The sequence below is a fragment of the Plectonema cf. radiosum LEGE 06105 genome, from assembly GCF_015207665.1.
Lineage (GTDB): Bacteria > Cyanobacteriota > Cyanobacteriia > Cyanobacteriales > Nostocaceae > Rivularia > Rivularia radiosa_A.
In genome coordinates, this window is record NZ_JADEWL010000042.1 from 1 (window position 1) to 49257 (window position 49257).

Annotated in this window: 39 protein-coding genes, 1 tRNA gene, 1 pseudogene and 1 other annotated feature; of the genes and pseudogenes, 24 read left to right on the forward strand and 17 right to left on the reverse strand. The window is 39.1% G+C overall.

Features of this window, described 5'->3' with window-relative positions; all coding sequences use genetic code 11:
* Window positions 1–15 precede the first annotated feature (15 nt).
* From egtB to nagA, 7 genes are all read right to left on the reverse strand, one after another.
* Window positions 16–1236, reverse strand: a complete 1221-nt coding sequence (egtB, locus tag IQ247_RS14200) for an ergothioneine biosynthesis protein EgtB (protein ID WP_322745504.1) — start codon at window positions 1234–1236, stop codon at window positions 16–18.
* 67 nt (window positions 1237–1303) lie between these two features.
* The gene (egtC, locus tag IQ247_RS14205) at window positions 1304–2092 is read right to left on the reverse strand and encodes an ergothioneine biosynthesis protein EgtC (RefSeq protein ID WP_193920984.1); all 789 of its coding nucleotides are present in this window, start codon (window positions 2090–2092) and stop codon (window positions 1304–1306) included.
* A 124-nt stretch (window positions 2093–2216) separates the two neighbouring features.
* On the reverse strand, window positions 2217–2579 hold the full coding sequence (locus IQ247_RS14210; RefSeq protein WP_322745503.1) for a DUF423 domain-containing protein: 363 nt from the start codon (window positions 2577–2579) through the stop codon (window positions 2217–2219).
* A 128-nt stretch (window positions 2580–2707) separates the two neighbouring features.
* Window positions 2708–3190 (reverse strand): hypothetical protein, encoded by a 483-nt coding sequence (locus IQ247_RS14215; RefSeq protein ID WP_193920988.1) that lies wholly within the window; start codon window positions 3188–3190, stop codon window positions 2708–2710.
* A 265-nt stretch (window positions 3191–3455) separates the two neighbouring features.
* Window positions 3456–3875, reverse strand: a complete 420-nt coding sequence (locus IQ247_RS14220) for a hypothetical protein (RefSeq protein WP_193920990.1) — start codon at window positions 3873–3875, stop codon at window positions 3456–3458.
* Between the two features lie 41 nt (window positions 3876–3916).
* On the reverse strand, window positions 3917–4603 hold the full coding sequence (gene bchM / locus IQ247_RS14225; RefSeq protein WP_193920992.1) for a magnesium protoporphyrin IX methyltransferase: 687 nt from the start codon (window positions 4601–4603) through the stop codon (window positions 3917–3919).
* 169 nt (window positions 4604–4772) lie between these two features.
* Window positions 4773–5957, reverse strand: coding sequence for an N-acetylglucosamine-6-phosphate deacetylase (gene nagA / locus IQ247_RS14230; RefSeq protein WP_193920994.1), 1185 nt, complete (start codon window positions 5955–5957; stop codon window positions 4773–4775).
* Window positions 5958–6131: 174 nt separating this feature from the next.
* Here nagA and purE point away from each other — a divergent pair, with 174 nt between their 5' ends.
* Both purE and IQ247_RS14240 read left to right on the forward strand, forming a co-directional pair.
* Window positions 6132–6647, forward strand: coding sequence for a 5-(carboxyamino)imidazole ribonucleotide mutase (gene purE, locus IQ247_RS14235; protein ID WP_193920996.1), 516 nt, complete (start codon window positions 6132–6134; stop codon window positions 6645–6647).
* 836 nt (window positions 6648–7483) lie between these two features.
* Window positions 7484–9076 (forward strand): ammonium transporter, encoded by a 1593-nt coding sequence (locus tag IQ247_RS14240; protein ID WP_193920998.1) that lies wholly within the window; start codon window positions 7484–7486, stop codon window positions 9074–9076.
* 259 nt (window positions 9077–9335) lie between these two features.
* Here IQ247_RS14240 and IQ247_RS14245 read toward each other — a convergent pair whose 3' ends face one another.
* The gene (locus IQ247_RS14245; protein ID WP_193921000.1) at window positions 9336–10967 is read right to left on the reverse strand and encodes a cation:proton antiporter; all 1632 of its coding nucleotides are present in this window, start codon (window positions 10965–10967) and stop codon (window positions 9336–9338) included.
* 748 nt (window positions 10968–11715) lie between these two features.
* Between IQ247_RS14245 and IQ247_RS14250 the strand changes: the two genes are divergently transcribed.
* The 4 genes from IQ247_RS14250 (at window position 11716) to IQ247_RS14265 (ending at window position 16214) form a co-directional block, all read left to right on the forward strand.
* The gene (locus IQ247_RS14250) at window positions 11716–12987 is read left to right on the forward strand and encodes an ammonium transporter (protein ID WP_193921002.1); all 1272 of its coding nucleotides are present in this window, start codon (window positions 11716–11718) and stop codon (window positions 12985–12987) included.
* Between the two features lie 142 nt (window positions 12988–13129).
* Window positions 13130–13942, forward strand: a complete 813-nt coding sequence (locus IQ247_RS14255) for a GDSL-type esterase/lipase family protein (RefSeq protein ID WP_193921004.1) — start codon at window positions 13130–13132, stop codon at window positions 13940–13942.
* Between the two features lie 130 nt (window positions 13943–14072).
* A complete protein-coding gene (locus IQ247_RS14260) occupies window positions 14073–15281 on the forward strand; it encodes a 4-hydroxy-3-methylbut-2-enyl diphosphate reductase (RefSeq protein ID WP_193921006.1) in 1209 nt (402 codons plus the stop codon).
* A 588-nt stretch (window positions 15282–15869) separates the two neighbouring features.
* Window positions 15870–16214 carry a hypothetical protein gene (locus IQ247_RS14265; protein WP_193921008.1) on the forward strand — a complete coding sequence of 115 codons (345 nt, stop codon included), beginning with the start codon at window positions 15870–15872 and terminating at the stop codon, window positions 16212–16214.
* A gap of 232 nt (window positions 16215–16446) precedes the next feature.
* Here IQ247_RS14265 and IQ247_RS14270 read toward each other — a convergent pair whose 3' ends face one another.
* Window positions 16447–17793, reverse strand: coding sequence for an alkaline phosphatase (locus IQ247_RS14270; protein ID WP_193921010.1), 1347 nt, complete (start codon window positions 17791–17793; stop codon window positions 16447–16449).
* Window positions 17794–18473: 680 nt separating this feature from the next.
* Between IQ247_RS14270 and IQ247_RS14275 the strand changes: the two genes are divergently transcribed.
* Both IQ247_RS14275 and IQ247_RS14280 read left to right on the forward strand, forming a co-directional pair.
* A complete protein-coding gene (locus IQ247_RS14275; protein WP_193921012.1) occupies window positions 18474–20267 on the forward strand; it encodes a S8 family peptidase in 1794 nt (597 codons plus the stop codon).
* Between the two features lie 79 nt (window positions 20268–20346).
* Window positions 20347–20658: a hypothetical protein gene (locus IQ247_RS14280; protein WP_193921013.1), complete on the forward strand. Its 312-nt coding sequence runs from the start codon at window positions 20347–20349 to the stop codon at window positions 20656–20658.
* Window positions 20659–20861: 203 nt separating this feature from the next.
* On the opposite strand, the gene IQ247_RS14285 is transcribed toward IQ247_RS14280, so the two are convergent.
* Together IQ247_RS14285 and IQ247_RS14290 are read right to left on the reverse strand one after the other, a co-directional pair.
* Window positions 20862–22769: a right-handed parallel beta-helix repeat-containing protein gene (locus tag IQ247_RS14285; RefSeq protein WP_193921015.1), complete on the reverse strand. Its 1908-nt coding sequence runs from the start codon at window positions 22767–22769 to the stop codon at window positions 20862–20864.
* 771 nt (window positions 22770–23540) lie between these two features.
* Entirely contained in the window at window positions 23541–24083 is a 543-nt protein-coding gene (locus IQ247_RS14290; protein ID WP_193921017.1) for a phycobiliprotein lyase, read from the reverse strand.
* A gap of 647 nt (window positions 24084–24730) precedes the next feature.
* On the opposite strand from IQ247_RS14290, the gene IQ247_RS14295 reads away from it, so the two are divergent.
* The 4 genes from IQ247_RS14295 to IQ247_RS14310 all read left to right on the forward strand — a co-directional run bounded on the left by IQ247_RS14295 (window position 24731) and on the right by IQ247_RS14310 (window position 30529).
* Window positions 24731–26089 carry an efflux RND transporter periplasmic adaptor subunit gene (locus IQ247_RS14295; RefSeq protein WP_193921019.1) on the forward strand — a complete coding sequence of 453 codons (1359 nt, stop codon included), beginning with the start codon at window positions 24731–24733 and terminating at the stop codon, window positions 26087–26089.
* A gap of 215 nt (window positions 26090–26304) precedes the next feature.
* Window positions 26305–29505: an efflux RND transporter permease subunit gene (locus IQ247_RS14300; RefSeq protein ID WP_193921021.1), complete on the forward strand. Its 3201-nt coding sequence runs from the start codon at window positions 26305–26307 to the stop codon at window positions 29503–29505.
* A gap of 205 nt (window positions 29506–29710) precedes the next feature.
* Window positions 29711–29932, forward strand: a complete 222-nt coding sequence (locus IQ247_RS14305) for a cytochrome P450 (RefSeq protein WP_322745505.1) — start codon at window positions 29711–29713, stop codon at window positions 29930–29932.
* Window positions 29933–29944: 12 nt separating this feature from the next.
* Window positions 29945–30529: a TetR/AcrR family transcriptional regulator gene (locus IQ247_RS14310; protein WP_193921023.1), complete on the forward strand. Its 585-nt coding sequence runs from the start codon at window positions 29945–29947 to the stop codon at window positions 30527–30529.
* Between the two features lie 10 nt (window positions 30530–30539).
* Here the strand turns inward: IQ247_RS14310 and IQ247_RS14315 are convergent, their stop codons facing one another.
* Window positions 30540–31631 carry a glycosyltransferase family 4 protein gene (locus tag IQ247_RS14315; RefSeq protein WP_193921025.1) on the reverse strand — a complete coding sequence of 364 codons (1092 nt, stop codon included), beginning with the start codon at window positions 31629–31631 and terminating at the stop codon, window positions 30540–30542.
* A gap of 648 nt (window positions 31632–32279) precedes the next feature.
* Entirely contained in the window at window positions 32280–33245 is a 966-nt protein-coding gene (locus IQ247_RS14320) for a glycosyltransferase family 2 protein (RefSeq protein ID WP_193921027.1), read from the reverse strand.
* Window positions 33246–33417: 172 nt separating this feature from the next.
* Between IQ247_RS14320 and rplS the strand changes: the two genes are divergently transcribed.
* From rplS to rplL, 8 genes are all read left to right on the forward strand, one after another.
* Complete coding sequence (gene rplS, locus IQ247_RS14325; RefSeq protein WP_193921029.1) at window positions 33418–33780, forward strand: 50S ribosomal protein L19; 363 nt, start codon at window positions 33418–33420, stop codon at window positions 33778–33780.
* 280 nt (window positions 33781–34060) lie between these two features.
* A tRNA-Trp gene (locus IQ247_RS14330) sits at window positions 34061–34133 on the forward strand.
* A 196-nt stretch (window positions 34134–34329) separates the two neighbouring features.
* Window positions 34330–34554, forward strand: a complete 225-nt coding sequence (gene secE, locus IQ247_RS14335) for a preprotein translocase subunit SecE (protein ID WP_193921031.1) — start codon at window positions 34330–34332, stop codon at window positions 34552–34554.
* The gene (gene nusG / locus IQ247_RS14340) at window positions 34551–35192 is read left to right on the forward strand and encodes a transcription termination/antitermination protein NusG (protein WP_193921033.1); all 642 of its coding nucleotides are present in this window, start codon (window positions 34551–34553) and stop codon (window positions 35190–35192) included. Before secE ends, nusG begins: the two co-directional genes overlap by 4 nt.
* Window positions 35193–35198: 6 nt before the next feature.
* Complete coding sequence (rplK, locus tag IQ247_RS14345; protein ID WP_193921035.1) at window positions 35199–35624, forward strand: 50S ribosomal protein L11; 426 nt, start codon at window positions 35199–35201, stop codon at window positions 35622–35624.
* A gap of 145 nt (window positions 35625–35769) precedes the next feature.
* Window positions 35770–36489, forward strand: a complete 720-nt coding sequence (gene rplA / locus IQ247_RS14350; protein WP_193921036.1) for a 50S ribosomal protein L1 — start codon at window positions 35770–35772, stop codon at window positions 36487–36489.
* A gap of 125 nt (window positions 36490–36614) precedes the next feature.
* Window positions 36615–36814: a sequence feature (ribosomal protein L10 leader region), on the forward strand.
* 33 nt (window positions 36815–36847) lie between these two features.
* Complete coding sequence (gene rplJ / locus IQ247_RS14355; RefSeq protein ID WP_193921037.1) at window positions 36848–37408, forward strand: 50S ribosomal protein L10; 561 nt, start codon at window positions 36848–36850, stop codon at window positions 37406–37408.
* Between the two features lie 151 nt (window positions 37409–37559).
* Window positions 37560–37970 (forward strand): 50S ribosomal protein L7/L12, encoded by a 411-nt coding sequence (rplL, locus tag IQ247_RS14360; RefSeq protein ID WP_193921038.1) that lies wholly within the window; start codon window positions 37560–37562, stop codon window positions 37968–37970.
* A gap of 192 nt (window positions 37971–38162) precedes the next feature.
* Here the strand turns inward: rplL and IQ247_RS14365 are convergent, their stop codons facing one another.
* On the reverse strand, window positions 38163–39971 hold the full coding sequence (locus tag IQ247_RS14365) for a serine/threonine-protein kinase (RefSeq protein WP_193921039.1): 1809 nt from the start codon (window positions 39969–39971) through the stop codon (window positions 38163–38165).
* Window positions 39972–40160: 189 nt separating this feature from the next.
* On the opposite strand from IQ247_RS14365, the gene IQ247_RS14370 reads away from it, so the two are divergent.
* Window positions 40161–40601, forward strand: coding sequence for a helix-turn-helix domain-containing protein (locus IQ247_RS14370; RefSeq protein WP_193921040.1), 441 nt, complete (start codon window positions 40161–40163; stop codon window positions 40599–40601).
* An 85-nt stretch (window positions 40602–40686) separates the two neighbouring features.
* On the opposite strand, the gene IQ247_RS14375 is transcribed toward IQ247_RS14370, so the two are convergent.
* The 3 genes and pseudogenes from IQ247_RS14375 to iscB form a co-directional block, all read right to left on the reverse strand.
* Entirely contained in the window at window positions 40687–43179 is a 2493-nt protein-coding gene (locus tag IQ247_RS14375; RefSeq protein WP_193921041.1) for an ATP-dependent Clp protease ATP-binding subunit, read from the reverse strand.
* A gap of 415 nt (window positions 43180–43594) precedes the next feature.
* Window positions 43595–44146 carry a ribosomal protein S18-alanine N-acetyltransferase gene (rimI, locus tag IQ247_RS14380; RefSeq protein WP_193921042.1) on the reverse strand — a complete coding sequence of 184 codons (552 nt, stop codon included), beginning with the start codon at window positions 44144–44146 and terminating at the stop codon, window positions 43595–43597.
* 81 nt (window positions 44147–44227) lie between these two features.
* Window positions 44228–45503: pseudogene (gene iscB / locus IQ247_RS14385) on the reverse strand (RNA-guided endonuclease IscB).
* A 426-nt stretch (window positions 45504–45929) separates the two neighbouring features.
* On the opposite strand from iscB, the gene lysA reads away from it, so the two are divergent.
* The 3 genes from lysA (at window position 45930) to uppS (ending at window position 49191) form a co-directional block, all read left to right on the forward strand.
* The gene (lysA, locus tag IQ247_RS14390; RefSeq protein ID WP_193921048.1) at window positions 45930–47354 is read left to right on the forward strand and encodes a diaminopimelate decarboxylase; all 1425 of its coding nucleotides are present in this window, start codon (window positions 45930–45932) and stop codon (window positions 47352–47354) included.
* Window positions 47355–47521: 167 nt separating this feature from the next.
* Window positions 47522–48442 carry a diadenylate cyclase CdaA gene (gene cdaA, locus IQ247_RS14395; RefSeq protein ID WP_193921043.1) on the forward strand — a complete coding sequence of 307 codons (921 nt, stop codon included), beginning with the start codon at window positions 47522–47524 and terminating at the stop codon, window positions 48440–48442.
* A complete protein-coding gene (gene uppS, locus IQ247_RS14400) occupies window positions 48439–49191 on the forward strand; it encodes an undecaprenyl pyrophosphate synthase (RefSeq protein WP_193921044.1) in 753 nt (250 codons plus the stop codon). The genes cdaA and uppS overlap by 4 nt, the downstream gene beginning before the upstream one ends.
* Window positions 49192–49257: the final 66 nt, after the last annotated feature.

Below are 49257 nucleotides of genomic sequence, written 5' to 3' on the forward strand. Positions count from 1 at the left end.
CTCCCCATCCCCCCTTCAAGCCGCACAGCGAAATCCAGCGAACATCTGACGCATATGAGGATGATACCAGTTACGAAAACTACACCGTAATGCCCAGGGACGAGTTGCCCAGCTTCCACCTTTAAGAACTTTATGCTCGTTGTCGAAGTAAGTTTGGGAGTAGCCTTTGTATGGATAATGCTGAAAATCTGGATAGCGATCGAACCAGCTATCAGTCCATTCCCAAACGTTTCCTAGAGTATCGTATAAACCGTAGGCACTTTGTCCGGATGAGTAAGCGTTTACTGGTGTTGTCTGATTATGAATATTATTGTGGTTGCAGTGTTCGGCTGTAGGTGGTTCATCTCCCCAAGGATAAATACGACGGCATTTTACTTTTTCATCCCAACTCGCGGCTTTCTCCCATTCTGCTTCTGTAGGTAATCTTTTACCGACAAATTTTGCGTAAGCTTCTGCTTCGTAATAACTTACACCCCAAACTGGGTGATTGTACCAATCTGGATTATCTTCCCAATAAAGTGGTTGTGTCGCTTGTTCTGTTTGCAACCATTCCCAACCTGCTTCCGACCACCACTGTTTGTTTTTATAACCCCCAGATTCCGTAAATATTCGATATTGCTTGCAGGTTACGGGATAGCGATCGATTGAGTATGTATCTAAATAAACTTTATGGGCAGAGCGTTCGTTATCGAGAGCATCCAAAGAATTATTACCCATTTCAAATTCACCTGCCCGAATTTGAATCATCTCATTGAGAGGGTTGGAGAATAAAGGAGAAGAATAAGCAAAATGCCAAGAATTTTCTTTTTCTTGATTTGACTGCTGATTTCTTATCAGTTCCAAGACAAAGCTAATGGTTTCGCTATGCTGACTTTCATGTTGTAGTAAAAACCGCCATAAACGTTCTTGCTGTTTTAAATCAGTTCTTTCCATACAATAAAGAACTTTCTCTCGGATTGTATCAAGGTAATCGCGAGTTTCTGCGAGCGTAGGTAATTTAACCCGCTGATTTTTGGGTAAACCGTCTGCTGCATAAAGTTGACGGTATTGGGGAAACAAACAAGGTTCACCCGCATTACGTTCTAGTATCCATAAAGATTCAGTGTAGCCAATATGCCCCAAATGCCAGCCTACGGGGCTAAAATCTGGATGAGCTTGAAGACAAAAAGTAGCTTCATCCATATTTTTAAATAACTCAAGAGTTTTAGCACGACATTCCACAAAAGCGCGGATAATGCTCTGTTTTGTACTATTGACCGGGGAAAGCCGGTCGTCGCACGGCGGAGTACCGGCGACTTTTAAATTAGATTTGCTCAATTCTGAGATCACAATCTTCTCTCACACTAAGAATGCTATTTTCTGGAAATGAATTCCAATTACCTTTAAACAGTGGTTCAGAAGCAATAATTACCGAGTTGGAAAAATTAGCATCATTTTGCAGCCAATATAGAGTTGGGGATGGAGGTTTTGTACTAAACCGAGAAGCAACAAGACGGTTTCCGTCACTCACAACTAAGTTAGCCAAAATATAAGTATTATGACGTTCCGCCAACTCTTTTAATTTAAGTAAAATTAGATGCATAGCTTGCTCTAAACTTTTACCTGGGTTGTTTTGCAACTCGTTAAGTAGCAAAGCAAAAATATGCTCTGAATCCGTAGTTCCATTTACCCACTGATAAATTTCATCATTTAATAAACTGCGTATAGGTCTATATAAAGTCTGACGAAACTGATCAATTTTACCATTGTGAAGAAATAATAAGCGCTGATATTTGAATGGCTGGCAATTACTTATATCGAGTGCTTGCCCCAAAGTCGCACTACGAACGTAAGAAACTACGCATCCAGATTCTACGTAGCGGCTGAGACTGGGTAAATTAACATCATTCCAAATCGGTAGCGTGCTTTTGTAGGTAAAAGGTTCAGTATCCTTTTGAATATGATACCAACCCACACCAAAACCATCAGCATTCACAGTTCCAGACATCATTTCCTGGGGTTGATAGCTTTGGGTTATCAGTGAATGTTCGTGGTTGTAAAGTAGCTTTTCTAATGAAACAGGCGAACCAAGGTAGGCAAGTAATCGGCACATAAAAAAGGTTAAAGGTTAAAGGTTAAAGGTTAGAGGGTAGAGGTTAAAGGGGATGGGGAGATATTTATAATCTAAAATCTAAAATCTAAAATTCCTAACTCCGGTGGTACTAACTCCTAACTCCTCATTGATAATTGAATGCGGCGATCGCCAATGCACCCCAAGCAGTGATAAATGCTACACCACCGATTGGGGTAATGGCTCCTAATATTTTAATGTCGCTTAAGCTTAGGGCGTATAAGCTGCCTGAAAAAATAAATATGCCGATAATAAATAACCAGCCACTGGCAATTAAATTTGGTGATGGTGATTTGGTTTGACTGAGCAAGATTGCGACAAGTAAAAGTGCTAAAGCATGATACATTTGATAGCGAACCCCAACTTCAAAAATTTCCAAAGCGCGAGCGCTAAGTCTTTCCTTTAAAGCGTGAGAACCAAAAGCACCAGCAGCCACCGATAAACCTCCGAACAAGGCTGCTAGGCTCATAAATATTTTTGTCATCTGATGGATAGTTGATGGTTGTTAGTTGATAGTTGATGCTTGTTAGGAGTTATCACCTTAAACCTTTGACCTTTAACCTTAAACCTTTAACCTTAAACCTTTAACCTTAAACCTTATATATCAAAGTGATAAGAAACTGCACCATCTTCAGTTACTTTGAAGTTAGCATTAAATTGCTTGGCTTGGTCGTCTAGGAATTGTCTAGCGGTAGCTGGTGGTAGCTGTGATTGCATTGCAAAGCCTAAAACTGTGATGCGTCCTTCATTTTCGGCTATCATGCGATAAAACATCGATTGTAAATGAAGATTCATTTGTTGGGCGATCGCGTTTTCTTCTTGTTTGCTTTGACGACGCATTCCCAATGCTAACCATCCACCCAAAACTAAACTGGGTAAACCAAATATCATCCCATTGAGGGCTGTCATATCTAGAAGAGTTACTGCTTGATGGTTGACGAAATCCTGTTCGGTATAGGCACCAAGCGGTATTTGCTTATACATTAAATCTTTATCTCTCATTGCCTGGCCCGATATTGTCATCAGCATAAACCCTAATGTAATCAACCAACCGGCAGCTAACTTCTCAGCAGTTTTCATAAGATTTTGAAAGTTTTGAGTTTAAGAACGATTCTAACCCTACTTCCATCAAAGCTTCCAGTCTTAAATCATCAAATTATCACTCGTTGAACCAAGAAGTCGGGTAACTTTCACGAAACCCGACTTCTGAACCCTAATTACTATTTACTGGGGTAAGAAGTGGGGTTTTTGATAAAAACTCGACTTCTCATAGTGGGAACTCACGTTAATAAAACGTTTCCACAATCTAATTAAAACAAAACAAAATTAAAATAAATACACCCGATCAAAGATGAAAGTGATAATAAACGCCACCCTCTCGACTATGGTCAAAGGTAGCATTGAATTCCTTGGCTTTGGAATCTAAGAATAATTTGGCTTCTTCTCCTGTGATTTCGGCTTCTTTAGCAAAGCGCAATAAGGAAATTTGTCCTCTTTGTTCTTCGACAAGACGATAAAAGGTAGATTGAAGATGACTCATTAGCTGTTTTTGATGTTGCTGACGCAATCCCAATATCAGCCAGGTTCCAAATCCGACACCAGATAAACCCAAAGCTAAACCAGCAAAGGCTTGATCTGCGATTTCTTGTTTTTGCTCTTGAGTCTCTTGATTATTAGTCGATAATGCCTCCACAGTTACGTGCATGAGAAGAATAGATCCGAATGAAAGTAGCAAACCAGCGGAAACTTTTGTGAGAAACTTCATAGAAACACGACAAGATGTGATATCTTGCCGCGATCTTAACCTTACTTACGCGCAGCTTCCAGTATACGGGAAAAGTAAAAGCGGGTGCGTGTCATGGCTTGACGTTGGATGCTAAAGCCGTTTTTTTGCAAAAAATTGACAATATCGGCTTCACGATGCTGATATGCACGGGTAGTTTTACTTGGCCCTGGAAAGAAACTGCCGATTTTCTTGAGTATAGTCAGAGCAAAGGTTTTAGGTGCGAAACTGAGAATTATTCGTTCTGTAGCGGTACTGCATAAATGAGATATCATTTCGCTGGCTTTTTCTTGAGGATAATGAATCAAAACATCCAAGCAAACAACTGTATGATAGTTACCACTCAAGGCTTCTAAGTCTTGTACGGTAAAAATGGGATTATCCGCGTTCCCTAAAATTTGCTCGGCTCGCTCCTTTCCTTCTTCGACCATTTTTTCGGAAATATCGCTGGCGTAAACCTTGGCTCCGGCTTGAGCTAAAGGTATGCTCAAACTACCCACACCACATCCAGCATCGCATATTGAGATTTCTGACAAATTTTCGTTACTCTTTAACCAGCTAAGTACCGTATCTACGGTTTTTTGATGTCCCTTGCGGATATCAAGCTGAACTGTGTTTACTTCACCATTGCCGTAAATGCGTCTCCAACGATCAAAGCCGGTGGAATTGAAATATTCTTTAACAATGGTCTTATCGTCTACTACGTTCATAGATTTATATAATTTAATATTTAACGATTCCAAATCGAGAAAATGCTTATTATCGGTACAATACACCAATTGAGGACGATAAAACGCATAAAAAAGCAGAAAACCACAAATCTGTAGCGGTAGCTTTGTGGTTTGTTGTGAAATATATTCAGTTTTATCTCAATACTGTTTAAGGTAATAGCCGTTGCCAAGTTAATTCTTTAGTTGATTCGTCATAATTCCAACGTAACAAATTACTAGCATGAGCGCCTTCAATTCCCGATAAACCAATTGCTTGTCGCGGTGCGGATGTTGCCAGTGCGATCGCTATTTCTACATCACATATTCCCCATTTCACCAAATTTTGTACTCCTGCGAGCAGTGGTAAAGTAGTTCCTGATAAAGTTCCATCTGCTAACCGTGCAGTACCATCAGTAACTGTAATTTCTCGACTATCCCAAGGATAAGTTCCATCTGGTAATCCTAAAGGAGCCAAAGCATCGCTGACTAAGAAAAGTCCTTGAGCATAATCGCTTGCTCGTAACAATAAATCTATCATCATCGGTGAAATGTGCTTACCGTCAGCAATAAAACCACACATAACTTGTTTGTGGGTAATAGCAGCAGCTAATAAACCAGGTTGGCGGTGATGTAACGGTGGCATTGCATTGAAAGCATGAGTTACCATCGTCGCACCGGCATTAAAGGCGCTTTGTGCTTGTTCTGCGGTGGCTTGAGAGTGTCCTAAACTAACGGTGATACCCTGTTGACGCAAATAAGAAATTACTTCGTGATCACCATCCAATTCCGGCGCTAAAGTAATTATTTTAATAATCTCTGTGAAATCCCCTATAACTCTTCTCACTTCTGCAAGTGATAAGTTTAATAGATACTCTTGAGGATGTGCGCCGCGTTTTTCGGGATTCAAAAATGGTCCTTCTAAATGCACTCCTAAAACTTTCGCTCCCGAAGTTTGATTTTGCATAAAATCGGTAATAACTTTAAGGGAACGTTGAATATTTTCCACAGAAGTTGTTACCAGAGTAGGTACAAATGCGTCAACACCACTATCCCAAAGATAATCGCAAATTTTTGCTAAATTACCGGCATTTTCTGCATTTAATTCGGGAAACGCAGTTCCCAAAGCACCGTTAATCTGTAAATCCACACCACCCAAAGAAAGGCGATCGCCCTCGGCATCCAATACTTGTAAATTAGTCAGGGGAACCCGTTTGATAATTTTATCCATGGACACTATTTGTTCAATAATCCCATCACGGTTAATAAACAACATCTGTCTATCTTTGTAACCGGGAACCAGAGCATTAATTATATTTAATGGAGTAGTAAAATTGCTTAGTGTTTTGAGATTCATGGGATTTACGAGATATTAGTTAAAGCTGATTCGATTTTGATAGAAACTAGCACTATTAATCAAGAATAAAAATATCATTTTTGGTAATTGGTAATGGGTAATTGGCAATGGGAGGTAGACAAAGGAACGATTTAGAATTTTAATTACTTATAACTCCTAACTCCCAACTCTCTTATGACTCCCCTAATCGGCATTATCATGGGTAGCGACTCCGATTTACCTACTATGAATGCGGCGATCGCAATTTGTGAAGAATTTGACGTGACTACTGAAGTTGCGATCGTCAGCGCTCATCGTACCCCACACCGCATGGTGGAATATGCTCAGTCTGCTGTTTCTCGCGGAATTAAAGTGATTATTGCTGGAGCCGGCGGTGCAGCACATCTTCCCGGTATGGTTGCTGCTTTAACCCCGCTTCCAGTTATTGGAGTTCCCGTTGCCAGTCGGTATTTAAAAGGTGTCGATTCTTTACATTCTATCGTGCAAATGCCAGCAGGTATACCTGTAGCAACTGTGGCTATCGGTAATGCCAAAAATGCTGGACTTTTAGCAGTACAAATACTCGCTACTTATCAACCAGATTTACTCGAAAAAGTGATTTTATATCGTCAAAATCTCCGGGATTCTGTGATTGCAAAGCAAGAAAAGTTAGAAAAATTAGGCTACCAAAAATATTTAGAACAAATGTAAAGCCGTTATAAACATTATACAAATTGTGATGAGAGAAAAAGGTACTCAAACTAACTTGCCCGCACAGGTATTTTTACTCTTATTTATTCAATTAAAAAATAAATTGAAAAAATAAATACTAAATCACAAATTTCTGCATTACAAAAAAAATCTCAAAAATAAGTAGTTACATTTCTTATAAAATATTCATATTATTCTACGTAAGTAGAAAGATAGTTTATTCGTATAAAAAATAATAATTACCATGTTTATTTGCAATCATAAAATTATGATATATTGACAAAATACTAATTACAATGGTGATTTAGAGCTTCAAGAACCGTCGCAAATGATCTGAAATAGTAAAAAATAGTAACAACAGTTACAGAATTTACAAAGAGTGTCCTGTAAATTTTGTTTCTTAACCGTTGTAACTTTTTTAAATCTAGCAAATTCCTCAATGAAAAGGCTTTTAGATAAACATCGAATTGTTAAAGAATTTATGAGGCGACTTGAGAGGTTTCCAAAAATACATAATAATAATCTTTAATAGTCTTTTAAGAAAAACTAGTTACAGCGACATATGTATCATTGCTTTGTTGACTGTTAACTAGATTGTTTGATTTCCTAGTTGTTTAATAGGCTTTTCGAGGAACATCTTTACATAGGTATAAAAATCAAGCATTAATTACCGAAAAGCTAGTTATGGGATTCGGGAAAATGATGTTTTTGATATCGGGTCTAGCTAAAAAGCTGATAGTTAAGAGGCTAGTTTCAGCTTAGTAGTAAGATTGTTTTACCATAAAGAAAGCGGTGTTTTTCCAGTCAAGGAAAGTTAAGGAAGTTTTGGAGTGAAGATGCAAAAACTAACGCGAAAAAGAATTAATAGAAAAAGTCGAATAGGTAATTCAAAACAGCCGCGAAGCGGTACAGGTAATAGCTCATTTGTCAAGCAAATAGAGCGAGGAATCAAAGGTTTAAACCCTAGTTTACGTGCTTCTTTACCTATTGCAGGCTTAATTGTATTGGCTTGGAGTTATGCCGCAGTTGCTCAGGCTCCTGCTGCCGAAGGACCAACCACAGCGGAACTCAAAGTTGCATTAGATACGCTTTGGGTGGCAATTGCCGCATTTTTGGTCATCTTCATGAACGCTGGTTTCGGAATGTTAGAAACCGGAATGTGTCGTCAGAAAAACGCCGTCAATATTCTGACTAAGAACTTGATTGTGTTTGCTTTGGCTACCCTGGCATTTTGGGTAATTGGGTTTGGTATTATGTTCGGTGATGGAACCCCATTCTTTGGTTTAAATGGGTTCTTATTGCAAGGTGCAGATAACAGCCCCGTAACAGGTGATGCTTATCAAGGTGTTTTCAGTTCTCTGAACTGGGCTGGTGTGCCTTTGTCGGCGAAATTCTTATTCCAATTAGCATTTGCTGGAACCGCTGCGACAATTGTATCTGGAGCCGTAGCCGAACGAATCAAGTTTATTGACTTCTTAATTTTCAGTCTGTTACTAGTTGGTATTGCTTACCCAATTACCGGACATTGGATTTGGGGTGGTGGCTGGTTAGCCGCAGCCGGTTTCTGGGATTTTGCTGGTTCTACAGTTGTACACTCAGTTGGTGGTTGGGCTGCTTTGATGGGTGCAGCCATACTTGGTCCTCGTATTGGTAAGTATAGCGACAGTAGAATCAATGCCATACCTCCGCATAATTTGAGCATCGCTACCTTGGGATGTTTGATTTTGTGGTTGGGCTGGTTTGGTTTCAACCCCGGTTCTACAATGGCTGCTGATGCAAATGCCATTGCTCACATTGCATTAACCACTAACTTAGCTGCTGCTGCTGGTGGAACTGTTGCTTGTTTTGTAGCTTGGGGTTATTTAGGTAAGCCAGATTTATCGATGATCATCAACGGTATTTTGGCTGGCTTGGTGGGTATCACCGCAGGTTGTGCTTGGGTAAACTTGGGTAGTGCGGTAATTATTGGTGCAATTGCCGGAGCTTTGGTCGTATTCTCTGTCACCTTCTTCGATAAAATCAGAATTGATGACCCTGTAGGTGCGCTTTCCGTTCACTTGGTGTGCGGTTTATGGGGTACTTTGGCTGTAGGTTTATTTGCTGTGGGAGCAAATCCCGACGGTATTTATGCAGCTGGACCAAATGCAGGTTTATTCTTTGGTGGTGGTATACAACCTCTATTCATTCAATTTGCAGGTGCTTTGGCTGTAGGAGGAATGACTGTCTTGCTCAGCACCATCTTCTGGGTAGCGTTAAAAGCGACATTGGGTATTCGTGTAACCCGCGAAGAAGAATTGGAAGGTTTGGATATTGGTGAACACGGAATGGAAGCTTATAGCGGTTTTGCGAAAGAAGTTGACACCATTGGATATGGTGAAATAGATAGACCTGGAATTTCAACACAAGGAGATATGCCTACAAGTTTGTAAAAAACTGAGAAGTCGGGTTTTTAGAAACATTTTCTTGTCTAAAGGATATTTAGCCTAAAAACTCGACTTCTGATTACTCCTACGCCATTCTCTGAAAAACCTCTTTCCTCTGCGTTCTCTGTCTTGAAAAGTTGTTCATGGGGGAAACCCCCAAGACCACACTTTTCGCTGCGTCTCTGCGGTTTTTATAAAAAGTCTGGTTTTTACCAGATTATCGGTAAAACACAAAATAGTCATAAAAACCCGACTTCTTACCACACTATTTAACAATACTTTCATTCTCAACTAAAATTACAGGAATTGAACTAGATTCTAATACAGCTTGGGAAACTGAACCCACCAAAAGCGTCTTCCAAGGTTGATGTCCTCGTTTACCCATGACAATATCAGTAACTTGATAATCCTTAGCTACCCGGATAATTTCCTCTGGAACTGAACCTGTAATTGTAATAAACTGATGGCGAATGTCTGCTAAAAGTCGTTGAGTTTTTTTCTCTAAAAATTCTATTGCTTGAGCATCGCTGGTATTAATTACGTGGAGTACAATGACTTCACCATTACTACGACGAGCAAAATCGGCAGCTTTAATTAATACCTGAGTAGCCATAGCAGAAGTATCAACCGCAGCTAATATGATAATCCTACTGGCGATCGCCACCTTTGTGGGGTCTACTTCACCCCGCTCTAACAACTTTGGTGCAAAAGTGGGAATTGCCCAAGCTCCTAAAGGTGCAGTTACTAAAATAGATAAAGCGGCGATCGCCAATATTGTCTCTCCACCATCAATTCCTTGTGCTAGGGGAATCGCTCCGATTGCGGCTTGCACTGTGGCTTTTGCTGAGTTTCCAGGTAGTAAAAATAACTTTTCTTGCCATTTCCAATTACTTCCTAATGTAGATAAATACCATCCAAGAGAACGTCCGATAAGCGTTCCAATGGCTATAATTATCAAGCCAGGTACCAGAGTTTTTTCTAATACTTGTATTTGAATACTTGCTCCGAGCAACACAAACAAAATGATTTCTGCTATAACCCACAAACTATCAAAACCAGAGCGTAATCTTCTAGCTAAAGGAGCATCCAACTCAATCAAGAAAAATCCCGTTGCCATGACTGCTAAATAACCAGAGAAGAAGGGGAATTTCTCCGCTACTACTACCAGCGACAATGCTAAACTTGCTGCAACTAGGGTATCCTGTACCACATTTTGAGTCCAACTCTGCTTTACCAGTAACAAAACTAATAATTTTGCTGTAACTAAACCAAATAATATTCCTAAAACAATTTGACAAATAATTTGAATCGGTAGGAATTGAATTGCACTCAGAGTAATACCAAAAGGTAAACTTACCCCAGAAGTTGCTCCTTGTGTCAAAAAATTTAATAACAAACTAAACACTAATAATAGTAAAACATCAGACAGAGCGCTGCCGGTGAGGATAGCATCAGGAATTCCCTTTGTAACACCCCAACCCAGACTTTTGAGGCGTAGCATTGCCGGTACAATTACCGCAGGTGATTCGGCTCCAATGATACAACCGAGTAATAATCCAGTAGCAAAATCGAAATTTAATAACCAAATTGCAGTTAAGGCAATAATTAAAGCTTCACAAGTTGCAGGAAGGAAACCTAACCGTAGCGCTACAGTTCCTTGTTGTACAAGTTTTTCCCGATCTAAACCCAACCCAGCCTTCATCAAAATTATCATTACAGCTGTGGTTCGCAAAGCAGCAGATGCTGTAAGTATATCAGCAGCGATGAGATTAGTAACTTGAGGACCGAGGATAATTCCTACCAAAACCATACCTACTAATGCAGGAGCTTTGATACGTCGAGCAATTTGTCCGATGAAAAAGCCTATAAGTAGGATTAAGATAAAGCTTGTTAACAAGAGAATTGATAATTGGTAATTGGGGATTGGGAATAGTAGTAGGTTGGCTTAGATGCACCACAAGATTGAATTATAAATCAAATTTTATGGATAAGCGAAATCTGTGTAGAGACGTTACACTGTAACGTCTCAGAATCTAAATTCATACCCGGATTCTGCAACGTTAAACAATTACTCCGTTCTCGTTGAAAGATTACTGAAAAAAAAACCGCAGAGACACAGCGAAAAGTGTGGTCTTGGGGGTTTCCCCCATGAACAACTTTTCAAGACAGAGAACGCAAAGGAAAGAAGATAAAGAGAAATAGGTAATTTTCGAGCGGGATAGATAGGAGTAATTGATATATTCCCGAAAACCTTAATTTTTCGTGGGGTAAGAAGTCGGGTTTTTATAATGTTTATTCCTAATCCCACAAAACACTCATAAAAACCCGACTTCTGTAATAGTCGAGATGAAATCAAGTTAATCACATTTGTCTATCTCAAACAAAACTCATTAAATAAAAAGCTAAAAAAACACATATGAATTGATTTGTTAAAACTAAAATCATCGTAAATCATAGCTAAATCTCAACTAATTTGAGATGATTACTGCAATTAAAAATCTATAACTAATTATTCCCAATTACCAATTACCAATTCCCAATTACCAATTACCTATTACCTATTACCAATTCCCAATTCCCAATAACAAGTGTTAAAAAAAACCACATTGATATTAATCATAACTTTGCTGCTTGTAAATCGAACAATGGATAATGCCTTTGCTCAAGTACAATCACCAGGGTTTCCACCTGCTACGAATAATGGTTCTATCGCGTTTATATTAATTTGTGCAGCTTTGGTGTTACTCATGACACCGGCACTTGCCTTTTTTTATGGTGGATTTGTCCGCAGCCGTAATGTCCTCAATACATTGATGATGAGCTTTGTGACCATGGCTATTATCGGTGTTACTTGGGTTTTATGGGGTTATAGCTTGGCTTTTTCACCTGGTAATGCATTCATTGGTGGATTTGAATGGCTGGGCTTAAATGACGTTGGTTTAGAACCCAGCGAATACGCACCACAAATTCCCCATTTAGCATTTATGGCTTATCAAGGAATGTTTGCCATTTTCGCCCCAGCCTTAATTTCCGGCGCGATCGCCGAACGCATGAGTTTTACCGGATACTCAGTATTCGTAGTTTTGTGGTCAATTTTTGTTTATTCCCCAATCGCCCATATGGTTTGGGGTATAGGTGGATTATTAAGTTTATCTGGTGGTTGGGGTGCCTTGGATTTTGCGGGCGCTACAGTTGTACATATAAATTCTGGAGTGTCTGCTTTTGTTGCCGCGATGTATCTCAAACCCCGGAAAACTTATCCCGATAAATTAAGTCCACCGCACAATATCGCTTTTATTTTATTAGGTGCTGGTTTACTATGGTTTGGTTGGTTTGGCTTTAATGCAGGTAGTGCTTTGGAAGCCAATAATTTAGCAGTAATTGCCTTTGTAAATACCAATACCAGCGCCGCAGCGGGAGCTTTAACATGGTTAATTCTAGAAAAAAGCCTGCGGGGTAAACCGACAGCAGTAGGTATAGCAACCGGAAGCGTTACAGGATTAGTTGGTATTACCGCAGCTGCGGGATTCGTCACACCCATAGCAGCAATTTTAATTGGTAGTATCACCACTTTTATTTGCTTCTACGCCGTCAGCATCAAGCATAAAATGCAGGTTGACGATGCTTTAGATACTTATCCCATACATGGAATTGGTGGTACAGTTGGTGTGATATTGACAGGTATCTTTGCCAGTAGAGCAGTAAATCCAGGAGCAAGAAACGGTTTATTATTTGGCAACCCCGACGAATTACTTTTAGAATTGGCTGCGATCGCCCTTACCTATTTTATCGCCGGATTTGGTACCTGGATTATTCTCAAAGTAGTTGATGTCACAGTCGGATTACGAGTGCATGAAAACGCAGAATTACAAGGAATGGACATCAGCGAACACGGTGAAGAAGCTTATAGAGGTTAAAGGTTAAAGGTTAGAGGTTAAAATTCATAACTCCTAATTCATTACCAATTACCAATTACCAATTACCAATTACCAATTCCCTATTCATCCGACAAAGTGTAGATTACAATCTTATGCAAATAATAGATTTATCTCGCTACCCGTGTCTAGTTCTGTTAAAACCTTTCCTGCTTGGGCATTTTTCTCTTTATTAAGTAACGGCATACTTTTATTAGCGGTAATCTTGCTGATCGGAAAACAGCAGGGTTTTACCGCTTTTTTCGGTACTGTAGTTTCTCCTACCCCTCCACCTACTTCTAATAGTCAGACTCAACCAGGTAAACGTCATCAATTTGACTATCAAAAATGGGTAAATATTTTGAAACAAGAGGCTGAAGTCGCAGCAGAGAAAAAGCCCCGCGATTTAACTATATTGGCTGGAGATTCTCTAAGTTTGTGGTTTCCTGTAGAATTATTACCAGATAATAAAACATGGTTAAATCAAGGAATTTCTGGAGAAAAAACGGCTGGTTTATTAAAAAGATTAAGTTTATTCGATCAAACCACACCGGAAACCGTTTTTGTGATGATAGGCATTAATGATTTAATTGCTGATGTCGATGATCAAACAATTTTAGATAATCAACGGCAGACTATGGCTTATTTGCGTCAAAAGCATCCCAAAGCACAAATCGTGATTCAGTCTATTTTGCCACATCAAGGAGAAGAAGCAACTTGGGAAGGAAAAGAAAAACTTGTCGCAATTCCTAATAGTCGTATTCGCAACTTAAATCAACAGTTACAAACCATAGCAGCAAAAGAAAACGTAAAATACTTAAATATATATCCTTTGTTTGCTGACAAACAAGGAAATCTCCGTTCAAATTTGACAACTGATGGATTACATCTTAATCCTAATGGTTATTTAGTTTGGAGTTCTGCTTTACAGTTATACTCTCAAATGAGTAGGCAGTGAACAGTGGACAGTTGACAGTTGACAGTTGACAGTTATCAATTCCTAACTCCTAACTCCAGTACAGACGTAGCAATACGCCCCGTCTCTACAATTCCTAACTCCTAACTCCTATCCACTAACAACTAATATTATGGATACAAAAGCTTTTAAACGTGCATTACAACATTCGGAAAATTACCACCGTCGAGGATTTGGACATCAAGAAGAAGTTGCGACTCAGCTACATTCAGAATATCAAAGCGGTTTAATTCAGGAAATTCGAGATAATAATTATACTTTAACTCGCGGTAATGTTACTATTCGTCTAGCGGAAGCTTTTGGCTTTTGCTGGGGAGTTGAACGTGCTGTAGCGATGGCTTATGAAACTCGTAAGCATTTTCCTTTAGAAAAGATTTGGATTACTAATGAGATTATTCATAACCCATCCGTCAATCAACGTTTACGAGAAATGCAGGTGGGATTTATTCCTGTAGAAGCTGGTCAAAAAGACTTTTCTATGGTTCAATCTGGAGATGTTGTGATTTTACCTGCATTTGGAGCAAGCGTTCAAGAAATGCAGTTACTTAATGATAAAAGTTGCAAAATTGTTGATACAACTTGTCCTTGGGTTTCTAAAGTTTGGAATACAGTTGAAAAACATAAAAAAGTTGATTGTACTTCTATAATTCACGGCAAATATAAACACGAAGAAACTATTGCGACTAGTTCTTTCGCTGGTAAATATCTGATTGTGCTAAATTTGCAAGAAGCAGAATATGTTGCCGATTATATTTTAAATGGCGGTAATAGAGAAGAATTTCTCGCCAAATTCAGTAAAGCTTGTTCCCCAGGATTCGATCCAGATAAGGATTTAGAAAAAGTTGGCATTGCCAATCAAACTACAATGCTCAAAGGAGAAACCGAACAGATTGGTAAATTATTTGAGCATACCATGATGAAAAAATATAATCCTGGGGAATTAAATCAGCATTTTCAAAGCTTTAATACCATCTGCGACGCTACTCAAGAAAGACAAGATGCGATGCTGGAGTTAGTAGAGGAAAAACTCGATCTAATGATAGTCATTGGCGGTTTTAATTCATCGAATACTTCCCATTTGCAAGAAATTGCAGTGGAAAGAGAATTACCCTCTTATCATATTGATAGTGTGGAGAGAATTTTGTCGGCAGATAGTATCGAGCATTGTCAGTTAAATGGCAATATCGAAATATCCAATCAATGGCTCCCAGATGAGAAAATTGTTGTCGGAATTACCTCTGGTGCTTCTACACCGGATAAGGTTGTAGAAGATGTAATTAAGAAAATTTTTGAATTGAAGCAATCACCAGTAACAGTTTAAAGCTGAAATTTGTATTGTGTTTTAATTTACAAACGAGTTGTGTTGCAACATCTTTCCATTGCATAACTAATTATTAGAAATGCACCTGAAGTCCCTTGAGAAAGCGGGCTTCATTTCTTTATAACTGAAAGGGAACATAGCTCAAGAATTAAGTGTCTTTCATTTCTATAAAGTCAAGACTATTAAGCACATTTTTATCAAAAATTAGAATTAGAACTATAGAATTAGAACTTCTACAAAAGATAAACTGAAAACTTTACTAACTATTGAATCTAGTAATTACGTAATTAAGAGTTAGGTTTAGAAGTCGGGTTTTTTCATGAAAACCCGACTTCTGATGGAAATGACTTCTCAATTAAGAGTTGATTCTATCAAGCTAAATACCAATAAAGTTGTATGATAATTAACACTGATGTCTAAGTTACTTTTATAGATAAACATTCAATTGTAACACAGGAACATTGTTTTATTCAGTAAAAACTAGTACAAATAGTAAAAGCTAACTGCTATTGCTAGCCAAAATTTAGGTATATAAAGACTATTCCTTTCTCTGCTAATTTTCGGATCAGAGTAAGGAATTATCCTTATATGTCTAAGTATCTACTCAAATCAAAAAGGTTAGGAATTATGATGAGGATGACTCGTAAATTAGCATTCGCAACTGCTTGTTTAGCGATATTTTCTGCTGTAGTTGTGAAACCGACGAGTGCTATCGAAAATAATTTATCAGGGAAATTAATAGCACAATCTTTCAATAATGAACCATTTACTAAAGAAACGTTAGAGAAATCTGATTCAAGTCGAAAAGATGAATCTTGGCTAATACCAGTCTTATGGGGATTAGGTGGATACTTGATTGGGAGTATGATCGGAACACAGAAAACTTATACCAAAATGAACAAGGGAGAACGGAAAACTCCTCCCTTCAGCTAACAGTTATGCATCTCTAACGATAATATCTCTAAACTAAAACAGTGTGCTTCTCTTCAAATAGCTTGGCTTAAATATATAGATACGTGATTCCCTATAGTTGTTCAACGGTGGATAATGATTTTATCCACCATTTATTAGAAAATTTTAGATTTTAGATTTTAGATTTTAGATTTTAGATTAAAGGAGTTAGGAATTAGTACCACCGGAGTTAAGAATTGATAACTGTCAACTGTCAACTGTCAACTATTTCCTTACCAAATAAGGTTAAATACATCAAACGATAAATATCAGTATTGTCTACAGTATTAGCTAATTTATCCGCATTTAATCCGTGTGCTTTAGCAACAATAGAACCAGTAAAATCATTAAAACCTCCCCAGGCGATCGCAAAGGGATAACTGTTTCCTTGTTTATCTGGTGCAGAAACAAAAGGTAATGTACCTGTCCCTTCTTTACCATCCCATGGTGCGCCGTTTTCACCTTTTTCTGGTAAAGGTTTATCTAAGGGAAAATCTTTAGTGGTAACTCCAATTACTTCTAAACCACTTGCATCGCTATCAGCAGCAGTCACTAATAAAGTGTTAGGATTTTGCTCGATAAATTCCATCGCTACACCAATCGCATCATCGGCGCGTTTGACTGCTTCTATACAGCCTTTGGCGTTGTTATAATTACAAAAATTATCAGTACCTTCTTCTTCTAAAACAATAAAAAAACCATCCTTATCTTGTGAGACAATTTTTAAAGTTGCTTGCAACATTTGGGAAACTGTCGGCGCTTCTGCAAAATACAAGGGTAAATTTTTCTCCTGTAAATCTTCTTCCGATTCGTCATTATAAATATCTGTTGCTGCAAAAATTCCTAATACTTTTTTAGTATCTGGAGGTAAATTCAACAGTTCGTCGCGATTGTAAACTACGGTATAACCTTTTTGTTTCGCAACTTCAATTAAATTTATTCCGTCTTCCCGCAGACTTTCTTCAGAAGAAGCATATCTTCCCGCTGTTCCTTTAGGCAGATACAATACTTCACCACCACCTAAAATTACATCGACTCCAGATTCAACTATTTGCTTGGTAATTTCTGCAAAGTCTCTACGACTTTTAGTTTTAGCGACAAAAGCACCAGTTCCAGGTTCGACTATTATCCCTGAATTAATTATCGCCGTAGCTTTACCAACAGCTACAGCTTCTTCCATTATCGTTTGTGGTTTACCCGAAGCTGCTACTATAGCTTGTCCATTTTCATCTAATCCAAAGGAATCCGCGTTTACTTTCACTCCTGTAGCGTGAACTACTGCACCTGCGTTAGAAGTTCCTGTAAGTTGGTTTTTCAAATGTCCTAAATACACACCCAAATTAGACATCTTATCCCAATTAAGTCTACCATCTGGACCATAATGCAGCATCCGCGCCGCACCCCAATGAGATGGACTAGTACCATCTGGGTGAATGAATATTACGTTCCCTTGGTTGCCTTGATTTGCAGTAGTTTGAGTTGGTGTCGAAGTGGTACATCCAACTAAAGCTAGTATCACTAAGACTGTCAAAGAAATTATTTTTCTGTTAATTTGCAACACGGTTTTTAGCTACTCTATATATTGAAATTAATTGAATTACGACTTTTACAATGTCAAGTCTGGGCTAGATATATCAATGTATTGGAGAAAAGTAAATATCTTTTTCGGAAATTTTTAACTGTTATGTAAGCTAAATTACTTTTTTTTATAACTTTTTTATAAATATAATTTTGCTCATTTGAATTATCTGGTAATACCAAAAATTCAAAACACCCAACTTAAACAGTTAATTTATAATTGAAAACAATTATAAACTGATAAACTTTAGCGATTATAGCGATTAATCCAAAAGTTAGAAAATTCCACAGCTAAAGAATTAAAATTCATATACACAATTGCTAAGAGGATGTTTTGAAAGTCTAATTTAATACTTCAACTGGCGACTATAAGTCGCGGCTACACAAACAAAACCCGCCTGCGCGGGTTCTAAACTAATTAGTCCACGCAGGTGGACTTTGTTTTTGTAGTAGCGGTTTAAACCGCCGGATACTTTTAAAACATCCTCTAAGAACCTAAATTTATTTTTTGCGTTTTATCCGGTGGGAAATATCCTTTACTCGTATAAAATAAAGTGTAATTTGAGCTACCATTAAATTACTAAATAGCCGAATTATTACATAGTTTTTTTTATCTGAAAAAAATAAAAATCATTAGTTAAATTAGACAAAAGCAGGTGATTGATGCGATTTGAATGGACAAATATTTTTGCAGACATTGACCCACGGTTACAAAGACTTATACAACGCCGTCGTCGTGGCATATCTACTCCACCTACAGCTTCAACAGAGGTGGGAGAAGTTGCAGTCATTGCCAAAGTAAATGATATTGAAGCATGGCGATCGCTCAGTGAAGTCAGAGAAGGTGCAGAGATTGGTAGTACGTCTGCGGGAGAAATTATTGTGACAGCGAGAGTCCCCGTGTCGCGGTTGCAGTCGGTACGTACTTCACCTTGCGTTATTAGCTTACAAGCATCACAAGCTTTACAATTAACTGTTGATCAGAGTTTTGCAGAAGTATTAACTACTTCTAATTTGGTAGAAGTAGATTCTAGTGGAGAACAAGGAAAAAATGTAGTTGTGGGAATTATCGATGTCGGTTGCGATTTCGTCCACAAAAATTTTCGTCACCCAGATGGTTCTACTAGAATACTCGCTTTATGGGACCAAGATGGTTCCTCGGAACCCGATAGTCCTTTTGGTTATGGAAAAGTTTATCGCAGCGCAGAAATTAATCAAGCTTTACAAGCAGAAAATCCTTATTTAGCTTTGGGTTACTATCCCGGAAAGCTGGCTCATGGAACCCATGTCATGGATATCGCTACAGGAAATGGAAACGGTACCGGAAATGCGGGTATAGCTCCGAAAGCTGATATCGTATTCGTTCACTTTTCTAACGGTGCTGTAGAAGCACTGTTAGCTGATGGTAGTTCGGCTGTTGATAATTCTTTAGGTGATACTACTGAACTTGTGGAAGCGGTAGATTTTATCTTTGACATCGCCGAGCAACGCCCTTGTGCAATCAATATTAGTTTGGCTTTACATGGCGGTCCTCACGATGGTACGGCTTTGGTGGAACAAAGTCTAGATGCTTTGGTTGCTCAAAAACCCAATCGAGCGGTAGTTATTGCGGCGGGAAATTCTTATGATAAAGGAATTCATGCTTCGGGCAAAGTTCCACAAGATGGTTTTACCGATTTGCATTGGGATATTCCTAGAGGTCATAGACAGTACAAAGCAATGGAAGTTTGGTATAATGGTGCCGATAAATTCCTTTTGGAAATAATTCCTCCCAACGGCGAAACTTTAGTAAGTTTAAAATTAGGAGAAAATGGGGAAATTGTAGACGAAGATGATAACACCCTAATTTATTTATCTCACCGTTTTTGCGACCCGAACAACAGTGATAATATGATTGGTGTTTTTATGGAATCCCAACTTCCAGGAGGAATTTGGACTTTACGACTCCATGGAATGGAAGTTAGTAACGGTAATTTTCACGCTTGGATAGAACGTGAAGATGGTTCGCAAACCAGTTTTGTCCCACCTCATGATAATACTCATACCGTTAACTCTATCGGCTGCGGACGTAATATAATTATGGTTGGTTGTTATAACCCCACAAAACCCAACCAACCCTTATCATATTTTTCCAGTTCTGGCCCTACCCGCGATCAACGACAAAAACCCGATTTTATCGCTGCCGGACAAAATATATGGGCTGCTTGTTCACTTACTCAAACTAAGTCTTACCAAAAATCTGGCACCAGTATGTCTGCACCCATGGTTACTGGAATTATCGCTTTAATGCTCGCTGAAGCTCAAGCCCGCAACATTGAATTAGATATTAAACAAATTCGCAATATCTTAATCCAAAGTGCTGAAAATAATCCTCCAGAAGACCCTTTACAGAAAATGCGTTATGGCTACGGTCCAATTAATCTTCAAACTACAATTTCCATCGTCAGAACGATGTGATAATATAAGGTGATAAAATATAATATTATTCTATTAAAAGAATACTTTTTTACTTAATGTAAATCAGGAATACTTATATATGCTTTACATCGCAGGTAGACCAGTGCGTATTAAAAAAAATACGCTGCACGGCTGTCACAAAAAAGAACACGGCTCTGAAATAGCGCAATCCCAACAACCAGAAAATAATGATATTTTTGGGGTTACGGTGAAAGTCGCAGAACCTGGATATGTACCCCCAGGTCTTAAATTAAGAGGTCATATTTCTGATGATTTGTTTACAGCAAATGTTACTTCACAAGATATAGAAAATTTAGAAACCGACTCTAGAGTCCTATCCATCAGTGCGCCAAGAAAATTACATGGTGCTAACAATGATTCTGTTGCTTAAATATTTTTCTTCAACATCAAAGTTGTTGAAAAATATTTGACAATAGAGCTATTGTATGCAATTGTAGCGTAATTTAAGAAAAATTAAATTAAATTTAATTAAATCAAAAATTGTTATAGATATTTATCTTAAAAACCCGACTTCTGAAGCTTTTGGAACTGAGAAGTCGGGTTTTTATAATGGTTGTGTTGTATTACAGATATTTATCTTAAAAACCCGACTTCTGCTAAATCCTCTAAACCCAAAGTATGATCTGAATATTTGAGCTCTTGTAGGCTATCTGGATTCCCATTCCCAAAAACAAAATAGGCATTCAATCCGTTTGGATTTAGGTTGTCAGTTGGGTTTTGAACGAGAAATTCTTCTAGATTAGCGTTTGCGATCGCGTATGGTGGGAACAATATTCCCCCGTCATTATCTACAGGCAGTTCTAACTCGGTACGTTGGTTTAGTGCTGTTATTTCATATCCTTTCTCTCCCGGTAGAATCGGCTGATTTGTAATTGTATCAACCACCCTATCTTGCAAGTTACGGAGATTTATGATTCCTCCATTGATAATCCCATCTTCGGTAGATGTGGGAATTGACTGGGGAGTCAGCTTACTGCCCCCCGTTACACGGCGGTATACCGCTGACTGAGGCTCGCTATTGGTAGAATTTATAGACAGTTGAGATTCTGAATTGATACCGAAATCACCAGCACTTTGAGGAACGGGATTTAACTGTAAATTTTCCACAAATTTTGCTCCAGAAATTGAAGTATCCGCACCGTTTTTATTTTGAACGATATTGCCGCCCCCATCAGTAACTTTGAAATTAACTGTACGCTCCGATTCACCATTAAACTGCGGAGAACGGTTTCCTGCAAACTTAGACTTGCTGATGGTGAGATTTTTTCCCTGTGTTTCCCCAGCAATCCAGATATTTCCTGCTTGACGATCAGCATAATTATTGACAAATGTAGTGTTGGTAATAGTCGATTTGGCTGACTTTGGAGTATTCAGAACAATGGCTCCTCCAATTTGTCCATCCTTATTAGAATTAGTGACGCGATTACCAGAAAATATCGAATCTTTAATTGTGACTCCACCTTTAACATCCGTCCATAAACCTGCCCCTTGGGATGGAGATATATTATTAGCAATTGTGGAATTACGAATAATTAATGAGGCAGGATTTGCTTCATCTTGATACGACTGAACAGCTAAACCACCTCCTCTAGGAGCTTTATTATTGGCGATTTTGCTGTTTTCAATTACAATCTTGTCCTTTGAATATCCGCTGAGGAAAAAGGCTCCACCATAGCCTCCACCACCAACATTTTCCTCGGCGACAACATTACGAATCAGAGTCGTTCCTCCAAGATTATCAGGTTTCTCGGTTCCATTAGCTCCATCAGTGAAGATGGCTCCACTTCCTTTCTTACCTTCGTTTTTCCGAAAGACTGAATCTTCAACTCTGAGTCCAGTTAATAAGGTGTAAACAGCGCCATAGGTACCTTTATTATTAGTAAAAGTTGTGTCACGAATGTCGAGAAAAGCATTTCCACCGACATTGCGTTTACCGTTACTATTAACAACTGTTGCTCCCTCTCCACCTCCATAGGTTGAGATTGCACCCGCACTAAAGCCGTCTTTAGCAACTGTTCCGTCATTTCCATCAAAAACACTGTTATTTATTGTGGCACTCGCACCGTAACCCACGAAGATTGCACCACTGCGTTCTCCCACATTCTTGATAAAGCGAGAATTTTCTACTACCAAAGTGTTAGAGTCAACCAGTTCAATAGCTCCCCCTCGTAAAGTCTTATTCGGGTTATTATCAACTGCTTTACCTTTGGTAAAAGTGAGGTTTTTTAGCACTACATCTGAATAGTTATAACTAACATGCAGAATCCTCGTTTTGTTCTCACCACTAATGGTTAAATTCGATGCATCCGCTCCATCGATAGTAAGACTTTTATCAACGACGAGTTGTTCTTTTAGACGAATGGTTTTGTTCGCAAGGGCTGAATCGAAGCGAATAGTATCACCAGAATTTGACTTAAAGATAGCCTCTCGAAGCGTTCCTTTTCCACTGTCTGCGGTGCTAGAAACTTTAATAATTGCCATATTTCCCAATGTGAATTACATCAATTGGTAGAATACACTGGTCAATATAATTACAAGATAACTTTTTGGATACTAACAATCTTTTTTCAATTTTGCAAACTTGATTCGTATAAATAAAATATTAACCTAGTAAGTAAAATTACTCTTTACGTAAAAAATATAGGTAACAAAAATATATTAATTTATGGTGCTATTTGGAATCTAAAACACAATTTTTTTATTCAAAGTATTTTTAAATATTTTTAAATATTTTAAATAATTTAAATAATTTTAATTTTGGATATTAAAAAATAGCGAACACCACAGAATTCGGGTTTTTAAGATAAATATCGCAACATCAGACAAAGGTAATAAAAACCCGACTTCTCACCCCACCTATAACCCATCAAAGGTTCTAGTACAAGTCGGCGTAAATAAGGCAACCATTAAAAATGGCTGAAAAGACTAGAAAATCAAACTTCTTACTTCTTACTTCTTACTTCCGCGAAGCGGTACTAGTAGTCTGCCACATAAGTTATGAGGGTGCTGTAGAGACGTTATAAATAACGTCTCTAGACAATTTTGGGAAAAACTAACCATTCATATTTAATGTGGTGGAGTACTAGTCCAAATCATTTATTATGACTGGTTCGTTTATTACTGAAACAATGTAGAGACGCGAACCCTTGCGTCTCTACAAGCCATCAAAACTAATGAAATAGACTACTACTGTTGAAGTTAAACTTTGAACTGCTGATATTTTAACTATCCAACTTTCTAGCAAATCCCCAACTACCCTTCAATTCGCTTTTCCAAATACTGCCCAATCATCACCTGTTCCCCAGCACGAGAAATCACAGATTGACGGGTACGATATTTCTCGCCAATAAACTTTAATTCTTCTTCAAACACCGAACCGTTGTACTCGGTACGCAAACACAACGTTTTCTGATTCGGGAAATGATACTCAGCTGTAATTGGTTTCGATGTCGCAAAACCGCGATCGCGATACAATATATTGCCCAAGGCACCAAATAAAGTAGAACCACTAGATTCTTTTTTGCCGCTCACCGAGTTGATGCTTTCCCAAGTCACTTCGGTACCGCAAATCAATATTTTATCTGAATTTAAATCATGCATCTGAGCCAAAACAAGCAATTCATCGCATCCCGCTTCTAAAAACCGAACTGCGATCGCGCTTTCAACTTGTTTGGTTTCTCCATCCGGTAAAGTATAGTAGCGTCGTTCCGAATGCCATTTACCCTCTGATTCTCGAAAAAATTCCGCAATTGCCGATTCATTAGTTAATTCTGCAAGTTCTAGCGGTGATGTCACTGGTAGCCTCCCTTATCTTAAATTCAAAATCAAGTCTGGAAAGCCCTACATCATGTCTTTTCCACAAACCAGATTTTGTTACTTTTCTTAAAGTAACGCAATATTTCATAAAATACAGATAATTTGGCTACAACATTAAAAATAAAAGTTCATATATCTCGAATTCAAAAAAAGGAAGTGAAAAAAGTCACAAATTAGCGATGTAGAATTTATTACTTGCGATATAGTAAGAATTATTAAATAATATTTATAATAATTATAAAATTTCCCAGGGGATTGCATAAAAATTACACAAGTATTTATATATCATTTATATACACAAATTGGAGTTAAAAGATATTTTTTGTATGAAAAGAGCTTGATGTAATAAAAAACGCTTTTTATTTCAACTGGTGAAAAATTATTAGTCAATTAGTATTAATATTTGGAATTATTCTATGAATAAAATATAATTTTTATTTAGCTTTATTTAGTTTTATTGGTTATATAAAGAATGATTTGAAACATACAGTTAAATAGACATTTTAGTTAGAGAGAAAAATAAATCCCGACCAGGGATAAAAAAAGGATTGCACGGATTACACAGATTTTAATTACCAATTGCCCATTCTCAATTACCAATTACCCATTCCCAATTATCCAAAAATATGCCTTACAAAAAGGAGATAAGCAGACAAAATAATCATGAAATACTTTATTCTTCTGGTCGATGGATTGCCTGTTTATTAAGTTTAGGACTTTTGAGTGCAAGTTGCGCCTCACTTCCCAAAGAATCAGCGGAAGCTCAATCTCAGCGTGGGGGTAGAGGAGGACAAAGAGGTGGTGCAACGGCTGTAGATGTGGCGATCGCCCGCACAGATTCGTTAAAAAAATCACAACCGCTCACGGGTACCACAACACCTTTTCGTACAGTGTCATTGCGATCGCAAGTAGAAGGAAGGCTTTTAGGATTAAATGTAGATGTAGGGGATAGGGTTAATCAAGGACAAGTAATCGGACAGGTAGATGATACTTTACTTAGAACAACAATAAATCAAGCAGAAGCAGAATTAGCATCTCTCAAGTCAGAAGTAGCACGTATTAACGCTCAGATCAGTAATGCTCGTGCAGAAGTGGAAAGAACACGACTGCAACTCCAACAACTACAAGCAGATTCCCAAAGACAGCAGAAATTAGCCGTTCAAGGTGCGATCGCCAAACAAGCAGCAGAGCAAGCGCGTACACAAGCGCAAACTGCGGATCAGGTTGTGCGTGCTGCTCAAGAAAGCGTTCGAGTAGAACAACAAGCCCTTGCTGCGGCTGAAAGTAGAGTTTTAGCTCAACAAGCAGTAGTTGCACAAGCACAAGAAAGACGCTCCTATGCAAGACTAACATCACCTATAACTGGTGCAATTTTAGAAAGGTCAACAGAACCAGGAAATTTGCTTCAACCGGGGAATGAAGTTTTGAAAATAGGGGACTTCAATAGAGTTAAGGTAGAAGTTCAAGTTTCAGAATTAGAATTAGCAAAAATCCAGGTTGGTCAGTCAGTAGAAGTGCGTTTAGATGCATTCCCCAATCAAACATACTATGGAACTGTCACCCGGATTTCTCCAGCAGCCGATCCAACGGCTCGACTAGTACCAGTAGAAGTAGTTATTCCTAATAATGATCGGCAGATTGGTAGCGGTTTATTAGCACGAGTTAACTTTACATCCTCTGAACAAGCAAGTGTTGTCATACCTCAAACAGCATTACAAGAAGATCGAAAGAGTAAATCCAGCACTGAAGAAAATTCCAATCAAAATCGTCAAGGAACAATATTTGTTTTGAACTCTTCAGCAGAAAAACCCACAGTTTCAGCCAGAGAAGTCACAATTGGCAAAAAAAGTGATGGTAAAGTCGAAATTTTGTCTGGATTGCAGCCGGGAGAAAGATTTGTGGTTCGTAGCGGAGAACCGTTGAAAGATAATGCTGCTGTACGTCTTTCAATTATTTCTGAAAAAGCCGAATCAACTCAAAATTAATAGGGAATAGGGAAGAGGGAATAGCGAATAGGGAATAAATAATGATCGGGACTTAATATCATCTCCAATCCCAAACTTGCCGAAAAAACTCACTACATCTCTAACTCCCTTCTTTCCTGTTCCCAATTACCAATTACCAATTACCAATTCCCAATTACCTATTACCAATTACCAATTACCTATTACCTATTACCAATTCCCAATTCCCTCAAAAGATGCAGCAAATTAATCAAAATAGCGGATTTAGTATTAGCAGTATTTCTATCCGCCAGCATATCGGTACACTGATGCTAACTCTGGCAGTAATTATACTAGGAATCTTTTTTGTCATTAGATTACCAGTAGATTTACTGCCATCAATTACTTATCCCCGGATTGGCGCACGTATAGAAGCACCGGGAATTTCTCCAGAAGTGGGAGTTGATGAAATTACCAGACCATTAGAAGAAGCTTTCGCTGCAACAGAAGGAGTAATTCAGGTATATTCCCAAACTCGTGAAGGACAAGTCAGTATAGATTTGTACTTTCAGCCGGGGGGTAATATTGACCAAGCCCTCAATGATGCTACAGCAGCATTCAACAGAGCTAGAGGTCGTCTACCAGATAGCATTGAAGCACCGCGTATCTTCAAATTTGATCCTTCCCAACTACCAGTTTATGAATTTGCCTTAACCTCACCGACTTTAAAAGGCGTTGACCTGCGTGTATTTGCGGAAGAAGAACTCGCTCGCGAACTCGGTGTAGTTCCGGGGGTTGCAGTAGTAGATGTATCGGGAGGACTTCAAGAAGAAATTAGGATCAATATTGATTTAAATCGTTTGCAGGCTTTGGGTGTAGGGTTAACAGACGTACTAGATGAATTGAGAAATCGCAATCAAGATATTTCCGGTGGTAGAATTTTTGGGGAAAATTCCGAGCCATTAATTCGTACAGTAGGACGTTTCCAAAATATTGAAGAAATCGAAAATCTTTCCTTTGAAGTTTCTTCTGCTTCCTCAGAATCATCTACCACTTCCCCTAGTATTTCTCGTCGCGTTTACCTACGAGATTTTGCCCAAGTTTTAGATGGTTCCGAAGAACAGCGATTGTTCGTTTTACTCAATAGCGAACAAGCAGTCAAACTCAGTGTCCAAAAACAACCAGATGGCAATACTGTTGATGTTGTAGATAGCGTCAAAAAGCGTTTAGAACAGTTAAAACAATCCGGTTTAATTCCAGAAGGAACAGTAATTACAACTACTTTGGATGAATCAAAGTTTATCCGTAACTCCATATCAAACGTAGCCACTTCCGGTTTAATTGGTACAATGCTTGCGGCGATCGCCGTTTTATTATTCCTTGGTTCTATCCGTCAAACAATTATCATCGTGTTGGCGATTCCCTTGGCTACCCTGGCTGCAATTATTCTCATGGGTATATCTGGCTTCTCTCTCAACATTTTTAGTTTGGGTGGTTTAGCGCTGGGTGTGGGGATTGTTGTCGATAACTCCATTGTGATGTTGGAGAATATTGCCGAGGGCGCGGGGATGACTCCGGGTAAAAGCGCGAAAACTCGTTTGAGTCCCCATCAATTAATCATTCAAGCCGAACAAAGTAGCCGAGAAGTTGAATCAGCATTGATTGCTTCCACCAGTACAAACTTAGTCGCAATATTGCCATTTATATTAATCGGTGGCTTTATTTCCCTGCTATTCAACGAGTTAATTCTGACCATCAGCTTTTCGGTGGCGGCTTCGATCTTAATTGCAGTCACCGTTGTACCCATGATGACATCTCGAATGTTAGCTTGGCGTTGGTCGAGTCGCTTAAATGAATTTTGGCTGCTACGTAAGTTTAATGGTCGCTTTGAAGCTGCAACAGAAGGATATCGGAGTTTTTTAGGGAAAGTATTGCGTTTTCGCTGGTTAGCAATTGGACTTGCTATCTTAATTTTTGGTGGCAGCAGTTTGTGGATGATTCCTCAAATTCCTCAAGAAATTTTACCCCGCATCAGTACCGGACAAGCCAGTTTATTTGCTCAATTTCCTCCCGGTACACCATTAGAAACAAACCGTAAAGTGATGACTGCGGTAGATAAAATTTTACTAGAACAGCCAGAAACCGAATACGTATTTACCACTGCTGGAGGTGCGCTATTTGGTACTAATACCAGCGAAAACCCATTGCGGGGTTCCAGTACCATTACCTTAAAACCCGGTACGGATGTGGAAGCTTATGTCGAAAAAGTTACCACAGAATTAAATAAACTCAACTTAGCTGGAATTCGCTTGCGTCTGAGTCCTGGTGCAGTTCGGGGTTTAATTCTCAGTAATTCCCCCGTCCGTGGTGCGGAAGTTGATGTAATTTTACAAGGAAACGACTCCCAATCCTTAGAACAAGCAGGTCGTCAAGTATTAGCCGCAATGGAAGAGCAAGCCACCTTAGCTAGATTCCGTCCCGATGCTGATCCCCGTCAACCAGAAATTCAGATTATTCCCGACTGGGAAAGAGTAGCGGCTGTGGGTTTAACAACTCAAGACATTGGTGACACAATTCAAACTGCGATTGAAGGTAGTACACCGACTCAGTTGCAGCGTGGTAATCGTTTGGTAGATATAAAGGTGCAGTTAGACGAAGACTCGATAAAATCTTCTTCCGAACTAGCAAGATTGCCTTTATTTGTGAATAATAACCGTCAAATACGTCTAAGTGATGTTGCTAATATTGTTGACGGACAAGCACCCGGAGAAATTCAGCGGATTAACCAGCGTCAGGTTTTTATTGTTGCTGGTAATTTAACTGAAGGAGCAAGCCTTGGTGAAGCCTTAAAACAAGTTAATTCAGTACTCGCGGATTTGGATTTACCATCGGGTGTGTCAGTTTTACCCAGTTCAGCTTCAGAAGCTAATCAGGAGTTACAAAACTCTTTGAAATTATTAGGAGGATTAGCTGCTTTTCTGGTGTTTGTAGTCATGGCTGTGCAGTACAATTCCCTCGTAGACCCGTTAGTAATTATGTTTACAATTCCTTTAGCATTAGCTGGGGGTATTTTCGGACTTTACATTACTCAGACAGCCATCGGAGCAACAGTAATCGTTGGTGCTGTATTATTAGTGGGAATTGTCGTTAATAACGCCATCATCATGGTAGAGTTAGCAAATCAAATTCGCGAACAAAAAGGCGTTGACCGTCAAAGCGCAATTTTGCAAGCCGCACCTCAACGCTTACGTCCAGTATTAATGACTACCATTACTACAGTTTTGGGGATGTTTCCCTTAGCATTAGGAATCGGAGAAGGTTCAGAATTCTTACAACCTTTGGGTGTAGTAGTATTTTCCGGGTTATCTTTAGCAACGTTATTAACTCTATTTATTATTCCCTGTTTTTATATTTTGCTCCACGACTTTTTCAGTGGCAAATGGGCAAGAAGGAGTTAGGAGTTAGGAGTTAGAGGCGCGAAGAAACCAGTTTCTTCATGAAGATTTCTATAAACTGCGACAGAAAGCAACTACTAACACTTGAGTCTAAAAAACCAAACAAAGCAACACACACAATCCCCATCTCACACGCTAAAATGAATAATACATAATAACGTTCATTATTCATTCCAGCGAGGTACCTTATGACCGTACAAAGTCGCAAATCACCAAAGTAAATCAAAAACCAAACTTTGCTTACTTCCCTTTTGGTGGTGGAAAAAGAATTTGCATTGGTAAAAGCTTTGCTTTGATGGAAGCAACAATCATTATTGCTTTAATTAGTCAGCGATTCAAGTTAGAATTATTACCCAATCAAAACATAGAAATTGACCCAACGTTTACATTACGTCCGAAAAATGGCATTAAAGTCAAATTATGGAAATGAAATTAGTATCGAATGCAAAGACTTGATCCAGAAAAAAGAGCAGCAATTTTAAATGCAGCCAAACAGCGTCTCCGCAAATACGGAATTCAAAAAACAAAAATGCAAGAAATTGCTAAAGATGTAGGTATTGCTGTGGGGACGCTATATTTATACTTTAAAAATAAAGACGATATTTTAATTGCTAGTACCGAAGCTTTTGCACAGCAACATATAGCATATACAGAAAGAATTTTAAATTCCTCGAAATCTCCCCAGGAAAAACTCAAGGCTTATATTCTCAATCGCTTCGAGGCATCTCAAGAAACGCGCAATAGTGGTTCTCATGCAGCCGAATTAGCTCGTGCTGTAATTCGTTTAAATCCACATATAATAGAAGAACAAAGTAATTGGACTCGAAAAAACTTATTCAAGATTCTTCAAGAGGGTATTGAAACTAATTTATTTAAAATAGATAATTTAGAGCGCGATGTAGAAGTATTTTTACATTCTATTGGTTATTTTTTCCCAGTTGCAACGACAGAGAAATATTTTGAACCAGAAGCAGAAAAGTTATTAATGGTAATTGATTGGTTTATCGAAAAGTGGTCTGAACATTAATTTTTATAATTTATTCTAATACCCTATTCCTTATTTTATATTCCCTCTTTTCTAACTCTTGATAAACTGCTATTGTTTCTTGACAAACTCGTTTAATATTCAACCGTTCTAAATTTTGACTGGCTCGATTTTTCCACTGATTTAATGCATTTGAATCATCAAGCAAATTCTTCAATTTAACTGCTAAAGCTTGACTATCTTTTGCTGGTACTAAAATTCCAGCTTCACCATAATCTAAAGCTTCCGGAATTCCATCAACATCAGTTGCAATAATCGCACAACCTGCTTCACGAGCTTCTGAAAGTACCAATGGACAAGGGTCACGAAAAGAAGCTAAAACAAATATATCGCAAGATTTTAAATAGCGTTGCGGTTGTGGTTGATAACCTTCAAAATGAATCCGATGATTGCAATTTAATTGTTTTGCTTGTGCTTCAAACTCTTCTTTATCAGGACCATTTCCTACTATGTAAAGATGAGTTTCGGTAAATAAATTGGCAACTTTTTCAAAAGCATCTATTAATATAGCAATACCTTTACGTTGATACATTCCCGCAACAGTGATAATTGCTGGGTGCTGCAATTCTAAATGTTCATATTCACCTTTGATGGAGTTACGCGGACTTCCTAAAGTTCCATTACAAATAACCCGTAATTTATCTTGTGAAATACCTCTTTGTGCCAAATTCTGGGCAACCACTTTGCTCACAGCAATTACCCTGTCAGCTAAACCCATCAATATACTTTCGCGCTGAAATTCGTTGTGTACCGTGGAAACTAAACCATAGCTATTTCCAAATCTCAAAGCACTTGCTAATAGTATCCCCGTCATCATGTGAGCATGAACGATATCTGGCTGAAAATTCTTGATAATCTGCCGATAAATGATTCCTGCTTTCAAAATATTTAACGGTGTTCTTTTTTGATTTAAATGGTAATGCTGAACACCATATTTATTAAGCAATGTCTCATATTCTCCACCACCAGAAATCACCGCTACATCATGACCATTTTTAGCTTGTAAACAAGCAGTATCCACAGCTACATTGATAATGCCGTTACCAATTTCTTGAATATCATTTAAAATATGTATTATTTTCATGGAGATACTATGAATTAAAATAGGTTTTTTCGATTTATGCAAAGCATCAATTTATCGTAAATGCTTTGATATACCACTTTTATTTAATAATTCAGATGTAACCTTTAAAGAATTTGTTTCCTGATTTTTTTTATTTATTTAATGATAAATATTGTGTTTCATAAATCAATTAATAAATAAATTAATAAATAATTACCAAAAAATAATCATAGCTAGCTTTAAGCAATCAAACAATGTTTGACTACCAATTTACATATCTATCTAAATAAAAGATAGGATGCTTCGAGGAAGCAAGATATAGACCAAGTAAATTCATTGATTCTGATATTGTACACAAGCAATTTCGAGGGATAAATACATCCAGCGATAACTACTTATTCCGTATTCTGTCCACTTTGATAATATTATATTAAAAATATACTCTAACCGCTCATAGATTGCCAATATAATATATATTGTTATCCTTAAATGTCTTTAGTAAAACAAATACGATATATTAGATATATTAAATATATTGAAATAATCATAATTTGAATAATCTAAATAACTCTGTGAAAAAAATATAACCCGATCACAGGTTAAAAAGTATTTCACCGATTTCACGGATTTTTATTACCAATTACCAATTCCCAATTACCAATTCCCAATTTATGATTCAATTAAGACAATTTTACGCAAATTAGGACTATGTAAATTTCCGCGACGTGCTAAAGCTGAAGCAAATAGAAGTCGCCAAGCAGTTAAAGATAAAATAGAAGCATCTGCTAATTTAAGAAAATGGCTGATTTTTTTTTGCTTTAATGCCACCATCGCCCAGTGCAGTTTCAAATAATTGATAATATCGTCAAAAGGCGGAATTTGAGAGCGGTATTGTTCGTCAACTAAAGCGTAAATCTTCTCTTTCATCAAAATATTAGTATTTAAGCGCTTTTGTAGAAAGATTTTTTGGTCATATCCTCCAGACCAAATTGTTCGGTATGCTAAACACTGATTTAAAATTAGGGCATCTCCAAATTGAGCAATGCGAATCCAAGAATCAATATCATCGCAACCCGTCAATCTGACATCCCATCCACCGCTTTTCAGAAAAGCTTCACGAGTACAAGCTACCTGAACCGGAGTCCCAAATGGTAATCTTTCTAGAAGCATACCGTAATGAATATCTTCTTGGGGTATGTAAAAAGCTAATCCCGGACCCAGTACAGGTGTACGACCCACCTCAACTTCCAACTCATTTACCTGAGAAGCAATACACGAGCAAATTACAGCATTTTCATGAAGCGCGATCGCCCTTTGCATTTCCTCTAGACAATTGTTCGCAAGATAATCATCATCGTCTAAAAATTTAATCCACTCACCTTTAGCCTTTTCTATCCCCGCATTTACCGTTGCAGCATGACCAGAATTTATACTATTACAAAAATAAATCAATCGCTGCTGTTGTTCGAGTGGTAGCTGTTCCTTTAACTTGTTGACATATTCACAAGTACCATCAGAAGAACAATCATCAGCAACAATCACTTCACACTCAACAGTCTGGTTAAGAGCAGAGTTAATTGCTCGTTTAAGTAAATCTAAACGATTATATGTTGTAATAACAACGCTAAATTTCATACATTCAATACTCTAAGTACATTATTTCAGCCCCGTCAACTACCGTTTGGTGAAAATAAATTCTGGTTGATCCAAAAAATTATTGTAATCATTAAAATAATGACTTGAAATTGGTGGACTAAAACATCGATATAGATTTATTATTGGTGATCGTGATATTTGAAGACAAACAATGAACGTACAAGAAATAATCCGCAACTTAGAAGCGGAACAATTAAAAACAGACCTCCCAGTAATTTACGTAGGTGATACCGTGAGAGTCGGAGTAAAAATCAAAGAAGGTGAAAAATTCCGCGTACAGCCCTACGAAGGAGTTGTCATTGCCATGCGTAATGGTGGAATAAACGAAACCATTACGGTTCGCAAAGTATTCCAGGGTGTTGGAGTGGAACGGGTTTTTCTTTTGCATTCTCCGCGAATTGATAATATTAAAGTCATGCGTCGCGGTAAAGTTAGACGTGCTAAACTTTATTATCTTCGCGATCGCATAGGTAAAGCTACTCGAATTAAGCAACGTTTTGACCGCCCATTGTAACTTCAATAAATACCCGTATAAATGATACGAGCATTTACAGCTTCATCGGCATCACCTTTCATCGCATCTCCTTTCGAGAGATGCGATGAAGACCCGATAGTTTGACGGGACACAAACCAAGCCCATCAACTATCTGACCGCTTTCTTTGAATGAGTATGCAAGTAGCTTTTCTACACTGTGGTGGCTGATTATTAATTTTTCAAAAAAAATGGATCTTAAATGCCACAATTGAGTTAAACTAGTTAAGACCGCGACAAAATAATTACTAATAAAGCTTGTGCGCTCTTAGTTCAGTTGGTAGAACGCAGGTCTCCAAAACCTGATGTCGGAGGTTCGAGTCCTCCAGGGCGCGCTCTCAAATAAAATTCAGCCCGAAAGCTTTGCAGTTACAACTGCAATATCAGTTTTACTGAAAATTTCGGGTTGATTTTATATTTATAACAACTTTAGACAATTAATTATAAATAATGGTCTAAATTAAAGCTGTTAGTATTAATGGAGAACTTGGATGTAACTAAGAATATTATGTTTGGGGGAGAGTAAAGACCGTGGTCAAGAAAAATGAAGCACAGGTACAGGAAATGAGTAGCGGGTTTAATGCTGGCAACTTCTTAAAAGGAACCAAAGAGGAATTTGAGAAAGTCGTTTGGCCAAGTCGTAAACAGCTCGTGAGTGAATCCGCAGCGGTGCTGTTGATGGTAACCCTTTCCGCTACAGTGATATTTTTTGTAGATAAATTCTTTGCTTGGGCAGCAACAGTGGTATTCAAATGAATTCTGCAACAGACGAAGATCGTAATTCGCCGTTGCAGTCAGAGGAAATAGAAGCAGCGTCAAACGATGGTGTACAATCACCGCGCTGGTATGCAGTACAAGTAGCCTCTGGCTGCGAGAAGCGTGTAAAAACCAACTTGGAGCAGCGCATTCAAACCTTTGATGTAGCTGACAAAATTATCCAGGTAGAAATTCCACACACGCCAACAGTTAAAATCCGTAAAGATGGCAGTCGCTACCAGACAGAAGAAAAGGTATTTCCTGGCTATGTACTGGTAAAGATGGAAATGGAAGATGATATTTGGCAGGTGGTGCGAAACACCCCCCATGTAATCAACTTCGTTGGAGCCGAACAGAAACGTGGTGGTAGTAGAGGACGGGGTCACGTAAAACCGTTACCTCTGTCTCGAGGTGAAGTTGAAAGAATCTTCAAGCAAGCTACCGAACAAGAGCCAGTAGTGAAAATTGATATGGCTACTGGTGATAAGATAATTGTGCTTTCAGGTCCATTCAAAGACTTTGAAGGTGAGGTAATTGAAGTAAGTCCGGAACGAAGCAAGCTCAAAGCATTGCTTTCGATTTTTGGAAGAGACACGCCAGTCGAATTGGAATTCAACCAAGTAGAAAAACAAAGCTAGTAGGAAATGGCGAAGAAAATAACAGCGATTATTAAACTGGCTCTGCAAGCTGGGAAAGCTAACCCAGCACCTCCTGTAGGACCTGCTTTAGGTCAGCACGGTGTTAATATCATGATGTTCTGCAAGGAGTACAATGCCAAAACAGCTGATAAAGCTGGGACGGTTATTCCAGTAGAAATTTCGGTTTATGAAGACCGCAGTTTTACATTTGTCTTAAAAACTCCTCCAGCATCGGTATTAATCACCAAAGCAGCCAAGATACCAAAAGGTTCTGCCGAACCAAATAAAGCCAAAGTTGGTTCTATCACAAAAGACCAATTGCGAGAAATTGCCGAAACCAAAATGCCTGATTTGAATGCTAACGACATCGAAGCAGCAATGAAAATTATTGCGGGTACCGCTCGTAATATGGGTGTAACGGTAACAGAGTGAAAAGAACGGGAGTTATGAGTTAGTACCACCGGAGTTATGAGTTAGGAGTTATGAGTTAACAACCAACAACTAACAACCAACAACCAACAATTAAAATTTATTTGGGGGAGAGAATGAATCTCGTTAAGTACCCCAGGAGTAAAAAATGGCAAAAAATAAATTATCGCGTCGTTTGAGAGAGCTGCACGAAAAAGTAGAAGATAAAGACTATCAACCGATAGAAGCTTTAAGTTTGCTCAAAGAAACAGCAACGGCAAAATTTCCCGAAGCCGCAGAAGCGCATATTCGCTTGGGAATAGACCCCAAATATACAGATCAGCAGTTGCGGACAACAGTAGTACTACCCAAAGGTACCGGACAAAACATCAGAGTAGCAGTAATTGCACGAGGTGAGAAAGTAGCCGAAGCAACTAGTGCAGGTGCTGATGTAGTTGGGTCAGAAGAACTGATTACCGAAATTCAGCAAGGAAGAATGGACTTTGATAAGCTAATTGCGACTCCTGATGTTATGCCGCAAGTAGCAAAACTTGGTAAATTATTAGGTCCGCGTGGTTTGATGCCATCCCCCAAAGGTGGAACCGTGACATTTGACCTCGCAGGTGCGATTGAGGAATTCAAAGCTGGTAAATTAGAATTTAGAGCCGACCGTACTGGCATAGTTCATGTTATGTTTGGTAAGGCATCTTTTTCTCCAGAAGATTTATTAGTAAACTTGAAGGCGTTGCAAGAAAGCATTGAACGTAACCGTCCTTCAGGAGCAAAGGGTCGCTATTGGCGGACTGTATATGTATCTGCCACCATGGGACCATCCATAAAAATTGATGTCAATGCTTTACGCGATTTAAAAATTGGTCAAGCAGCTTAACTGAGAAAAAAATTAATCAATCAAGTTTGATTAGTTTTGAGTTATGATTTGTAAGTTATGGGTTAATCAAAGAAAATTATTTTTAACTCCTAACTTCATGTCCTAACTCTCAACTTGAAACCTTAAAAATAAATAGGTAACAGCCAGAGACAGCAGGTGCTTTAACAAAAGCTTAATTTCCTGCCTAGGTTAACATCCCAACTTCCCTCTTTTTCCACTCTTAGTAGTAAGAATTAGATGATGTAAGGATTTTGTAATCACTTATCAACAAGTTATTACAAATGTTAAACCCTGGCTGTTGCAGTCGGGGTTTTGTTGTTTGAAAGGTCGATAAAAACCATGAAGGAGGTGATATAAAATGGGTAGAACGCTAGAAGATAAAAAGGCGATAGTCGCCGACCTCAAAGAAGTTTTGAGCGAGTCTTCTCTGGCATTGATAGTTGACTACCAAGGGCTGAGCGTATCGGAAATTAGCGACTTGCGGAATCGGATGCGTCCAACTGGTACTGTTTGTAAAAGAGCCAAAAACACCTTGATGCGGATTGCTGTTCAAGAAGATCAGCAATGGCAGCCAATGACACAATACCTTCAAGATTCTTCAGTCTTTTTACTAGTTAAAGAAGACTTAAAAGAAGCCATCAAGGCTTACGAAGAATTTCAAAAAGTCACCAAGAAAACAGAAATTCGCGGTGGAGTACTTGAAGGACAGGCTTTGACGTTAGATCAGGTCAAAGCACTTAAAGACTTGCCTTCCAAGCAAGAACTTATGGCTCGCATCGCTGTTCGTTTGAATGCAGTTGCCACCAAATTGGCCAAAGGTATCAACCAAGTACCAACCAAATTGGCCAAAGGTATCAACGAAGTACCCAGTTCTTTGGTACGTGCAGTCAAAGCAGTATCCGAAAAAGAAGATTCTTGAGATTTTGGATTTTAGATTTTGGATTTTAGATTTTGGATTTTAGATTTTGGATTATATGCAAAGAAACCGAATCTAATTTGAGAAATCTAATTATCTAGTTATCTAGACAAATTTTTGATTTAACAACAACGACAACAACAGGAGTAAATTAATGTCTGCTAAAACCGATGAAATCATTGAAAGCTTGAAGTCTTTGAGCTTACTCGAAGCTTCCGAACTAGTTAAGCAAATTGAAGAAGTGTTTCAGGTAGATGCTTCCGCTTCTGGTGGCGGCGGTATGATGATGATGCCTGGAATGATGCCCGGAATGGGTGGTGGTGGTGCTGCTGCTGAACCTGAAGAAGAGAAAACCGAGTTTGACGTAGTACTTGAAGACGTACCAGCCGATAAGAAGATTGCTATCCTCAAGGTTGTACGCGGTATTACCGGCTTAGGTTTGAAAGAAGCCAAAGATTTAGTAGAATCTGCACCCAAGCCAGTTAAAGAAGCCATTGCCAAAGATGCTGCTGAAGATGCTAAGAAACAGCTTGAAGAAGCTGGTGCTAAGGTGTCGATTAAGTAATTAATTTGGTAATTGGTAATTGGTAATTGGTAATTGCTAATTGGTAATTGAGGATTGAAGTATATATTTGAAAGGGCAATCGCTCCGCGTGTTCGTCAAAATTCCCTCATTATTAATTATTTTACCCATCACCGATTACCGATTACCGATTACCGATTACCTATTACCTATTACCTATTACCTATTACCCAATCAATGTAACTCCGCATCCCAAACAGCAATATAGATGCGGTCTTCTTTATTACGTTGGATTATTCCTTTTAAACCGCCGGTTTGAAAGGAATATTGGTTTGTTTGGCGTTGGTAAACTCGCTGCAATCCTTGTTGGATATCGCCATTCATATTACCTGCTAACATTCCTTGTAAAGCATTTTGCATTGTATTTTCTCCCACCGATTGAGCGAGAGATGCTTCTGTTTGTCGCAATATTCCAGACTGACGGTCAAAAAGTAAACCGAGGTCTACGCGATTGGGTTGTAATCTATAAAGATAAGCACGAGTATTCCATAAACCATTAGAAACTTTGCTTGGTTGTCCTAAATTTGCTTTAACGTTGTTTTCTGAAACTCCTGTAGGAAATACTGGAAAAGTACGATTATTAGTATTATTAACAAGTGGTTTTTCAATTTCTTTTGGAGGTGTTGGAGGTTGAGGAATAGGGCTAGGGATAGGAGTGGAAATTATTTGCGGTTGCGGCTCTGATGTTGGAATCAACGACGGCTGATTGTTTTCCGGTGTAGGTTGCGGTGTGAATTCTGGAGTTGGTTCTGGAGTTGGTTCAATTGTCAATTGCTGCTGCGGTTGCGGTGGAGCAATTTGTGGCTGTGAGGGAGGTTGAATTTCTGCTGGTTGGGGTGGTTCTACTTCGCTAAAAATTGGTTCGGGAGTAGCAATTGAATTATTCTCACTCTTATCAATTGATTCTCGTGGTAGAGGAGTTTCAGATATGACGACCTTTTCTTCTGGTTGTTGACGATTAAAATTAGCAATTGCTATTCCCCCAATTAATCCTACAGTAAGTAAACCACCGAAAATTAAAGCGGGTTTTAACCTGTTTTTGGAAGTTGGAGAAACTGGAGTATTTCCAGGAATTCCGCCTACAGGAGATACTGCGACTGTTTTTTGAGTATTTTGGGTATTTTGTGTTTTGAATCCGGGTAAAGTAGTAGTAGAATTACTAGATTGCAAAGCATAAAGCATTTTGCTTGCAGTGCTGAAGCGAATTCCTAGATTTGGATTAATTGCTTGATTGAGAACTGTTTTGAAACCAGTAGATAATTCTTCAGGAGCATAATTTTCCCATAAAATTTCACCTGTTTGCGGATTGGTTTCTAATTCTTGGGGGTGTTTACCAGTTAATAAATAAATCGCTGTTAAACCCAAACTATAAATATCGGTTGCGAAAACCGCACGCCCTACAGCTTGTTCGATTGGCATATATCCCGGTGTACCTATTACCATCGATTTTGTGGGGTTGCCTGAAGAAGTGATGGTATTACGAATCGTTTCTTTTACTGCACCGAAATCAATTAGAACTGGCTTATTATTTGAACTGCGGAAAATAATATTATCGGGTTTAATATCGCGGTGAATAATTCCTTTCGAGTGGACGTATTCTAAAACTGATAACAAACTGAGTAAAATTTCTCTTACAGCTTTTTCATCCAAACATCCTTGAGTTTCAATAATATTTGTTAAAGTTTGTCCTTGAATCCATTCTTGAACCAAATAAAACAACCCATTTTCCGAAAAATAAGCGAAAAGATTAGGAATTTGGTCACTACCTTCACCGAGAAATTCTAAAGTTGCTGCTTCTCGTTCAAAACGTTGCTGAATATGCAGATAGGTTTTTGGATCATCTACCAGTGGTTTAAGTTGCTTAATCACGCAACGACGACGAGAAGGAAGATGAGTATCTTCTGCTAAAAAGGTTTCACCAAACCCCCCAGCACCTAACACCTGGATAACTTGATAACGATTGTTCAGTAACTTTGTTGTCATACTGCTTTAAACGAGTGAATAGTACTCCAATCGATGACGCGAACCAATATTTAATTTATCTTAAAAATTCCGACGGTGTTGGGATGGAATTTATCCCGATTTTATTTTTGATTGTTTTCTAAAAGGAGGAAATTCTGTATATTGTTATTAAAGAACAACTCTAGCGCTAGAGTTATGGAGAAAATAATTATGATTGGGACAATAGAAGCTGCTCGATTACTCAAAATTTGTACTCAAAGAGTCCGGCAATTACTTTACGAAGGTCGAATTGTTGGAGCAAAAAAGGTTGGTAAATTTTGGCAGATTCCTCTAATCAATCAAATGCCCAAGGTTATAGAAGGTAAACGAGGTCCTAAAGGAACTTGGAGAAAACGAGTTAGCTCGGCATTAACTCGCATTCACGTTAATTCACATAAGATTAGAAGCAATAATCATGGCACTAAAGAACCTGTAATCATAATTAGATCCGGTTCTGAAAAAATTTATGCTCATGGCGTGCAAATCAATGGAAGTTGTAATCTGATTTACAGACCCGAGAAACCTCTTGATTGTGGAGCCACGCTTTGGATTGAGGTAGAACCTGATGTTGTGGTCAAACCTTTCATTTTTGCTAATATGACTCGTTTTTAGTACAACCAGATTTAAATTTCAAAACAAAAAAACGGCAGAGAAGTTAGATTCCCCACCGCTTTCAATTAATTAAAATTTTAGATAATTACCCCTCAACAGCTTGAGGCAAAGCATCATCTTGACCGCTGCTGTCTTCTGGTGTTTTCTCGGCAGTAACAAGAATATTTCCACCTTCATCCACATCAACTAAGGCTGTATCGCCTTCACCAATGCGCCCGGAGAGAATTTCTTCGGCTAGACTATCTTCCAGTAAGCGCATAATTGCTCTACGTAGAGGTCTTGCACCGTAACTAGGATTATAACCTTCTAGAAGCAAACGCTCTTTGAAACGGTCGCTTACTTGTAGCTCAATACCTTTTTCGGTGAGTCGTCCGAATACTTCCTTGAGCATGATATCGGCAATTAACATTACCTCTTCACGGTTCAACTGACGGAAGACGATGATTTCATCCAGACGGTTGAGGAATTCCGGACGGAAGTACTGCTTGAGTTCTTCGTTAACCAAAGACTTGATCCGATTGTACTGAGACTCGCTCGCGTCTTCGGCAAACTCGAAACCGATACCACCACCACCTTTTTCAATTACCTTAGAACCGATGTTAGAAGTTAATATCAACAAGGTGTTTTTGAAGTCTACGGTGCGTCCCTTTGCATCCGTTAATCTACCGTCTTCAAGAATTTGAAGCAGCATATTAAATACATCGGGGTGCGCTTTCTCGATTTCGTCGAAAAGTACTACTGTATAAGGTCTACGTCTTACAGCTTCCGTTAACTGACCGCCTTCGTTGTAGCCTACATAACCAGGAGGCGAACCAATCAGCTTACTGACAGTGTGACGCTCCATGAATTCGGACATATCGAGACGAATCATTGCTTCTTCCGAACCGAAGAAGTAAGAAGCCAAAGATTTAGCTAATTCAGTTTTACCTACACCTGTGGGACCTGAGAACACAAAGCTCGCAATCGGTCGGTTGGGATTTTTCAACCCAACACGAGCGCGGCGAATTGCTCGCGAAACTGCTCTTACGGCTTCTTCTTGACCAATTAAACGCTGGTGCAAGGTGTCTTCCATGTGTAGCAATTTCTCGGATTCCGATTCGGTGAGTTTGTTCACCGGAACACCAGTCCAAGAAGCCACAATATGAGCAATATCTTCTTCAGTAACTACAGGCTCTTCCCCATCAGTACGGGAAGCACCAGCTTTACTTTGAGCAATAGCGCGAATTTCTGCTTTGATCTCCATTTCGCGATCGCGCAGTTCACCAGCTTTATCAAAATCTTGGGAACGTACTGCGTCATCTTTCTCTTTGAGAATTTTACGCAGTTCTTTGTCCAACTCTTTAGCTGCGGGAGGCAGCTGGGAGTTAATCAAACGTACCCGGCTTCCAGCTTCATCAATTAAGTCAATTGCTTTGTCTGGAAGAAAGCGATCGCTAATATAACGGTCAGATAATTTAGCCGCCGCTAGCACCGCTTCGTCAGAAATTTTCAATTTATGATGTTGTTCGTAACGGTCGCGCAGACCGCGTAAAATTTCAATAGTTTCATCTACTGAAGGTTCACCCACCATCACTGGTTGGAAACGACGCTCAAGGGCTGCATCTCGTTCGATGTGCTTGCGGTATTCATCGAGCGTTGTTGCGCCGATACACTGCAATTCACCACGAGCTAAAGCTGGCTTGAGAATATTGGCAGCATCAATTGCCCCTTCTGCCGCACCAGCACCAATTAAGGTGTGTACTTCGTCGATTACTAAAATTACATTTCCCGCCTGACGGATTTCATCCATAATTTTTTTCAGGCGTTCTTCAAATTCACCCCGATATTTGGTTCCTGCCACCAGCAAGCCAATATCAAGAGTTACCACGCGCTTGTCTTCTAAGATGTCAGGTACATCTTTGTTACCAATGCGTTGAGCCAATCCTTCCGCAATTGCCGTTTTACCAACACCTGGTTCCCCAATTAATACCGGGTTGTTTTTGGTTCGACGACCCAAAATTTGGATTACTCGCTCAATTTCCTTGGCGCGTCCCACCACAGGGTCAAGCTTGCCATCCAAAGCCATTTGGGTCAAATTAGAGCCAAACTCATCCAGAGTCGGAGTCTTATTGCGCCCAGATTGACCAGTAGCCGCAACTTCAGCGGTTTCACCAAGCATACGGATCACTTGGGTTCTGACCTTAGATAGGTCTACACCAAGGTTTTCCAGTACTCTAGCTGCTACGCCTTCACCTTCGCGGATCAAGCCTAACAGTAGATGCTCAGTACCAATATAGTTGTGACCTAATTGGCGAGCCTCTTCTAAAGATAGTTCTAGAACTCGCTTTGCCCGTGGGGTAAACGGAATTTCCACGGCTACAAAACCCGAGCCTCGACCTATAATCTTTTCGACCTCGATTCTGGCATCTTTAAGGTTAACGCCCATTGATTTGAGCACCTTAGCCGCAACGCCAGTACCTTCGCCAATTAGACCCAAGAGAATCTGTTCAGTACCAACAAAATTATGCCCAAGACGGCGAGCCTCTTCTTGAGCAAGCATTATTACTTTGATGGCTTTTTCTGTGAAGCGTTCAAACATAAGGCATTATTCCCATCGCCTGCGTCGTGCCGGTACGCTGATTTTAGCACAGGCAAATCCTATGGGTGTCTTTATAAACTTAGTAGACATCCAAATGCTTCAAACCCACTTCACAGGTTGGAACTACATAATATTTCTTACTTTGTTGTAGTCAGCATACTGAGGAGCTTATTTAAGTGTGCTATTTGACTTGACTACAATCTATATACACTTAGGTTGACCAATTTACGGAGTTATTTTCCAACCATCACTAATAACAATTTAATTTTTTTACGTCAAGACGATTTTGAACTTTATAAAAATTATTTATCGTTTAGTTAAATCTCATTTAAATATCATTTAGTTTTTCCCTGTTACAATTTCCTGGTAATTGTCAACCTCTAAGCTTTGACCTTCAACCTTCAACCTTTGACCTTCAACCTTTGACTAACTGCCAACAAGATTTATCTAAACCTAAACAAACATTTACATACCAATTGGCTAAGGTTTCTGGGAAATCTGGCTTGTGTATACCTCCGAGCCAGAGAATTAAAGCATCTTCACCATTATCTTGGTAATAACGTCGTCGTCTCCCTGCTGTCTTAAACCCAAATTTTTCGTACAAAGAAATTGCAGCTTGATTAGAAACCCGTACCTCTAACGTCGCTCGTTCCAAACCGCGATCGCGAGCTGTCTTGATCAAAGAATAAAGTAAAGCCGCGCCCATCCCTTGACGGTGATATTGAGGATTGACTGCCAAAATTGTAATGTGGGCTTCTTCTAAAATTGACCAAAAACAACCCATTCCTAACAGTTTTTCGCCGGTATGGGAGGAAAATATACCTTGTATCTCGCTGTTAGGACTATCCATCTCCCTTTCATAGGCAACTTTCGACCACAATCCCCCAAAACAAATTTTATCCAGTTCCAGGATTGCCTCTAGATGTTCATTAGATAAAGATTGAATTTGTATCTCAAATTTATTCACCAAACCTCCTCGCCCCGGAAGCCCCTGTTTTCTAAACATGGGGAGGAAGGGGCAGGGGAATTCATCCCCCGTCCAGGTATCTTAGAATGCATAGGAGTAGCCATCCTTCCCATGAATTGTTGTGCAAAATCTATAACTAATGCCTGTGATACGACCTGTTTTGGTGGCAATATCAAAACCTCCTGTTTTACGACATAGAACTCGACCAACGTACTCGCCAATCTTTTTCCCAGAAGTGACAACAGCTTTAACGATGTCGCCAGTTTTGAACCCAAAGTGAACTTGTTTGCGTTGCCTGTGGCGAACGGGGAATCCGTATTGATTCGTGCCGCACATCTGCCGAGTCCCCCAACCAGTACACTTGATGCGTAGTGGTTGCTGAGTAAGTAATTTAATTGTTTCGATATCCCCAACGCAAGCCGCATCAATCCAGTGTTGCTTGGGTAGTTCAAGTCTTGTTCGGTTGTATTTCGTTTGTCCACCCGTTGTGGTTGTGGTGGGTAGGATGTTTTTTAAGGTGCGAAATAATTCCCAACGAGTTGCATTGACTGCGGCTGCATCTTTTAATGGCTGCTTGGCTTGGTTTAAAATTTTCTCTAACTTTGCTGGTTCTTTTTTGAGAAAATCTTTGATATCTTTAGAACATTTCTTGCTGTTACATCGTTTGCAAGATAAGGTTAGGTTACTGACTCTGTTGCTACCTCCTTTTGACCTGGGGTGGATATGCTCAATTTGAAGTGGTACACCAACTTGATCGCAGTAAGCGCACTTCCTGCCCCACTTTTCAAGCAAGTATTCCCGTATCTCATACCCATCAAGCTCTCCTTGTTGATACTCAATACCGTCAATTTCTGGGTTTTGTATTCTTTGGGTGTCAAACTTGACTAACTCCATCGCTATTTGAGTGATTGGGGCATAGCGACAAAGCCGTTTTACCCATGTCTCAATGGTCAGGACACGATGCATCAGCGATGGAGCAAGCCATCCCTCTTTGCGCTTGCGGTTGTTAAATCGCGGTTGACGGTAACGAGTTTTGCGATTACGACGACTACGGCTCCCGTGAACGTCTTGATTCTAAGGAATCTTTAATCTGCCATCCTCTATGTTCCAATTCCCCGGCCCAAATAACTTTGTTTTCATCCAAGATTGCAATACCCGTAGTTTTGCTTCCAGGGTCAAACTTAATTGTTAATGGCTTGGGGCTAGAATTATCAACCACGTGCTTTAAAATGATTACAAAAGGATATATCCGATAAATGGCTGCTTTTTGTTTTGTGAGTAATTTTCTTGCTCGTGCAGGAGGTATTGGATTGAGCGGTTGTTTGTTTTGGTCGATAACGAAAACATAATTTTGCATTGCTGCATACTCCTTGCGGGTAAAGTTTGCTTAGACAATGTTTAGAGTCGGTGAGCCACGGCAGCTCCCCCGGAGGGGAGTCAGTTTCTGTCCCGTCATTAGCGAAGCGTGTCCGCGCTTGACATAGTGGCGAACCCGTCTCGGGTACTATCCAAACGACACTGGTTTATTCTCTGTAAGCCTGTTTAATCGCTTGATTCTAGAGCTTGGGACTAGCAAGCATCCCAAGGTAGGAACTTTAACTCTTGCTCTAAACGAGTAGTCGGGTCAGGTAGAGTCAACCAGCAAGCCCCCGCCTTATAGCCATGGGGTTGCTACTTAACGAGAGAACCCTAACTTTATTGGTTATGGTACATCGCTCTTTGTACACTGGGAAACGGGAGATAAATGTCGCCCAGAATTCAAATACAAACAACTTATATTCTTATGGTATCGACTCACCCTGCTGGGGTTCAAGAAAATGGTAGTAAATATATACTATCTCAGGGCAATCAAAAAGAAACTGTTTCGCCGAATCAATCGCTTTTACCTTTGAGTGCAAAAATAAACGATCGCGATCATTTAGAAATCGGGGGTTGTGATGTCACAACCTTAGTAAAACAGTTTGGTTCTCCGCTGTATATTTTAGACGAAGAAAGCTTGCGAACTGCTTGCCGTCAGTATCGCGATAGCTTCAAGCAATACTATCAAGGTGAATCGACAGTATTATACGCTTCCAAAGCATGGAATTGTTTGGCTGTGTGCGCCATCGTCGCATCGGAAGATTTGGGAATAGATGTAGCTTCTGGTGGTGAATTATATACTGCGATTCAGAGTGGTGTAAATGGCGATAAAATTTATTTGCACAGCAATAATAAATCTCGTGAAGAATTGATTTTTGCTGTGGAATCCGGTTGTACGATTGTGGTGGATAATTGGTATGAGTTGAACACTTTAGTCGAACTGGCTAGTAAAAATGGTTCTTCAAGCTGTGTGCCATACCGGATTATGCTGCGTCTGACTCCGGGTATTGATTGTCATACTCACGATTACATCCGCACGGGACAGTTAGATAGTAAATTTGGTTTTGACCCTAATGCACTTGATGATTTGTTTGCTTTTGTCAGCGAACAATCATCAGTATTTAATTGCGTTGGTTTACACGCTCACATCGGCTCGCAAATTTTTGAGAAACAACCTCATCAAGACTTGGCTGCGCTGATGGTAGAGTGGTTGAGAAAAGCCGCAACTTATGGTATTAACATTAGCGAGTTAAACGTTGGTGGCGGTTTGGGAATAAAATATATAGAATCAGATGACCCACCAAGTATAGAAGAATGGGTAAAGCCGATTTGCCAGGTAATTGAAAAAGCTTGCCTTGATGGGAATCTTCCCTTACCAAAATTATTATGCGAACCGGGACGTTCTTTAATCGGTACGACCTGCGTTACAGCATATAGTATTGGTGCATCCAAAGAAATTCCCGGAATCCGTAAATATATTGCTGTAGACGGTGGAATGTCAGATAATCCGCGTCCAATTACTTACCAGTCAATTTATCGAGCAGTGGTGGCGAACAAAATGACCGTACCATTGAGCGAAACAGTCACGATTGCTGGTAAACATTGCGAATCAGGGGATATTCTAATTAAGGATGCCCAACTTCCCAAAACAGAAGCGGGAGATATTCTCGTAGTGATGGGAACAGGTGCATATAATTACAGTATGTCATCCAATTATAACCGTTTGCCTCGACCAGCAGCAGTTTTAGTTGGGAATGGGGAAGCAAGTTTAATTTTGCAACGCGAATCATACCAAGACTTGATTCGTCAAGATTGCTTACCAGAACGACTGAAAAAAAACGAACAATAAAAGATTCAGGGGTTTAGTAGTAAGAAACCATAAAAACTGATAAAAATCAACTATTTTATGCTCTATCGTTCATGCTACCATGCCCTTAAGCTGCCTTTCTTGGCATCTATAAATCTTTTATACTTTGAGCAAAATATCCTTCAACCAAAGCGCGTAATCCAGATGTCATGGGGAATTTATGGAAACAATGGCTGGCAAACCTGGGATGGTCGCAGTCCTTGTTAAAGACTCTGGATATCATGTTAGTGCTGGCGCTAACGTATATGATGCTAGTATTTATTAGCGAACGTCGCACCCTATGGATGGTGCGGGGTTTTATAGTTTTAATGCTAGCTTCAGCTGTAAGTGGTTCCTTGCAATTGGAATTGCTCAATTTTGTTTTACAAAGCTTGGTATATGGTTGTGCTGTAGCAATGGCGATAACTCTTCAGTCAGAGTTTCGCCGCTTTCTAGAGCAATTGGGACGGGGTGAATTTCGCCAATTGTTCCAAACTTCGAGCTTAGCGGTACCGAAATCCTATAGTGTAATTGATGAAATTGTTGATGCAGTTAAAGAGCTTTCAAAAAACCGAATTGGGGCTTTGCTAATTGTAGAGACCACTGGTCCAATTGATGAACGAGATTTTTCCGTACCGGGAGTAAAACTAAATGCTGAAGTTTCTAAGGAACTGCTACAAACAATTTTTCAACCAAAAACTCTTTTGCATGATGGTGCAACATTAATACGTGGTTCTCGGATTGTATCATCGGGTATAATTTTACCGCTATCAGGGCGCAGTGCCTCCCGTCAGTTGGGAACGCGACACCGTGCGGCTATGGGAATTACTGAGCGTGTCGAAAATTGTATTTGCGTTGTTGTATCAGAAGAAACAGGTTCTATTTCTCTAGCAGAAAGGGGAACTTTGAATAGACCATTGACAATCACGAAGCTGAGAGATTCCTTGGAGACTCGATTTTCTCCTGCTGTGGATCGGGAAGCTGTAGCTCCCGGCTTATTTAGTTTAGGTCGTCAAATTCGTGATAAGTCAACCGCATTAATTTCACGTTTACTTGGCTTAGCATCGACTGCTTCTCGGAATAAAAAATGACAGCACAATCAACAAAACTGGAAGATTTACCAAGCGACTTAAAAAAAGAACTACTACCCAAGCACGTTGCAGTAATTATGGATGGTAACGGTCGATGGGCTAAACGTAGAGGTTTACCTAGAATTATGGGGCATAAGCGAGGAGTTGATATTCTCAAAGATTTGCTCCGCTGCTGTCAAGATTGGGGGATAAAAGCCCTAACTGCTTATGCTTTTTCTACCGAAAACTGGGGTAGACCCCAAGAAGAAGTCGAGTTTTTGATGACCTTGTTCCAGCGGGTTTTACGTCAAGAACTACGAGAAATGCTAGAAGAGAACGTAAAAATTAGTTTTGTCGGAAATTTACTCGCTTTACCAAATGCTTTACAGGCAGAAATTAACACCTCTATTGAAGAAACTAAAAATAATCACGGTATTAAATTTAATGTCGCTACCAATTATGGGGGTAGAGAAGAAATTATCCAAGCTTGTCGTGCGATCGCCGAAAAAGTTGATAAAGGATTACTCCAACCAAATGAAATTAATGAAACTACATTTGAGCATCATCTTTACACTGCTGGAAATTGCGACCCCGATTTGATTATTCGCACCAGCGGGGAAATGCGTTTAAGTAATTTTCTTTTATGGCAATCAGCTTATTCTGAAATCTATTTTACCGACACTTTGTGGCCAGATTTTGACCGCAGCGAATTTAAGAAGGCTTTATTTGCTTATCAGCAACGAGAACGGAGGTTTGGGAAAGTGAGTTAGGAGTGAGGAGTGAGGAGTTAGGAGTTAGGAGTTAGGAGTTAGGAGTTAGGAGTTAGGAGTTAGGAG

Excerpts from the sequence above, each read along its gene's own strand:
- rplA (WP_193921036.1), top strand. The coding sequence starts at position 35,770 with ATGGCAAAAAATAAATTATCGCGTCGTTTGAGAGAGCTGCACGAAAAA.
- IQ247_RS14220 (WP_193920990.1), bottom strand. The coding sequence starts at position 3,875 with ATGAAGTTTCTCACAAAAGTTTCCGCTGGTTTGCTACTTTCATTCGGA.
- nagA (WP_193920994.1), bottom strand. The coding sequence starts at position 5,957 with ATGAATCTCAAAACACTAAGCAATTTTACTACTCCATTAAATATAATT.
- IQ247_RS14215 (WP_193920988.1), bottom strand. The coding sequence starts at position 3,190 with ATGAAAACTGCTGAGAAGTTAGCTGCCGGTTGGTTGATTACATTAGGG.
- IQ247_RS14370 (WP_193921040.1), top strand. The coding sequence starts at position 40,161 with ATGATTGGGACAATAGAAGCTGCTCGATTACTCAAAATTTGTACTCAA.
- IQ247_RS14300 (WP_193921021.1), top strand. The coding sequence starts at position 26,305 with ATGCAGCAAATTAATCAAAATAGCGGATTTAGTATTAGCAGTATTTCT.
- rplL (WP_193921038.1), top strand. The coding sequence starts at position 37,560 with ATGTCTGCTAAAACCGATGAAATCATTGAAAGCTTGAAGTCTTTGAGC.
- IQ247_RS14265 (WP_193921008.1), top strand. The coding sequence starts at position 15,870 with ATGTCTAAGTATCTACTCAAATCAAAAAGGTTAGGAATTATGATGAGG.
- IQ247_RS14240 (WP_193920998.1), top strand. The coding sequence starts at position 7,484 with ATGCAAAAACTAACGCGAAAAAGAATTAATAGAAAAAGTCGAATAGGT.
- cdaA (WP_193921043.1), top strand. The coding sequence starts at position 47,522 with ATGGGGAATTTATGGAAACAATGGCTGGCAAACCTGGGATGGTCGCAG.
- IQ247_RS14365 (WP_193921039.1), bottom strand. The coding sequence starts at position 39,971 with ATGACAACAAAGTTACTGAACAATCGTTATCAAGTTATCCAGGTGTTA.
- egtC (WP_193920984.1), bottom strand. The coding sequence starts at position 2,092 with ATGTGCCGATTACTTGCCTACCTTGGTTCGCCTGTTTCATTAGAAAAG.
- IQ247_RS14280 (WP_193921013.1), top strand. The coding sequence starts at position 20,347 with ATGCTTTACATCGCAGGTAGACCAGTGCGTATTAAAAAAAATACGCTG.
- uppS (WP_193921044.1), top strand. The coding sequence starts at position 48,439 with ATGACAGCACAATCAACAAAACTGGAAGATTTACCAAGCGACTTAAAA.
- bchM (WP_193920992.1), bottom strand. The coding sequence starts at position 4,603 with ATGAACGTAGTAGACGATAAGACCATTGTTAAAGAATATTTCAATTCC.
- IQ247_RS14310 (WP_193921023.1), top strand. The coding sequence starts at position 29,945 with ATGCAAAGACTTGATCCAGAAAAAAGAGCAGCAATTTTAAATGCAGCC.
- IQ247_RS14250 (WP_193921002.1), top strand. The coding sequence starts at position 11,716 with ATGGATAATGCCTTTGCTCAAGTACAATCACCAGGGTTTCCACCTGCT.
- IQ247_RS14375 (WP_193921041.1), bottom strand. The coding sequence starts at position 43,179 with ATGTTTGAACGCTTCACAGAAAAAGCCATCAAAGTAATAATGCTTGCT.
- purE (WP_193920996.1), top strand. The coding sequence starts at position 6,132 with ATGACTCCCCTAATCGGCATTATCATGGGTAGCGACTCCGATTTACCT.
- IQ247_RS14285 (WP_193921015.1), bottom strand. The coding sequence starts at position 22,769 with ATGGCAATTATTAAAGTTTCTAGCACCGCAGACAGTGGAAAAGGAACG.
- IQ247_RS14275 (WP_193921012.1), top strand. The coding sequence starts at position 18,474 with ATGCGATTTGAATGGACAAATATTTTTGCAGACATTGACCCACGGTTA.
- rplJ (WP_193921037.1), top strand. The coding sequence starts at position 36,848 with ATGGGTAGAACGCTAGAAGATAAAAAGGCGATAGTCGCCGACCTCAAA.
- rplS (WP_193921029.1), top strand. The coding sequence starts at position 33,418 with ATGAACGTACAAGAAATAATCCGCAACTTAGAAGCGGAACAATTAAAA.
- lysA (WP_193921048.1), top strand. The coding sequence starts at position 45,930 with ATGGTATCGACTCACCCTGCTGGGGTTCAAGAAAATGGTAGTAAATAT.
- IQ247_RS14295 (WP_193921019.1), top strand. The coding sequence starts at position 24,731 with ATGCCTTACAAAAAGGAGATAAGCAGACAAAATAATCATGAAATACTT.
- rplK (WP_193921035.1), top strand. The coding sequence starts at position 35,199 with ATGGCGAAGAAAATAACAGCGATTATTAAACTGGCTCTGCAAGCTGGG.
- nusG (WP_193921033.1), top strand. The coding sequence starts at position 34,551 with ATGAATTCTGCAACAGACGAAGATCGTAATTCGCCGTTGCAGTCAGAG.
- IQ247_RS14260 (WP_193921006.1), top strand. The coding sequence starts at position 14,073 with ATGGATACAAAAGCTTTTAAACGTGCATTACAACATTCGGAAAATTAC.
- IQ247_RS14210 (WP_322745503.1), bottom strand. The coding sequence starts at position 2,579 with ATGAGCCTAGCAGCCTTGTTCGGAGGTTTATCGGTGGCTGCTGGTGCT.
- IQ247_RS14315 (WP_193921025.1), bottom strand. The coding sequence starts at position 31,631 with ATGAAAATAATACATATTTTAAATGATATTCAAGAAATTGGTAACGGC.
- IQ247_RS14320 (WP_193921027.1), bottom strand. The coding sequence starts at position 33,245 with ATGAAATTTAGCGTTGTTATTACAACATATAATCGTTTAGATTTACTT.